The sequence below is a fragment of the Kitasatospora sp. MAP5-34 genome, assembly GCF_029894335.1.
Classification (GTDB): domain Bacteria; phylum Actinomycetota; class Actinomycetes; order Streptomycetales; family Streptomycetaceae; genus Kitasatospora.
In genome coordinates, this window is the sequence record NZ_JARXZC010000003.1 from 283743 (window position 1) to 341413 (window position 57671).

Annotated in this window: 48 protein-coding genes, 3 pseudogenes and 1 riboswitch (2 of these 52 cut by a window edge); of the genes and pseudogenes, 28 read left to right on the plus strand and 23 right to left on the minus strand. The window is 71.7% G+C overall.

Annotated features, from left to right (window positions below):
• Positions 1-5313, minus strand: the 5' portion of a protein-coding gene (locus P3T29_RS04925) for a polymorphic toxin-type HINT domain-containing protein (RefSeq protein WP_280715020.1). The gene continues 3534 nt to the left of window position 1, outside the view; the window shows 5313 of its 8847 coding nt (coding positions 1-5313); its start codon is at positions 5311-5313; its stop codon lies beyond the left edge, outside the window.
• A gap of 657 nt (positions 5314-5970) precedes the next feature.
• Between P3T29_RS04925 and P3T29_RS04930 the strand changes: the two genes are divergently transcribed.
• The 5 genes from P3T29_RS04930 (at position 5971) to P3T29_RS04950 (ending at position 10895) form a co-directional block, all read left to right on the plus strand.
• On the plus strand, positions 5971-6246 hold the full coding sequence (locus P3T29_RS04930) for a hypothetical protein (protein ID WP_280715021.1): 276 nt from the start codon (positions 5971-5973) through the stop codon (positions 6244-6246).
• Between the two features lie 358 nt (positions 6247-6604).
• Positions 6605-7888: an extracellular solute-binding protein gene (locus P3T29_RS04935; protein WP_280715022.1), complete on the plus strand. Its 1284-nt coding sequence runs from the start codon at positions 6605-6607 to the stop codon at positions 7886-7888.
• Positions 7889-7973: 85 nt separating this feature from the next.
• On the plus strand, positions 7974-8888 hold the full coding sequence (locus P3T29_RS04940) for a sugar ABC transporter permease (RefSeq protein WP_280715023.1): 915 nt from the start codon (positions 7974-7976) through the stop codon (positions 8886-8888).
• Positions 8888-9757, plus strand: coding sequence for a carbohydrate ABC transporter permease (locus P3T29_RS04945; protein WP_280715024.1), 870 nt, complete (start codon positions 8888-8890; stop codon positions 9755-9757). Before P3T29_RS04940 ends, P3T29_RS04945 begins: the two co-directional genes overlap by 1 nt.
• 115 nt (positions 9758-9872) lie before the next feature.
• A complete protein-coding gene (locus P3T29_RS04950; RefSeq protein ID WP_280715025.1) occupies positions 9873-10895 on the plus strand; it encodes an enoyl-CoA hydratase/isomerase family protein in 1023 nt (340 codons plus the stop codon).
• A 36-nt stretch (positions 10896-10931) separates the two neighbouring features.
• On the opposite strand, the gene P3T29_RS04955 is transcribed toward P3T29_RS04950, so the two are convergent.
• Positions 10932-12452 carry a carboxyl transferase domain-containing protein gene (locus P3T29_RS04955; protein ID WP_280715026.1) on the minus strand — a complete coding sequence of 507 codons (1521 nt, stop codon included), beginning with the start codon at positions 12450-12452 and terminating at the stop codon, positions 10932-10934.
• A 207-nt stretch (positions 12453-12659) separates the two neighbouring features.
• On the opposite strand from P3T29_RS04955, the gene P3T29_RS04960 reads away from it, so the two are divergent.
• Both P3T29_RS04960 and P3T29_RS04965 read left to right on the plus strand, forming a co-directional pair.
• Entirely contained in the window at positions 12660-13436 is a 777-nt protein-coding gene (locus P3T29_RS04960; protein ID WP_280715027.1) for an enoyl-CoA hydratase, read from the plus strand.
• Between the two features lie 48 nt (positions 13437-13484).
• Positions 13485-13973 (plus strand): SAM-dependent methyltransferase, encoded by a 489-nt coding sequence (locus P3T29_RS04965; protein ID WP_280715028.1) that lies wholly within the window; start codon positions 13485-13487, stop codon positions 13971-13973.
• A gap of 60 nt (positions 13974-14033) precedes the next feature.
• Here the strand turns inward: P3T29_RS04965 and P3T29_RS04970 are convergent, their stop codons facing one another.
• Positions 14034-16028, minus strand: coding sequence for an NAD(P)-binding protein (locus P3T29_RS04970; RefSeq protein WP_280715029.1), 1995 nt, complete (start codon positions 16026-16028; stop codon positions 14034-14036).
• Positions 16029-16182: 154 nt separating this feature from the next.
• Here P3T29_RS04970 and P3T29_RS04975 point away from each other — a divergent pair, with 154 nt between their 5' ends.
• The 3 genes from P3T29_RS04975 to P3T29_RS04985 all read left to right on the plus strand — a co-directional run bounded on the left by P3T29_RS04975 (position 16183) and on the right by P3T29_RS04985 (position 20297).
• A complete protein-coding gene (locus tag P3T29_RS04975) occupies positions 16183-17979 on the plus strand; it encodes an HSP90 family protein (RefSeq protein ID WP_280715030.1) in 1797 nt (598 codons plus the stop codon).
• Positions 17976-20018 carry a tetratricopeptide repeat protein gene (locus P3T29_RS04980; protein WP_280715031.1) on the plus strand — a complete coding sequence of 681 codons (2043 nt, stop codon included), beginning with the start codon at positions 17976-17978 and terminating at the stop codon, positions 20016-20018. Before P3T29_RS04975 ends, P3T29_RS04980 begins: the two co-directional genes overlap by 4 nt.
• 78 nt (positions 20019-20096) lie before the next feature.
• Positions 20097-20297: a hypothetical protein gene (locus tag P3T29_RS04985; RefSeq protein ID WP_280715032.1), complete on the plus strand. Its 201-nt coding sequence runs from the start codon at positions 20097-20099 to the stop codon at positions 20295-20297.
• A gap of 104 nt (positions 20298-20401) precedes the next feature.
• On the opposite strand, the gene P3T29_RS04990 is transcribed toward P3T29_RS04985, so the two are convergent.
• Positions 20402-20740 (minus strand): antibiotic biosynthesis monooxygenase, encoded by a 339-nt coding sequence (locus P3T29_RS04990; RefSeq protein WP_280715033.1) that lies wholly within the window; start codon positions 20738-20740, stop codon positions 20402-20404.
• Positions 20741-20864: 124 nt separating this feature from the next.
• Here P3T29_RS04990 and P3T29_RS04995 point away from each other — a divergent pair, with 124 nt between their 5' ends.
• Positions 20865-21137, plus strand: coding sequence for a Prokaryotic metallothionein (locus tag P3T29_RS04995; protein ID WP_280715034.1), 273 nt, complete (start codon positions 20865-20867; stop codon positions 21135-21137).
• 142 nt (positions 21138-21279) lie between these two features.
• Here the strand turns inward: P3T29_RS04995 and P3T29_RS05000 are convergent, their stop codons facing one another.
• The gene (locus P3T29_RS05000; RefSeq protein WP_280715035.1) at positions 21280-22560 is read right to left on the minus strand and encodes a cytochrome P450; all 1281 of its coding nucleotides are present in this window, start codon (positions 22558-22560) and stop codon (positions 21280-21282) included.
• A 164-nt stretch (positions 22561-22724) separates the two neighbouring features.
• On the opposite strand from P3T29_RS05000, the gene P3T29_RS05005 reads away from it, so the two are divergent.
• The 5 genes and pseudogenes from P3T29_RS05005 to P3T29_RS05025 all read left to right on the plus strand — a co-directional run bounded on the left by P3T29_RS05005 (position 22725) and on the right by P3T29_RS05025 (position 25880).
• Entirely contained in the window at positions 22725-23444 is a 720-nt protein-coding gene (locus P3T29_RS05005) for a maleylpyruvate isomerase family mycothiol-dependent enzyme (protein WP_280715036.1), read from the plus strand.
• 368 nt (positions 23445-23812) lie between these two features.
• Positions 23813-23970: riboswitch (cyclic di-AMP (ydaO/yuaA leader) on the plus strand.
• A gap of 144 nt (positions 23971-24114) precedes the next feature.
• A pseudogene (locus tag P3T29_RS05010) lies at positions 24115-24540 on the plus strand (M23 family metallopeptidase); the annotation flags it as partial.
• A gap of 132 nt (positions 24541-24672) precedes the next feature.
• Entirely contained in the window at positions 24673-25092 is a 420-nt protein-coding gene (locus tag P3T29_RS05015) for a DUF2809 domain-containing protein (protein WP_280715037.1), read from the plus strand.
• Positions 25093-25102: 10 nt separating this feature from the next.
• A complete protein-coding gene (locus P3T29_RS05020; RefSeq protein ID WP_280715038.1) occupies positions 25103-25309 on the plus strand; it encodes a hypothetical protein in 207 nt (68 codons plus the stop codon).
• Positions 25310-25439: 130 nt separating this feature from the next.
• On the plus strand, positions 25440-25880 hold the full coding sequence (locus P3T29_RS05025; protein ID WP_280715039.1) for a nucleoside deaminase: 441 nt from the start codon (positions 25440-25442) through the stop codon (positions 25878-25880).
• A 99-nt stretch (positions 25881-25979) separates the two neighbouring features.
• Here P3T29_RS05025 and P3T29_RS05030 read toward each other — a convergent pair whose 3' ends face one another.
• Together P3T29_RS05030 and P3T29_RS05035 are read right to left on the minus strand one after the other, a co-directional pair.
• On the minus strand, positions 25980-27926 hold the full coding sequence (locus P3T29_RS05030) for a hypothetical protein (RefSeq protein ID WP_280715040.1): 1947 nt from the start codon (positions 27924-27926) through the stop codon (positions 25980-25982).
• Between the two features lie 200 nt (positions 27927-28126).
• On the minus strand, positions 28127-29659 hold the full coding sequence (locus P3T29_RS05035; protein WP_280715041.1) for a lipase maturation factor family protein: 1533 nt from the start codon (positions 29657-29659) through the stop codon (positions 28127-28129).
• A gap of 216 nt (positions 29660-29875) precedes the next feature.
• Here P3T29_RS05035 and P3T29_RS05040 point away from each other — a divergent pair, with 216 nt between their 5' ends.
• Entirely contained in the window at positions 29876-30853 is a 978-nt protein-coding gene (locus P3T29_RS05040) for an EamA family transporter (protein ID WP_280715042.1), read from the plus strand.
• Between the two features lie 307 nt (positions 30854-31160).
• A complete protein-coding gene (locus P3T29_RS05045; protein ID WP_280715043.1) occupies positions 31161-32240 on the plus strand; it encodes a substrate-binding domain-containing protein in 1080 nt (359 codons plus the stop codon).
• 73 nt (positions 32241-32313) lie between these two features.
• Here P3T29_RS05045 and P3T29_RS05050 read toward each other — a convergent pair whose 3' ends face one another.
• Entirely contained in the window at positions 32314-33210 is an 897-nt protein-coding gene (locus tag P3T29_RS05050) for a DMT family transporter (RefSeq protein ID WP_280715044.1), read from the minus strand.
• Between P3T29_RS05050 and P3T29_RS05055 the strand changes: the two genes are divergently transcribed.
• Positions 33209-34642 carry a PLP-dependent aminotransferase family protein gene (locus tag P3T29_RS05055; protein ID WP_280715045.1) on the plus strand — a complete coding sequence of 478 codons (1434 nt, stop codon included), beginning with the start codon at positions 33209-33211 and terminating at the stop codon, positions 34640-34642. The two genes, P3T29_RS05050 and P3T29_RS05055, sit on opposite strands and share 2 nt — an antisense overlap.
• A 28-nt stretch (positions 34643-34670) precedes the next feature.
• Here the strand turns inward: P3T29_RS05055 and P3T29_RS05060 are convergent, their stop codons facing one another.
• Positions 34671-35258, minus strand: coding sequence for a hypothetical protein (locus tag P3T29_RS05060; protein WP_280715046.1), 588 nt, complete (start codon positions 35256-35258; stop codon positions 34671-34673).
• Between the two features lie 90 nt (positions 35259-35348).
• Here P3T29_RS05060 and P3T29_RS05065 point away from each other — a divergent pair, with 90 nt between their 5' ends.
• A complete protein-coding gene (locus tag P3T29_RS05065; RefSeq protein ID WP_280715089.1) occupies positions 35349-36125 on the plus strand; it encodes a GNAT family N-acetyltransferase in 777 nt (258 codons plus the stop codon).
• A 62-nt stretch (positions 36126-36187) separates the two neighbouring features.
• A complete protein-coding gene (locus P3T29_RS05070) occupies positions 36188-37078 on the plus strand; it encodes a DNA-formamidopyrimidine glycosylase family protein (protein WP_280715047.1) in 891 nt (296 codons plus the stop codon).
• Positions 37079-37136: 58 nt separating this feature from the next.
• Here the strand turns inward: P3T29_RS05070 and P3T29_RS05075 are convergent, their stop codons facing one another.
• Positions 37137-37976: an SAM-dependent methyltransferase gene (locus P3T29_RS05075; protein WP_280715048.1), complete on the minus strand. Its 840-nt coding sequence runs from the start codon at positions 37974-37976 to the stop codon at positions 37137-37139.
• A 212-nt stretch (positions 37977-38188) separates the two neighbouring features.
• Between P3T29_RS05075 and P3T29_RS05080 the strand changes: the two genes are divergently transcribed.
• Entirely contained in the window at positions 38189-39331 is a 1143-nt protein-coding gene (locus tag P3T29_RS05080) for a N(5)-(carboxyethyl)ornithine synthase (protein WP_280715049.1), read from the plus strand.
• Between the two features lie 195 nt (positions 39332-39526).
• On the opposite strand, the pseudogene P3T29_RS05085 reads toward P3T29_RS05080, so the two are convergent.
• The 6 genes and pseudogenes from P3T29_RS05085 to P3T29_RS05110 all read right to left on the minus strand — a co-directional run.
• Positions 39527-40792 (minus strand): annotated as a pseudogene (locus tag P3T29_RS05085) (wax ester/triacylglycerol synthase domain-containing protein); the annotation flags it as partial.
• Positions 40793-40805: 13 nt separating this feature from the next.
• The gene (locus P3T29_RS05090) at positions 40806-42023 is read right to left on the minus strand and encodes a beta-ketoacyl-[acyl-carrier-protein] synthase family protein (protein WP_280715050.1); all 1218 of its coding nucleotides are present in this window, start codon (positions 42021-42023) and stop codon (positions 40806-40808) included.
• On the minus strand, positions 42020-42367 hold the full coding sequence (locus P3T29_RS05095) for an acyl carrier protein (RefSeq protein ID WP_280715051.1): 348 nt from the start codon (positions 42365-42367) through the stop codon (positions 42020-42022). Before P3T29_RS05095 ends, P3T29_RS05090 begins: the two co-directional genes overlap by 4 nt.
• On the minus strand, positions 42342-43841 hold the full coding sequence (locus P3T29_RS05100; protein WP_280715052.1) for a cytochrome P450: 1500 nt from the start codon (positions 43839-43841) through the stop codon (positions 42342-42344). Before P3T29_RS05100 ends, P3T29_RS05095 begins: the two co-directional genes overlap by 26 nt.
• Before the next feature lie 229 nt (positions 43842-44070).
• Positions 44071-45672, minus strand: coding sequence for a terpene cyclase/mutase family protein (locus P3T29_RS05105; protein ID WP_280715053.1), 1602 nt, complete (start codon positions 45670-45672; stop codon positions 44071-44073).
• 124 nt (positions 45673-45796) lie between these two features.
• Positions 45797-46279 (minus strand): NUDIX domain-containing protein, encoded by a 483-nt coding sequence (locus P3T29_RS05110; protein WP_280715054.1) that lies wholly within the window; start codon positions 46277-46279, stop codon positions 45797-45799.
• A gap of 262 nt (positions 46280-46541) precedes the next feature.
• On the opposite strand from P3T29_RS05110, the gene P3T29_RS05115 reads away from it, so the two are divergent.
• From P3T29_RS05115 to P3T29_RS05130, 4 genes are all read left to right on the plus strand, one after another.
• Complete coding sequence (locus tag P3T29_RS05115) at positions 46542-47786, plus strand: cytochrome P450 (RefSeq protein ID WP_280715055.1); 1245 nt, start codon at positions 46542-46544, stop codon at positions 47784-47786.
• Between the two features lie 918 nt (positions 47787-48704).
• Positions 48705-48986 carry a metal-sensitive transcriptional regulator gene (locus P3T29_RS05120; protein WP_348532791.1) on the plus strand — a complete coding sequence of 94 codons (282 nt, stop codon included), beginning with the start codon at positions 48705-48707 and terminating at the stop codon, positions 48984-48986.
• A 243-nt stretch (positions 48987-49229) separates the two neighbouring features.
• Positions 49230-49433, plus strand: a complete 204-nt coding sequence (locus P3T29_RS05125; RefSeq protein ID WP_063350360.1) for a cold-shock protein — start codon at positions 49230-49232, stop codon at positions 49431-49433.
• 105 nt (positions 49434-49538) lie between these two features.
• Entirely contained in the window at positions 49539-49754 is a 216-nt protein-coding gene (locus P3T29_RS05130; RefSeq protein ID WP_280715057.1) for a hypothetical protein, read from the plus strand.
• A 148-nt stretch (positions 49755-49902) separates the two neighbouring features.
• Here P3T29_RS05130 and P3T29_RS05135 read toward each other — a convergent pair.
• Positions 49903-50040: pseudogene (locus tag P3T29_RS05135) on the minus strand (RNA-guided endonuclease TnpB family protein); the annotation flags it as partial.
• An 84-nt stretch (positions 50041-50124) separates the two neighbouring features.
• On the opposite strand from P3T29_RS05135, the gene P3T29_RS05140 reads away from it, so the two are divergent.
• On the plus strand, positions 50125-50559 hold the full coding sequence (locus tag P3T29_RS05140; protein WP_280715058.1) for a hypothetical protein: 435 nt from the start codon (positions 50125-50127) through the stop codon (positions 50557-50559).
• A 387-nt stretch (positions 50560-50946) separates the two neighbouring features.
• Here P3T29_RS05140 and P3T29_RS05145 read toward each other — a convergent pair whose 3' ends face one another.
• Positions 50947-51174 (minus strand): hypothetical protein, encoded by a 228-nt coding sequence (locus P3T29_RS05145; RefSeq protein ID WP_280715059.1) that lies wholly within the window; start codon positions 51172-51174, stop codon positions 50947-50949.
• 367 nt (positions 51175-51541) lie between these two features.
• On the opposite strand from P3T29_RS05145, the gene P3T29_RS05150 reads away from it, so the two are divergent.
• Positions 51542-51745: a cold-shock protein gene (locus P3T29_RS05150; protein WP_034090357.1), complete on the plus strand. Its 204-nt coding sequence runs from the start codon at positions 51542-51544 to the stop codon at positions 51743-51745.
• A 155-nt stretch (positions 51746-51900) separates the two neighbouring features.
• On the opposite strand, the gene P3T29_RS05155 is transcribed toward P3T29_RS05150, so the two are convergent.
• The 5 genes from P3T29_RS05155 to P3T29_RS05175 all read right to left on the minus strand — a co-directional run.
• Positions 51901-53736: a cholesterol oxidase substrate-binding domain-containing protein gene (locus P3T29_RS05155; RefSeq protein WP_280715060.1), complete on the minus strand. Its 1836-nt coding sequence runs from the start codon at positions 53734-53736 to the stop codon at positions 51901-51903.
• A gap of 155 nt (positions 53737-53891) precedes the next feature.
• Entirely contained in the window at positions 53892-54473 is a 582-nt protein-coding gene (locus P3T29_RS05160) for a TetR/AcrR family transcriptional regulator (protein WP_280715061.1), read from the minus strand.
• Entirely contained in the window at positions 54470-55933 is a 1464-nt protein-coding gene (locus tag P3T29_RS05165; protein WP_280715062.1) for an MFS transporter, read from the minus strand. The genes P3T29_RS05160 and P3T29_RS05165 overlap by 4 nt, the downstream gene beginning before the upstream one ends.
• 459 nt (positions 55934-56392) lie before the next feature.
• Positions 56393-57067: a response regulator gene (locus P3T29_RS05170; protein WP_280715063.1), complete on the minus strand. Its 675-nt coding sequence runs from the start codon at positions 57065-57067 to the stop codon at positions 56393-56395.
• Positions 57064-57671 carry the end of an ATP-binding protein gene (locus tag P3T29_RS05175; protein WP_280715064.1) on the minus strand. Its footprint extends 1981 nt past the window's final position, so only the last 608 of its 2589 coding nucleotides appear in the window; the start codon falls outside the window, past its right edge; the stop codon is at positions 57064-57066. Before P3T29_RS05175 ends, P3T29_RS05170 begins: the two co-directional genes overlap by 4 nt.

The window sequence follows — 57671 nt, forward strand, 5'->3', positions numbered from 1 at the left end:
CTTGATCTCGGCGTTGGCGATGTCGGTGCGCTGCTGGGCCTGGCCCGCGTACTCGGCCTCCCACTCGGCCGAGGCGGTCTCCTCGACCTCGACCATGACCTGGTTCGGGTCCTGCGGGTTGGTCGGGTCACCACTGGCCCAACGGGTCTTCAGGCTCTCGACCTCGAGCCGGAACTCCGCACTGCCCTTGACGGGAGCGACGGTCGGGAACCCGTCGTACTGGATGAACCGCCGGACGTCGTCCGCCGACCCGCGCGACTGCGGCGAGGCGAGCATGAGCGACCACAGGTTCCACGGGTCACCGCTGGCGGCGATCTTGGCCTTCAGGATCTGCGCGACCCGGTCCAGCGCGGCCTGGCTGGCCTGCGGGACCTCGGCGGCGACGCCGGCCCCAGAAGCGTGGCCGGCCCGCTGGTAGGCGCCGCCCGTGTCCAGGTACTGGGTGACGGCGGTGTCGTAGACGGGCTCGGTGAGGGCGAAATCGGTGGTGAAGTACTTCCAGACCGTGTTCTGGCGGTCCTGGGTGCGCTGATACCTGCCGTTCGCGGCATCGCGTGCGGCGACGACGTCGGCGGTCCAGGCGCTCCAGACGTCCTGGTCGAAGAAGAACCACGGGTCGGCCTTGCCCGGCCCGGCCAGCCGCGTGGCCGCCAGGGTCTTGGAGGCGACCCCGCCGACGTGCAGCAGGTAGGCGAGGTTCGCCCGGGCAACGCGGATCTGGGCCTGGGCGTCCATGATCTTCGCCCGGGCGTCCAAGTCGTGCCGGGCCTGGGCCGCCTTCTGCGCGGCCGCGACCTGCGCGGCGAGCGCGGCCTCGTCCTTGCGCAGCTGCTCCTCGGCGGCGGCCGCCGACTGCTCCGCCTTCGCGGAGTCGTCGTTCGCGGTGGCGGCGGCCTTCTCCGCCGCCGTCGCGGTAGCGGCCGCCTGGTCCGCCGTGCCGCGCGCCGTCTTGGCGTCGGCGTCAGCGGAGGCGGCGGTCGCGGTGGCGGTCGCGGCATCGGCGGAGGCGGCGGTCGCGCTGGCAGCCGCAGCCTGGGAGTCGGTGCTCGCGTCCACTGCGGACTGGGACGCGGCCTTCGCCTGGGCCTGCGCCTGGGCGTCGATCGCGGCGGTCTGCGCGGCAGCGGCCTTGGTCGCGGCGGCGTCCAGAGCAGCGGCGGCCGAGGACTTCTGCGCCGCGTCGGCGGAGGCGGACGCACTCGCGGCGGAGGCCGCCGCAGCGGCGGCGGCTTGGGCCGCGAGCTTGCCGTCACCGGTCGCCTGGGCGGCCAGGGCGGCAGCCTGCGCGGCCAGCGTGGCGGCCTGCGCCGCGCTGGCGTCGGCGACGGCCGTCTGCTGCTGTGCGAGCGTCTGGGCACTCTGCGAGGCGAGTACGGCGAGACCGGCCGAGGAGTCGGTCTGCGCGTACGGCGCACCCAGGGAGATCGCCGCGTTGGCCGGGGCGGTCACCGCAACGGCGGCGTCCCGGGCGGTGCCGGCTGCCTGCGAGGAGGCGTAGGCCTGGCCGGCGGCCGTGGCGCTCGCCGCGACGGCGTTGTCCACCTGCTGGGAGGCCGCCACCGCCTTGGTGTCGGCTGCCAGCGCTGCCTGGCCGGCCTGCGAGGCGTTGTTCGCCGCGTCGGAGGCGTGCTGTGCCGCCGTCTGCGCCTTGGTGATCGCGGTCGCGGCGGCGGCCTCCGCGTCCATCGCGGTCGACCAGGTCAGCAGGGCGTTGGCGTCGGCGTCGGCCGCCCACGCGGTGGCCCGTGCCGAGGCCGCAGCGGCGGTGGTGGCAGCCGCCCGCGCGGCGACCGCCGTGTCGGTGGCGGTCTTGGCCTGAGCCGCTGCCTGGTCGGACGCTGTCGCGGCCTGGGCGGCTGCAGTGGCCGCCTGCTGCGCGGCCGTCCGGGCGTCGGCCGCAGCGGCGGTGCCCTGGGCGGCCGCTGCGGCAGCGGCCAGCGCCTGCGCGTTGGCGGCTGCCACGTCCTTCCTGTTCTGGGCCACAGCGGCGGCGTTCCGCGCGGCGGCGGCCTGGTCCTCGGCCAGTTTCGCGGCGGAGGCGTTCTTGGCGGCGTCGCTGTTGGCGGACTGGGCCTTGGTGCGGCTGTCGCTGGACGTCTTCGCCTTGTCCAGTGCGGTGGCCAGCGCCTGCTTGGCGTTGGCCCGCTGGGTGTCGGCGTCCGCCTTGGCGTTGGCGGCGTTCTGCCGCTCGGTGGCCGCGTTGGCCGCGGCCGTCCTGGCGCGGTCGTTCGCCGCCGAGGCGTCGGCCTGGTCCTGGACGGCCTGGCCCTTCGCGGTGGCGACGTCGGCCGCCGCCGAGGCAGCGGCGTCGGCGTGGGACTTGGCGCTGGTGGCCAGGTCGGCCGCGCGGGCCGCGCTGTCCTGGGCCTCCTGGCGCAGGTACTGCGCGCGGGCGGCGGCGGCCTGGGCCTGGGCGTTGGCGAGCAGGGTGGCGCTGTCGGCGGCGGTGGCGCCGGTCGCGGCCACCGTGGTGTCGAGCGCGGCGGCCGTGGCCGCTGCCGCTGCGGCGGAGGCCTTGGCGACCTGCCCGGACTGCTGTGCGTAGGAGAGCCCGCGTCCGTGCGGGAGCCCGGCGGCGTCGGCGATCTGGTTGGAGGCTGCGACGGCCGGGTCCACCGTGTCGGCGGCGGCCTTGGCGTCGCTCGCGGCCCGGTGGGCGATCGCGGCCTGAGCGGTGACCAGGTTCTTCATCGTCGCCAGGTCGGCGGTGGCACGGTCCATCGGCTGGGACGGGTTCGCCGTCTCCCACGCGAGGATCCTGCTCGCGGCCCAGCCGTAGCCGAGCGCCTGGTGCATCGCGTCGGTGCCGGTCTGCAGCGCGGTCAGCGCCCGCACCTCCGCGCTGAGGATGTCGGCGCGGGGCTTGCTCTGCGAGGCCTGCTCGGCAAGCCACTCGCTGGAGGCGGTCTCCTCGGCCTCGACCATGACGTTCTGCCAGTCGAGCGGGTTCGAGGTGTCGCCACTGGCCCAGCGGGCCTTGAGCGCCTCGACCTCGATCCGGAACTCCGGGGTGCCCTTGACCGGAGCGACCGTCGGCATTCCGTGGTACTGGATGAAGCGCCGCACGTCGTCGGCGGAGCCGTTCTTGGCCGAAGCGCCCATCATCGTGTAAGCGCCGAAGGGGTCCTGGCCGCCGTTCTGGGCGATCAGCTCCTTGACGATCGCATCAACCTTGTCCAGCCCGGCCTGGCTCGCCTTCACCACCGGCGGAGCGGTCAGGGAGCCGTCCCGGGCGTTCACACCGGCGAGCGACATGTAGTCCGTGACGTCGGTGTCGTACTGCGGCATGGGGCCGGAGGCGCTCACGTACGAGGCCACGTACGCCGCAAGACCCGAGTCGTGCGCGTAGCGGGCGGCGGAAGCGGTCTTCGCGTCGGCGGAGTCCTTGACGAACGCACCGTCGATACGCGGGGTGACGAACTGGTTCACGTGCATGTCGCCGTTGGCGACGATGGCCACCGGGACATCGCCGACCCGTGCGTCGATGAGGCCGAACTGGGCCGTGTTGGTGGTCCAACTGCCGTCGGTGTGACGGACGTTGTCCCAGGCGGCCCCGGCGGTGTCGAGCACCACGAGGTGGACCTCGTTGGTGGAGGCTCCGGCGGCCGAGACGGCCTTGGCGGTGTGCCCGCCGTCGGCGATGGCCGGGGCCGTCCAGGTGCCGTCGGTGTGCCGGAGGGTGTCCCACACCTTGGCGTCGTCGCTCACGACCATGAGGTGCAGCTCGCCGTTGGGTGTGGCGGCGGCGGCGATTGCGTTGGCGTGCGGGGCCGTCACGGCCGCGCTCGCCCAACTGCCGTCGGCGTGGCGGACGGTGTCCAGGACGGTGCCGTCGGCCTTCAGCACGCCGAGGTGGATCTCGCCGTTGGCCAGGCCGACGGCCGAGACCGCCCGTGCGGTGCCGCTCTGCTCGGCGACCGCCGGGGCGTCCCAACTGCCGTTGGTGTGACCGACGATGTCGCGCACGGTGTTGTCGTCACCCAGCACCACGACGTGTACGTCGCCGTTCGGCGCCGAGGTGGCCGCGACAGCGCGGGCGTGGTGGGAGCCGTCCACCAGGACCTGTCCGCTGAAGCTGTTGCTCCAGCTGTTGACGGGTGCCCGGCGGATCTGGTCCCAGACGGTGCCGTCGTCGGCGAGGGTGAGGATGTGCAGGTCACCGCCCGGCACACCGGTGAGCGCGAGGTCCTTGGTGTGACCGTACGCGCCGTCCACGACGTACGGCGCGCTCCAGGCGCCCGAGGCCGCTCGCCCGGTGCTCCAGAGGCGGCCGTCGTCAGCCGTCACGTCCACCTGCAGCTCGCCGGTGGACGCGGCGCCGACGGAGAGTGCGGTGGCGTGCGGGGCTGCCACGGCTGACGCGGTCCAACTGCCGTCGTCCTGCCGGGCGTTGTCGGAGACAGTGCCGTCGTCGCCGACCGTCGCGATGTGCGGCTGGGCGTTCGGGACGCTCACCGTCGAGAGGGCACGGGCGTGGCCGCTGCCGTCCACCACCGAGGCGGCCGTCCAACTGCCGTCGGAGTGGCGGGTCTTCTCGCGGACGATGTGGTCACTGCCGAGCAGGTCGAGCCGCACGTCACCGGCCGCCGTCGCGGCGGCCGCGACCGCCGAGGTGGGCGTGGCGCCGTTGTCGGCGGCGGTGACGCCGTCCCAGTTGCCGTTGTTGTGGTGGACGTTGGTCCAGACCTTGCCGTCGGCGGTCAGCAGCTCCAGGTGCAGGTCGTTGTTGGGCAGACCGGCGGCCGCGAGACCCGTCACCTTGCCCGGCAGGGAGTCGAACAGCACGGTGCCGGCGGCGCCGCTGGTCATGTTGTAGACCGGGTAGTCACCCGGGAGGTAGGTGTGCTCGTTGACGATGCCGTCGTCGCTGAGCAGTTCGAAGTGCAGCTGGCCGTTGGGCAGCGCCGTCTCGGCGAACGCCACCGTGTGGGTGCCGCCGTCGATCAGGATGGGGCCGGACCAGTCGCCGTTGGTGAAGCGGATGTTGTCGTAGAGCTTGCCGTCCTTGGTCAGCATCCCCACATGCAGGTGACCGTTGGGCATGGTGGCCTGGGCACTCTGCGCGACGGCGCCGACGCCCTCGCCGAGCCCTGGGGCGGAGGTGCGGTTGCCCTTCGAGTCGACGACCGTGTCGGCCGAGGCGGAGCCGAAGAACAGCTGGCCACCCGGGTAGCGACCGGGGTCGCTGCTCGTGAGCAGCGCGCCCGCTCCGGCCTTCATCGCCGGGCCGCCGGCGTGCATGGCATGGGCCAGCTCGGCCTGGGCGCGGCGGGCGTCGGCCGCGTCGGCCATCGCCTTCAAACGGGTCGGCAAGTCCGGTGGACTGCCTGGCGGCGGGGCCGCGTCGGCCCGCACCACCGGGGCGGCGTGGGCCGTCCCCACTGTTGTAGTGATCAAGGAGGCTGTCATCGCGAGGACAGCCGCCGAAGCGACCGCACGCGAAGCAACCCGTATCCGACCAACTCTGTGTATGAACACAGCCTGCCTTCCGTGAACTCCGGCCCGGCAGGCAGCGCTCGCGCAGCACAAAACCGCGCTCGCGGACAACTGCCGCGGCGCGTGCACCCGTTGGAGTCTTTCCCCCGTTACGAAGACACCCGATATGATCTAAAGCAGATGCAAACTACCTGACCAAGTTACCGACCGGCAACAAGATTTCTCCCCCCACCGGAAGACTGGCACCACACCCCTGCCGACCCCGCCGAACGGGGGATTGACGGCAGGCTTCCGCCATGATCGACTGCCCCGGAATTACGACCAGGAACGGGGAGCAACTCGATGGCGACACACCAGATATCAGGCCGCGGCCGGACCGCAATCGCTCTGTCGGCGATCATTCTCCTGGGGGCGGTCGGCTGTTCGTCGGCAAAGTCCGATTCCACTGCCGGGAAAGCCGCCCCGTCGGCGGGTTCCGGTCTGTCCACGACCCACCCCTCCACCCTGGGTGGAGGCAGCCCGTGCCGGGACACCATGAAGCACATCACCGATGCGGGCCAGAAGATCACCGCCGACGCGAAGGACCACGGGAAGGCAGCCGCCGATCTGCAGGACGTGTCCAGGCAGTTCACCGCCGACGCGGAGAAGATCAAGAACCCGGACGCCAAGAACGCCGCGAAGCAGCTCGGTGACGTCTACCAGAAGCTCGCCGACAGCGCGAAGAGCAACCAGAGCCCGGATCTGAAGACCCTGCCGACCGAAGTCCAGTCCGCAGTAGCGGCTTTGAGCCAGTGCGCGGCCACCGAGTAGCACCGGACCCGCGCCGCCCCCACCGCCTCCGCCCCGGACAGGGACCGGAGGCGGTGGCATGCCCGGGCAGGGCAGGCAGCGGAGAGCCGACCATGTCCGACCCAAGTTGGTACGTACCAAGCGGCGTTATGGGCCGCATGACCGTTTTGGGGTTGCACGGGCTGCAACGAACTCCCTCACTTAGATAACTGGTGTAGACCTATATCCGCAGTACGGGCACTCTGGGACCATTCCGGGGAAAACCCACCCCCCGGCCCAACTGCTCGCTCCTCAAGCGCTGTTGCCCGGACATCGCTACCGGTCGAGCCGACGGCGCCGTCGCGGCCTCCCCTCCCCCATGTCGAAGGCGGTTCCAACGATGAACAAGAAGGTTCTTCACCTCTCCGCGCTCTGTGCCGTCGGCGTCCTGGCCCTCACCGCGTGCGGCAGCAGCACGAGCAGCGGCAGTGGGGACGGCTCCAAGGCGAGCGGCCCGGTGACCCTCAAGCTGGTCGCCGCCGACTACGGCGACAAGGCGACCAACAGCTCCACGCTGTACTGGAACGACCTGGTCAAGAGCTTCGAGGCCGCCAACCCGACCATCAAGGTCGATGTCCAGGTGATCAACTGGAACGACATCGACAAGCAGGTCAAGACGATGATCCAGAGCGGCAACATGCCGGACGTCCTGCAGACCGGCGGCTACGCCGACAAGGTCGCCGACAACCTGCTCTACCCCGCCTCCGACGTGCTCTCCCCCGCCACCCAGGCCAACGTCATCGACACCTTCGCCAAGGCCGGCCAGGTGAGCGGCACCCAGTACGGGATCCCGTTCGTCTCCTCGGCCCGCGCCTTCTTCTACAACAAGGCGATCTTCGCCCAGGCCGGGATCGCCGCGCCGCCGCAGACCTGGGACGACGTCAAGGCCGACGCCACCCTGATCAAGGCCAAGGTCCCCGGTGTCACCCCGTACGCGCTGCCGCTCGGTCCCGAGGAGGCCCAGGGCGAGAGCATGATGTGGGAGCTCGGCAACGGCGGCGGCGTCACCAACTCCTCGGGCAAGTACACCCTCAACAGCCAGGCGAACATCGACACCTTCAGCTGGCTCAAGACCAACCTGGTCGACCCCGGCCTGACGTACGCCAACCCCGCCACCACCGACCGCAAGACCGCCTTCGCGGACTTCGCCGCCGGCAAGGCCGCCATGCTCAACGGCCACCCCTCGCTGATCCAGATGTCCAAGGACGGCAAGGTCGACTACGGCGTCGCCCCCATCCCCGGCAAGAGCGGTGCGCTCAAGTCCACGCTGGGCGTGGCCGACTGGATGATGGCCTTCAACAAGAACGGCCACAAGGACCAGATCAAGGCCTTCCTCGACTTCGCGTACTCCAAGGAGAACACGGAGAAGTTCGACGAGACCTACAACCTGATGCCGGTCACCAAGGACACCCTGGCCGACATGACCTCCAGCGGCAAGCACACGGACCTCGCGCCGTTCTTCGCCCTGCTCCCGAACGCCTCCTTCTACCCGCTGGGCGACACCAGCTGGGACGCCGTATCCGCCCAGATCAAGCAGAGCATCGGCACCGCCGTCTCCGGTGACCCGGCCAAGGTGCTGGGCGACCTGCAGAAGAAGGCCGAAGCCGCCGTCGCCGACAAGTAACCCCGGCCGCAACGGCTCTGAGACACGTGCGGGAGGCAGGGGCAACTCCCCTGCCTCCCGCACACCCTTAGGAAAGGCAGTACCCGTGTCGCTCAAAACCGGCGCAACGACCGGCGCACCAGGGGCCCGGCGCTCCGGCCTCGCCCGGCTCGGCCCGCTCCCGTGGATCGCGCCCGCCGTGATCCTGATCCTGCTCGTGGTGCTGTGGCCCGTCTACGAGATGGTGCACACCTCGTTCCTGCGGATCAGCACCAGCGGCTTCGTCCGTGGCTCGGCCGGCCTGGACAAGTACACCAAGCTCTTCGGCGAGCCCGACTTCTACAACGTGCTGGGCTGGACGGTGATCTGGACCGTCGCCGTGGTCGCCCTCACCATGGTGCTCTCGCTGGCCCTGGCGCAGCTGTTCAACCAGGAGTTCCCGGGCCGCCGGCTCACCCGCTGGGCGCTGATCGCGCCGTGGGCGGCGTCCGTCCTGATGACCGCCATCGGCTTCAAGTGGATGCTCAACCAGACGGCCGGCGTGCTCAACACCGCGATGACCGACCTCGGCCTGATCAGCGGCCCGCAGGACTGGCTCGGCGACCCCTCCACCGCCAAACCGTGGATGGTCCTGATAGCAGTCTTCGTCTCACTCCCCTTCACCACGTACACCCTGCTGGCCGGACTGCAGACCGTCCCCGGCGACGTGTACGAGGCGGCCAAGGTCGACGGCACCCGCCCCTGGCAGACCTACCGGCTGATCACTCTGCCGCTGCTGCGCCCCGCGCTGCTGGTCGGCCTGGTGATCAACCTGATCAACGTCTTCAACTCCTTCCCCGTCATCTGGGGCACCACCCAGGGCGGGCCGGACAGCGCCACCGCGACCACCACGGTCTTCGCCTTCCAGTTGATGAACACCGACATCGGCGAATCCGCCGCGATGTCCGTCGTCAACTTCGCCCTGATCGTGGTCATGGTCCTGGCCTTCCTCAAGGTCAGCCGCTGGAACGAGGAAAGCTGATGTCCCAGGCCCGAACCCAGACCCGTCCTCAGACGCTGACCCGTCCCCGACGGACCATCAGCCCGCGCACCCTGGTCATCACGGCAGTCGCCTGGCTGCTGGCTGCGCTCTTCCTGCTGCCCTACCTGGAGATGGTCGTCACCGCGCTCCGCCCGGCCAACGAGCTACGCGACGCGACGTACCTGCCGACGCACTTCGCCTGGTCCAACTTCGTCAACGTCTGGCGCGACTCCACCCTCGGCACCAACCTGCGCGTCACCCTGCTGGTGGCCGGCGGCGCGACCGTGCTGGTCCTGCTGGTGGCGCTGCCCGCCGCGTACTACACGGCCCGGATGCGGTTCCGGGGGCGCAAGGCGTTCCTGCTGCTCGTCCTGGTGACGCAGATGTTCCAGCCGACCTCACTGCTGGTCGGCCTCTACCGCGAGTTCTACCAGCTCCACATGCTCAACTCGGTCTGGACGCTGATCGTCTGCAACGCGGCCTTCAACCTGGCCTTCGCGATCTGGATCCTCACCGCCTACATCTCCTCCATCCCGGTCGAGTTGGAGGAGGCCGCGCAGATCGACGGGCTGGGCCGGCTCGGCGCCCTGCGGCGCGTCACCATCCCGCTCGCCATGCCGGGCATCGTCACCGCCGTGATCTTCACCTTCATCTCGGCCTGGAACGAGTTCGTGATGGGCCTGCGGCTCACCACCGTGCCCGACAGCCAGCCGCTGACCGTCGGCATCAACAACTTCATCGGCAACTACACCGTCCAGTGGAACTACCTGTTCGCCGGATCAGTCGTCGCCATCCTCCCGGTCGTCGTCCTCTTCGCCTTCATCGAGCGCCAGGTCGTCTCGGGCCTGACGGCGGGCTCGGTCAAGTAGCACGGGGCCGACTACGCGGTCCGCGAGGCCCGGGAGATCTTCTCCGGGCAGCACCGATCGAGCCGACGGCCGTCGAGTACCGTGTCCGGGAGATCAAGGGATGCGGAGTCGCACGATGACCATTGACGTACAGCTGCACACCGACGGGCGGGTGGGCCGGATCGTCCTCGACCGGCCCAGGGCGCTCAACTCGCTCACCCACGGGATGCTGCTGGCCGTCCGCGAGGCGCTCGACGCCTGGGCGGCGGACGACGCGGTGGCGGCCGTGGTGCTCACGGGGGCGGGCGAGCGCGGGCTGTGCGCCGGGGCGGACATCCGGGCGCTGCACGACGACGCCAAGCTCGGCGGGGCGGGCTCGCGGGCGTTCTTCCGCGACGAGTACCTGCTCAACCACCTGATCTCGCGGTACCCGAAGCCGTACGTCGCCGTCATGGACGGGATCACCATGGGCGGCGGCGTCGGCCTCTCCGCGCACGGCAGCGTCCGGGTGGTCACCGAACGCTCGACCGTCGCGATGCCGGAGACCCGGATCGGCCTGGTCCCCGACGTCGGCGGCAGCCACCTGCTCGCGCACGCCCCGGGCGAGTTGGGCACCCACCTCGCCCTCACCGCCGCCTCGATGAGCGCGGGCGACGCACTGCTCTGCGGCTTCGCGGACCACTTCGTCCCGTCCGCCGCCCTCGCCGGGCTGACCACCGCCGCCGACCCCGTCGCGGCCGTCCACGCCGCCACTGCCCCCGCGCCGGAGTCCGAACTCGCCGCGCAGCGCCCCTGGATCGACACCTGCTACGCCGCCGACACCGTCGAGGAGATCATCGAGCGACTGCGGGACAGCGGCGTCCCGGAGGCGAAGGAGGCCGCCGAACAGATCCTGGCCAAGTCCCCCACCGCCCTCAAGGTCACCCTGGCCGCCCTGCGTCGGGCCCGCCGGCACACCACCCTCGCCGAGACCCTGAACCAGGAGTACCGCGTCTCCTGCACCGCCCTCACCACCCCCGACCTGGTCGAGGGAATCCGCGCCCAGGTCGTCGACAAGGACCGCAACCCCCACTGGTCCCCCGCCACCCTCCCCGAGGTGAGCGACGCCGACGTGGCCCGCTTCTTCGCACCGCTCGGCCCGGACGAACTGGGCTGCTGAGCGGGTCCGGAACGTTTCGAGCAGGCGACCCCGCACTCACTGTCGCTGCGCGAGGTTGCGGAAGCGGCTCAGTCGGGCGGCCGGGTAGGGGGTGGCTGCGGCGGTGGCGAGTTCGGCTTCGATGGTACTGACGGTGCGGCGGACGAAGTCTGAGGGATCGTCAGATGCTGCTACGGGCTCCGGGAGGATGCGGTCGACGATGCCCTCGCGGAGGAGTTCGGCGGCTCCGATGCGTTGCTGTTCGGCCAGTTCGGGGGCCCGGTCGGGGGTGCGGTGCAGGATCACCGAGGCGCCCTCGGGCGGGAGGGGGGAGAGCCAGGCGTGCTCGGCGGCGACGGTACGGTCGGCCGGGAGCAGGGCGAGTGCCGCGCCGCCGGTGCCCTCGCCGAGCAGCAGGCTGACCACCGGTACCGGCAGGGTGCTCAACTCCGCCACGCAGCGCGCGATCTCACCCGCGAGGGCGCCCTCCTCGGCCTCCCGGCTGAGCAGCGCGCCGTGGGTGTCGATGACGGTCAGCAGCGGGAGGCCCAGTTCGGCGGCGAGGCGCATGCCGCGTCGGGCGGTGCGGAGTCCGGCGGGGCCGACCGGTCCGTACGCGGCGGCGGCCGCCCGGTCGTGGCCGACCACCACGCAGCCGGTGGCCCCGAACCGGACGAGCGCCAGCCGGAGCGCCTCGTCGCGCTCGCCCGCGCCGGTGCCCGCGAGCGGTACGACGGTGTCGGCCGCGCGGAGCAGGTCGGCGAGTCCGGGGCGGTCCGGTGAGCGGGTGAGGGTGACGGACTGCCAGATGGGGCCACCAACCGGCGGGACGGAGTCGGCCGGCGGAACCGGGCCCGGCCCCGGGCGGGCCGAGAGGACATCGAGGGCGTCCGCCAGGAGCCGCCGCAGCTGGTCCGGCGGCAGCACGGCGTCGACCGTCCCGTACTCCTGGAGGTGCTCCGAGCGCTGGACCCCCGGCGGGAAGGGCTCGCCGTACAGAGCCTCGTACACGCGCGGGCCGAGGAACCCGACCAGTGCCTCCGGTTCGGCCGTGGTCAGCTGGCCGAGCGAGGCCCAGGAGGCCAGCACGCCGCCGGTGGTGGGGTGGCGCAGGTGGACGAGGTACGGCAGCCCGGCGGCCTTGTGGGCGGTGACGGCGTTGGCGATGGCGACCATCCGGACGAACGCCGGAGTGCCCTCCTGCATCCGGGTGCCGCCGGAGGCCGGGAAGGCGAACAGCGGGAGCCGTTCGGCGGTGGCGCGTTCGATGGCGCTCAGCAGCCGGGCGGCGGTGGCGGTGCCGATCGAGCCGGCCAGGAAGCCGAACTCGCTCAGCACCACCGCGACCCGGTGCCCGGCGAGCCGGGCCTCACCCGTCAGGGCGGCCTCGTCCGCCCCGCTGCGGGCCCGGGCGCGGGCCAGGGCGTCGGCGTACGGGCCGGTGGCCGGATGCCGGGGCGGGGTGTCCCAGCTGCGGAACGTCCCCGGGTCGAGCACCAGGTCGGCGAAGTGCAGCGCCGCAGGGCGCGGTGCGGGTACGGCTGAGGGGGAAGGGGAGGGGGAGGTCGATTCGTCCACGTTCCCCAGTCTCGGCAGGACACAGCCGATCAAGCAAGCTCTTCCCGGCCAACACCCCGTAACCGTCAGGTCCGGACCGCAGCCCGTCCGGCGGGTGATGACCGTCTCGCCTGTCGAGACTGGCGCGCTGCCGGTATCGTCCGCGATCGTAGGCACCGTCAAGTGGATGCCCGCAGATGGACGCCCCTCAGGGATGGAGCAACGGCGATGACCGAGTACGAGACGATCCTGGTCGAGCGCAAGGGACGGGTCGGGCTGATCACGCTCAACCGTCCGAAGGCGCTGAACGCGCTGAACAACCAGCTGATGAACGAGGTGGTTGCCGCAGCGACCGCGTTCGACCGCGACCCCGAGATCGGCTGTCTGCTGATCACCGGCTCGGAGAAGGCGTTCGCCGCCGGGGCCGACATCAAGGAGATGCAGGAGAACAACTTCCCCGACGTCTACCTGGACGACTGGCTCGGCCCGTGGGACCAGCTGGGCCGGCTCCGCAAGCCGGTGGTCGCCGCCGTGGCGGGCTACGCGCTCGGCGGGGGCTGCGAGTTGGCTATGCTCTGCGACGTCCTGTTGGCGGCCGACACCGCGAAGTTCGGCCAGCCGGAGATCAAGCTCGGGGTCATCCCCGGGATCGGCGGCTCGCAGCGCCTCACCCGGGCGATCGGCAAGGCCAAGGCGATGGAACTCTGCCTGACCGGCCGGATGATGGGCGCCGACGAGGCCGAGCGAGCCGGTCTGGTGTCCCGGATCGTCCCGGCCGCCGAACTGCTGGCCGACGCACTGGCGACCGCCGAGACGATCGCCGCGATGTCCGCCCCGGCGGCCGTGATGATGAAGGAGAGCGTGAACCGGGCCTTCGAGACCACCCTCGCCGAGGGCGTCCGCTTCGAGCGCCGACTCTTCCACGCCGCCTTCGCCACCGCCGACCAGAAGGAGGGCATGGCGGCCTTCGCCGAGAAGCGCCCGCCGTCCTTCCAGAACCGCTGACCCCGGGCCGGCCGGCTCAGAACCACCGAAACAGCAGAAGGAAGAGACATGACCACAGAGACGGTGGCGGAGAGCGCAGTTGAGGGGATCATTCCGATCGGCCGGGTGCTGGGCGGCCGATCGGAGCTGATCGACGACGACTGGGGGGACGTGCCCTCGGTCATCCGCCTCGACGCCGCCCGGTTCACTCCCGAGGCACTGCTCGCCCTGGACACCTTCTCCCACCTCGAGGTCGTCTTCCACTTCCACCGGGTGCCCCCGGAGAAGATCGAGCAGGGCGCCCGGCACCCACGCGGGAACACCGACTGGCCGCTGGTCGGCATCTTCGCCCAGCGGGGGAAGAACCGCCCCAACCGCATCGGCGTCTCCCGCTGCCAACTGGTCAAGGTGGACGGGCTCGACGTGCACGTGCTGGGGCTCGACGCGGTGGACGGGACTCCCGTCCTGGACATCAAGCCGTATCTGACCGAGTTCGCGCCACGCGGCCCGCACGCCCAACCCGCCTGGGCCGACGAGCTGATGCGCACGTACTACTGACCTCCCCCGGACGCTTCGGTGCCCACGGGCCGGAAGCGACCGGAACGGGCCGGCCCCTGATCAGCTCCCCTCCATCGACTCCACCGGTGCCGTCGGTGCCCCCGGTGCCGCCGACGCCGACGCCGACGCCGACGGAACCGGGGTGCTGATCCTGGCCAGCCCGTTCCGGGTGGCCGCGACGACGATGTGGTCCCCCGGGAGCAGCCGTCGCGCCCGGTCCGCGTAGTTCCACTGGTAGTCCTCGGGGCGGCGCGCCAGCCGTACGGCTATCACCCGTACGCCGCCCGGCTCCTCGATGTCGTGCAGGTCGAGCCCGACCAGCCCCGAGCCCTCGTCGGCGGTGACTTCGGCGATCAGCAGGACGTGCCGGAAGACCGAGAGCGTGCCGAGCACCTCCCGGCCCATCAGGGCGGCGGCGAACGCGGGCGCGGAGAGGTAGGAGACCGACCGGGAGGCGACGTTGCCCAGGGTCGCGTACACGTGGTGGGCGAAGTCGTCGTCGAACAGTCGTACGACTATGCGGACTTCACTCCGGACGGCCCGGGCCTCCAGCGCCGCCTCCAGATTGGTCGCGTCGTCGTTGGTGACGGCGACCAGCGCCCGGCTGTGCTGGACCCGGGCCCGGCGCAGCTGGCTCTCCAGCGGCGCGTCACCGACCAGCACCGGCACGCCCAGCGCCCGGACGGCCGCGATGCCGCGCGCCTGCGGGTCGCGTTCGATGCAGACCACCGGCACGCCCGCGTCGCGGACCAGCACCGCCACCCTGGTCCCGACATTGCCGAGACCGACCACCACCACGTGGTCCCGGATGCCGCCGCCGGGGGCCTTCGGCAGACCGCGCCGGCCGGTCGCCAGCGCGTCGACCACGAGCGCGGTGGCCACCGGGACGAAGGTGATACCGCAGAAGGTGATGACCACTTGGGCGAGCCGCTGCCAGAGTCCGCCGGGCACGATGTCGGTCGGCTGGTCGGGCTGGGCCGCACCCGCCATGTCGAGCAGCGTGAGGTAGACCGCCCAGCCGAACTGCCCGGTGAAGTACCAGATCACCGCAGCCCCGGCCAGCACCGCGCTGAACGCGACGATCAGCAGCATCCGCAACCGGGCGCCGGTGAAGAACCGCAGGGCGTCCGTCAGCCACCAGCGCAGCCGACTCCACCACGGGATGCGCAGCGGAGGCTCCCTGGTCAGCGACTGCAGAGCGGCGATCCCGCCGCGCTGGGCCCCGGCGTCCGGGCCGTCACCAGTGGAGTCACCGACCAAGTCACCAGCCGAACCACCGGCTGAACCACCGGCTTCGGCACCGACCGAGCCACCGACCGAGCCACCGCCGCCGCGCTCACCGACCGGGCCGACCGGGCCGAGCGAGGCCGCCCGGTGGGCCAGCGCGATGAACTCGGCGGCGCGCCCCACCGTTTCGGGCAGCAGCCGCAGCCGGTTGAGGTCCAGCCGGTCGATCCGGTCGGCCACCACGCAGATCTGGTTGGAGTGGATGTCGTCGTCGTACGCGACGTACAGGTAACGGTCCCCGACCCGAACGCAGTTGGGGCGCCCGAGCGCGCCGTTGGCGAAGGCGGGCGCGGCGGTGGCGGAACCGGAGAGCGAGGTGCAGTTGGGCAGCAGCCGTTCGATGTGTTCCCCGAGGCGCTGGTTGAACATCCGCAGCACGATCCGGATCCCCTGGTTCCGGCCCTGTGCGCTCAGCGCGGTGTGGATGTTGTCCTGGTCGGTGCCGTCCACCAGCGCGATGCCCCGCGCGGTCTCGATCTGCGCGGCACGCAGCGCCTCCGCTGTGACGGTGCCGTACTCCAGCACGGCGGTTACTCCTGGTAGTTGCACGATCTGCGGCGCATGATCACGGGTCAGATCCGGCACCACGGCGACCACCGGGACCTCGTAGTGCTCGATCAACTCCTCGATGAGCCGGTGCGCCAGGGCGTTTCCGCCACAGACGACGTAGTGGCCCGAATACTGGCCGCCGTGCTGCCCGGCGTGCTGGCCGCCGTACTGCTCGGCGAACGGATCGCTCGGCAGGGTCCCCCACCCTTCTTGCGTCATACCAGCCGAGTCTACTGAGCCGATCAGTCGTACGGGTGACCTACTGATGGCTGAACGACGGCCCGTACGACTGAACACTCCCGAAACAATTCACTGCCCGACTGTCAGTACGAGGACCTAAGGTTCAGCTCAGCCAAGCACCGGGAGCCAGACCGTGTCCGAATCCTTCCGCGTCGACCTGCGCGGGATCGTCGATCTGTTGAGCCATCACCTCTACACCAGCCCGCAGGTCTACAGCCGCGAGCTGCTGCAGAACGCGGTCGACGCGATCACCGCCGTCCACCTCGGCCGCCCGGAGCACGAGGGCCGGATCTCCATCACCTCCGGCGAGCTGACGGGTGACGGCTCGCTGCGGGTCGACGACAACGGCATCGGCCTGGGCGAGCAGCAGGTCCACGAGCTGCTGGCGACCATCGGCCGCAGCTCGAAGCGGGACGAACTCGGCTTTGCCCGGCATGAGTTCATCGGCCAGTTCGGTATCGGCCTGCTCTCCTGCTTCATGGTCTCGGACGAGATCCGGGTCCGCACCCGGCGCGCCGACGAGCCCACCGTGCTCTGGCACGGCCGCTCCGACGGCAGCTACTCCGTCGAACTCGCCCCGGCCGACGAGCAGCGCTCCGAGCCCGGCACCACCGTCACCCTGCACCCCCGCCCCGGCAGCGAGCAACTGCTCACCCGGGCCGCGATCACCCAGCTGGCCGGCCACTACGGCTCCCAACTCCCCTTCCCGGTAACGGTCGACGGCGCCGAGCTGTCCAGCGGGCCGGCCCCCTGGTCCCGGCCGGAGGACGAGAGCGGCGCCACCCGCCGGGTGCGGCTGGAGCAGTACTGCGAGGCGGTCTTCGGCTTCACGCCGTTCGACGTCATCGACATCTCGGCGGCCGAGGCCGGCCTGCGCGGCGTCGCGTTCGTACTGCCGATGCCCGCCAACCCGGCCGTCCCGGCCGCGCACCGGGTCTACCTGAAGCAGATGCTGCTGGCCGAGGGAGCGGAAGGGCTGCTGCCCGACTGGGCGTTCTTCGTCCGCTGCGTGGTCGACACCACCGAGCTGCGCCCGACCGCCAGCCGGGAGGCGCTCTACGAGGACTCCCTGCTGGAGGAGACCCGGGAGGCGCTCGGCGACAAGCTGCGCGGCTGGCTGATGCGGCTCGCCACGGGCGACCCGGCCCGGCTGCGGACCTTCCTGCGGGTGCACCACCTCGGGGTCAAGGCGCTGGCGCTGCACGACGACCAAATGCTCCGACTGGTCGAGGAGTTCTGGCCGATGGAGAGCAACGTCGGCCCGCTCACCCTGGCCGAGTTCCGGGCCAGGTACGGCCTGCTGCGCTTCACCCCGCAGCTGGACGAGTTCCGCCAACTCGCCCCGGTCGCGGCGGCCCAGGGCCTGGCCGTGCTCAACGCCGGTTACGTGTACGACCGGGAGCTGATCGACCGAGTCGCCACCCTGGACCGCGAGTTGGTGGTCGAGCCGCTGCGCGCGGCCGATCTGACCACCCACCTGGAGCGGATCGGCCTGGCGGAGGAGAGCACGCTCGGCCCCTTCCTGGCCGTCGCCGACCGGGTACTCGGGCGGCTCGGGTGCGACGTGCTGGTCCGCTCCTTCGAGCCGGTCGGCCTGCCCGCCCTCTACCTGCTGGACGAGGACACCGCCTTCCAACTGGACGTCCGCAACACCCGCGAGCAGGTGGACGAGACCTGGGCCGCGATCCTCGGCGGGTTCCAGACCGTCGCCGAACCGCGCCCCCGGCTGATCCTCAACCACCGCAGTGCGCTGGTCCGCCAGGTGCTCGGCCTCGGCGACCCGGAGCTGACCGGCCTCTGCCTGGAGGGCCTCTACGTCCAGGCCCTGCTGCTCGGCCACCACCCGCTGCGGCCGGCCGACACCGCCGTACTCAACCAGTCCTTCCTCGGTCTGATCGGCCGGGCCGTCGCCGCCGGAGGCACCGAATGAGCTACACCGAGACGGAGTTGCGCCGGCTCCACGGGCAGGCCCTGGGCCTGCCGAACGGTCCGGCGCAGTTCGCCGCGCTGGAGGAGGTGATCCGGCACGCGGACGCCCTGGAGCTCACCGAGTTCGCCTTCGAGGTCCGGATGAACGCGACCGACGCGTTCCAGCTCGGCGGCGTGCCCTCGAAGTCCTTCGTCACCTTCGCCTGGTGCCTGGCCGTCTACGACCGCGAGCCCGCCCGCTTCGGCGGCCACCACGAGCACCAACTGCTCTGGCAGTACAAGTGGATGGTCAGCAGCCTGGCGGCGTTCCCCGAGATCCCGCTGGCCCGCACCCTGACGCTGCTGGACGACATGGAGCAGCGCTTCAAGCGCGGTGGGCACAGCATGCACGCCGTCCTCCAGCACCGGGGCGACGTCGCGCACGCCCTGGGCGACCTGACAGAGGCCCAGCGCTGGTACGAGGAGATGAGCCGCACCCGCCAGGACGACCTCTCCGACTGCTCGGGCTGCGTGCCGGGCAGTCTGGTCCGCGTGCTGACCGCGCTCGGGCGCTACGAGGAGGCCATCCGGGTCGGCGAACCGGCCCGCAGCGGCGGGGGCTGCGTGCAGCAGCCGCACGCGATCAACTCCGAGCTCCTGGTGCCGTATCTGCGTGCCGGGCGTGGGGCGGACGCCGCCGAGGCGCACCGGGTCGCCTACCGTGCGATCCGCGAGAAGGCGGAGCACCTGGAGGAGATCGCGCAGAACCTGATGTTCTGCGTCCACAGCGGCAACCCCGAGCGCGGGCTCGACCTGGTCGAGCGGCACCTCCCCCTGCTGGACCGCGCCCCGGCACCGCTGGACGAGCTGGAGTTCGCGGCGGCGGCAGCGGCGGTGCTGGCGCAGTTCGAGGCGCGGGGCGAGGGCGGGCGCGACCTGCGCTTCCCGACGGTGGCGGGCAGGCGGCTGCCGGACCGCTCGGTCACCGAGCTGGCCGACGAACTGCGCGCCCGGGCACACGCGCTGGCGGCGCGGTTCGACGACCGCAACGGCAACGACCACCAGAGCCGTCGGCTGGCCGAGCAGCTCGCCGCCGGGCCGATCGGCGAGCCGGTGCCGCTGTCGGTCTTCGAGCGCAGGCTGCCGCCCGCCGAGCAGGGCGCGATCAGGCAACTGGTCGAGCGGGTGGCGCAGCAGACGGCCGCCGGCCAGCCGGCCGAGGCCGCCCGCACGCAGGCCCTGGTCGCTGCCGCGTACCGGGACGCCGGGCAGCTCCCGGAAGCACTCAACGCCGCCGAGCAGGCGGTCCGCGCGCTGGATCGGGCCGGTCTGCCGGAGGACACCGCCGCCTGCCGGTACCTGCTGGCGCAGCTGTACCTGGAGTACCACCGGACGGACCACGCCCGGGCCGCACTCCAGGAGCTGCTGGACCGCGCCGGGCCGGCGCCCGGCGTGCCGTCGGCACCGGAGCTGCACACGGAGATCGCGCTGACGTACGGCCACCACCCGAGCGCGGCGGCGGCGGAGCACCACCTCGCAGCGGCCCGCGGCTTCGGCGCGGCGGGCCGGACGCACGCCCAGCTGGAGTCCTTCCGGTACGCGATCGAGGGGATGGCGGCCTTCGACGTGCCGGCCGCGCTCGGCGCACTCGCCGAGGCGGACACGGCGATCGAGTCGCTGACCGAGGCCGAAGCTCCGGGCGTGGCGACGAAGATCGCCGAACTGCAGATCGCCGCCGCCGAACTGCTCCGCGAGGACCAGCGCCTCCCGGACTCCCGAGAGCGGCTGCTCGCCGCCCGCCCGGCCCTGGAGCGGTACGGGGACGCCGAGGACTTGGGCGAACTGCTGACGGCCCTGTCCACGACGGAGCTGGAGCTCGGCGATCCGGCCGCCGCCGAGACGGCCGCCCTCGCGGCGATCGCCCTGCTCGACGACCCGGTGGACGAGGCCTGGTACGAGGCGATCGCCCTGATCCGGGCGCTGCGCGCGCTGGGGCGTGACGCGGAGGCGGCCGAGGCCATGGAGCTCTACTCGATCGACGAGGACGACCTGCTGCCGTAGAGCTCCGCGAGCAGGCACTCGATCAGTCCCGGACCGGCCGACCCGCTGCTGGCACAACCTGCAGGGCGGGGGGATGTCGTGAAGGTCACCGTCGTCACCGATGACTCGGGGCTGGTCGCCGTTCAGCAGGGCCACGCGTCCGAGGCCGACCGGAGCGTTACCGGCGCCGTGGTGGTGGCCGGCCCCGGCCAGACCGTTCAGGAGATCGAGGTCCCCGAAGCCGACGGCGTCGAAGACGCGCACGAGCTGCACCTGATCGTGGCGGCAGCGCTGCGATAGTCCGTCCGACCGTCCGACCACCACCGCAGAGCGACAACCCACCGCACAGCGACAACGAAGCCCCCGATCTCGTCCAGAGATCAGGGGCTCTCGTGTGCGGACCGTCAGTCCTGGTCGGTGGTGGAGAGCTCGCCCGGCGTGAAGTGCGTGACGGGTGCGAAGTGCGAGACCACCGGCGGGTGTTCCAGGTTCCGGAACTCGCCCTCCGCCCAGACCGGCCGGATCCGCCACATCGGCCCGGCGTAGGCGCGGAGCGCCTCCTCGTCCCGCCAGCGGGCCAGCACCACGACCCGGTGGTCCTCGGCCGACACGGACCGGAGCAGCTCCGCGCCGAGGAATCCGTCCACGGCGGCCAGCGCCGGGATCGACTCGTCGGTCAGCTTGGCGCAGAACTCGTCCAGCCGGTCCGGGGTGACGTGCGCCTCCCACATACGGACGATCATGGTTACCTCCTCGGGGCCGGGCCTCCCTCCAGTATCCGTTCGGCCGCGCGCCGATTGCCGACCCGGAGCGCTCACCGAAGACTCGGAACACCCGAGGAAGAGCCGAGAAGAGGGGACCTGCCCGATGGCGGTCTGCGTGGTGTGCAAGAACGACTACTGGCTGGCGTTCGAGATCCGGACGGTGACCGGCGACAGTTATACCTTCGACAGCTTCGAGTGCGCGATGGAGAAGCTCGCGCCGCGCTGCGAGTACTGCCAGGTACGGATCGTCGGGCACGGGGTGGAGGTCTCGGGCAAGTTCTTCTGCTGCGCGAACTGCGCCCGGCGGGACGGCGGCCTCGGCGAGCAGATCCGCGACGCGGTCGGCGTCCATCCGGGTGAGCGCCAGCCGTCCTGACCGGCCTGCCCGTCCCCTTTCACGACTACATACCCGACTACCGCGAGTTACCCGACTACCGCGAGGACGACCTCGCGGTAGTCGGCTGTCTGCGCCCCCGCCGGCCGGGCGAGCGGAACTGACGGGCGCGGACCGCCGCCGGTCAGCCGGTGGGCGGCGTGAACGCGAACCGGAGCGACCTGACCCGGTTGTCGAAGTTGGACGGCACCAGGTCGGGCTCGCCGACCGAGCGGATGTCCGGCAGCCGGGTGAGCAGTTCACGCAGCAGCACCTTCATCTCCTGGCGGGCGAGGTAGGCGCCGAGGCAGAAGTGTGGCCCGCCGCCGCCGAAGCCCAGGTGCGGGTTGGGCGAGCGGGTGATGTCGAAGGCGTCCGGATCGGCGAAGACGGTCTCGTCCCGGTTGGCGGCCCCGAAGAAGAGGACGACCTTGTCCCCCTTGGCGAGGCGGGCGCCGCTCAGCTCGTGGTCGACGGCCAGGGTGCGGCGGAACTGGATGATCGGGGTGGCGTGGCGGACGATCTCCTCGACCGCGCCACCGAGGTGGGTGTCGAGGTCGGAGACCAGCAGGGCCCGTTGCTCAGGGTGGGTGGTGAGCAGGTACAGGCCGTGCGCGAGGGCGTTCCTGGTGGTCTCCACCCCGGCCACCAGCAGCAGCGAGAAGAACGCCCCCAGCTGACGGGAGTCGAGGCGCCGGCCGTCGACGTCGGCGGTGACCAGGGCCGAGATCAGGTCGTCGGCGGGGTGTCGGCGACGCTCGCGGCCGAGGGCGGCGATGACGCCCTGCATCCGGGCCAGCGCACGCAGGCCGCGTCCGGGGACGCGGAGCCGGCTGCGGGCCACGCCGGTGTGCTCGGAGGCGTGGTTGATCTGCCGCAGGATCTCGCGGCGCTGGCGCTCGGGGACGCCCATCATGTTGCAGATGACCTGGTAGGGCAGCTCGGCGGCGACGGCCGGGACGAAGTCCGCCGGGCGCTGCTCCAGCACGTCGTCCACGATCCGCGCCGCGACCTGGCGGATGTCGTCCTCGACCCTGGCGACCAGGCGCGGCGTGAACGCGCGCGAGACGATCCGGCGCAAATCGGCGTGGCGCGGATCGTCCAGGTTGACCATGGAGTCACCGAACAGCGCCCGGACCCAGCGGGCCGGTTCGGGCGTGGTGACACCGGGCGCGCTGACGAAGACGGCGGGATTCCGGCTGGCCTCGACCACGTCGGCATGCCGGACGAGCGCGTGGAAGCCCTTGCCCGTACGGGGATCGGTACAGAACACCGGATGGTCCAGCGCCCGCAGCCGCGCGAAGGCGGCGGCCCTGGCAGCGGCGGGGAGCTGCCAGAACTGCGGCTCGGCCGGATTGGCGCCGGGGGCGTATTCCGCTGCATATTCCGTTTCCGACTGTCGACTCTGGCCGACCGGTGCGCTCATGGTGGAATATCTGATGCAGATATCAACTGAATGTCAAGTTCCATTTCACGGTGCTATTTGATTACTTTTCCTTTCTCGGTGGCCCATCCCCGGTCGCGCCGGGCCGGGATCAGGCCGGACAAGTACACTGCACCATCGCGTCGCAGCAGCTAGCGTCCGTACCCATGGACCGAACTGACTACATGTACGCACTGCGCCGTGACGGCGCGCGGATGGCCGAGGCGACCGCCGGGCACCTGGCTCTCCCGGTGCCCAGCTGTCCGGAGTGGACGGTCGCCGATCTGGTCGGGCACACCGGTTCGGTACACCGGTTCTGGGCCGCCATCGCCTCGGGTGAACTGACCGATCCCAGCGGGTACACCCCACCCGCACGGCCGGCGGAGGACGGGCTGCTCGGCTGGTTCGCCGAGGGCGTCGAGCTGGCCGCCGCCACCCTCGAAACGCTCGACCCGGAGCTGCCCCGCTGGACCTGGGCCGACCGCAAGGACGTCGGCTTCATCCAGCGGCGGATGGCCCAGGAGACCGCCGTCCACGCCTGGGACGCCTTGGCCGCAGTCGGCCGCGAGCAGCCGATCGAACCCGTACTGGCGATGGACGGCGTGGACGAGTTCCTCGCCCACTTCGCCACCGGCGCACCCCCGGCGGGCCTGCCCGAGGCCGGCATCCACCTGCATGCCATCGACGGCCCCGGCGAGTGGTCGATCCGCACGGTGGACGGCGCCTGGCAGGTCGGCCGCGAACACGGCAAGGGTGCGGCGGCCGTCCGGGGCACCACCTCCGACCTGCTGCTCCTACTGTGGCAGCGGCGCAGCCCAGGCCAACTGGAGACGTTCGGCGACCTGGCCGTGCTGGAGACCTTCCTGAGCGCCTACTTCCGCGACTGACCACGCCGGCTCGACCCAGGTCCTGGGTCCGGGCCGTCGATACAAGCCGTTGATAGGGCCTGTTGATACGGACGTGACAAGCCTCACGGGCGCAGCCCCCGGTGGTCACACAGTGCCACGAACGGTGTGCGGATCGGCGCCGGGATGACACCGACCCCCAGGTCGGTAACTCCCGGTGACCGATTCGGGCACCCGCTGCGCGGCCGCACATCCGGAGAGTTACCGAATTCTCCGTCAATGTCGGAAATGGGCAATTGGTTCGATCACCATCCTTGCCTTGGCATGCCCCGATCGGTTTTGCTTCAACGACCGCCCGGCCAGTTGTCCGGGCGAGACCATCGGGTGCAACGCCTAGTCCTGCCGGCGCCCGATGGCCATCACTGAGCTCTGTACGGCAGGAGCGGGGGACCCACAGGTAAGCCGCCGTCCGGTGATCCCGGACGGCTCGGGGTGAAGCCGCGCACGCGGCCGGGCAACTCCAGCCCGAACCCGACAGCTCACCTCGCCGGCGTCGGAGAGGAACAGATCCATGCCCGCACTGGGTAACCACAGCCGTACCCGCCTGCCCCGCCTCGCCCGGATCGGTGTCACCGCCGCGCTGGCCGCCTCCGCCTTCGCCCTTCCGCTGGTCGGTGCCGTGAGCGCACACGCCGCGCCCGTGACCGTGACCGCGTCCGCCGTCAACTCCGCCGGTTTCACGGCTCCGCTGAACAGCCTCCGGATAACCGAGGCGTACGGCGTGCTCGGCCACATGTGGGCCAGCGGCCACCACACCGGCGTCGACTTCGCCGCCTCGGTCGGCACCAGCGTGAAGGCCGTCGGCAACGGCACCGTCGTCACGGCGGGCAACGGCGGCGCGTACGGCAACCAGATCGTCATCAAGCTCGCCGACGGCCACTACGCCCAGTACGCCCACCTGTCGTCCATCCAGGTCCACCCGGGCCAGACCGTGCAGGCCGGCCAGCAGATCGGCCTCTCGGGTGCGACCGGCAACGTGACCGGCCCGCACCTGCACTTCGAGATCCGCACCACCCCGAACTACGGCTCGGACATCGACCCGGTCGCCTACCTGCGGGCCCACGCCGTCACCGTCTGAACCGCAGCAACCGCAGCAACCGCGAAGTAGAACCGACCGACTGGTAACCGGTCCGGGCCTGCCGACGAAATCCCTTCGTCGGCAGGCCCGGACCGGACCGGTTTACGGACGTGCCGCTCGTAGGGTGTTGCTATGAATGATCATCAGAGCGCGGATCGTCACTGGCCGACCCGGCTGGCAGCGGCAACCGCCGCGTCGCTGACGGTCGCCACCGGGCTGGCCCTCCGGGCCGGGGCAGGTGGCGAGCTCACCAAGTACGCCGGGGACGCGCTCTACACCGTCCTGGTCCACACTCTGGTCGTCCTGGCCGCTCCCCGGGTGCGACCGGTAACGGCGGCCACGGTCGCGCTCGGCGTCAGCTGGGCGGTCGAGTTCCTCCAGATCAGCGACATCCCGGCCGATCTCTCCCGGCACAGCACCATCGCCCGCCTCGTTCTCGGCTCCACCTTCAACCCTCCCGACCTGGCCTGGTACGTCGTGGGTGCCGCGTCCGCCTGGCTCGCGCACACGGCGACGATCCGGGTGTTCCGCACTCGACCGTCCGTGGGCTAACTTGACGATCATGACCCGACTGCCGAGCCCCTCCGACACCGAACAGCCCGTCAACGGGCTCCGACGCAGGGCCCGGTCCGTCCGGGCCTGGATCGCCCGCACCTACTGGCTCCGCGCGTGCTGGCTGATCAGCAAGACCCTGGCCACCGCGATCGCCACCGCGATCCGCGCCGTGGCGACCACCCCCGGCCAGCGGTCGGGCGGCGAGGGCGGGTAGGAGCCCGCCCGGATCCACCTGGTCGAGCAGCGGTACCCGGTCACCGTGGTTGCCGAATGCGGGCCGTGCGGTGGGGTAGGTTCCGACGTGCCGTGCTGTTACCGCCGACCGGAGAGACCCAGGTGGAGCGATGAGTCCGGAGCAGATGCTGACCGTGGCGGTCGAGGAGGCCCGGGCCGGGCTCGCAGAGGGCGGGATCCCGATCGGGGCGGCGCTGTTCGGGCCGGACGGGGAGGTACTCGGACGCGGTCACAACCGCCGTGTGCAGGACGGCGATCCGTCGATGCACGCCGAGACGGCAGCGTTCCGGGCGGCGGGCCGCCTGCGCGGGTACGGCCGGACGACCATGGTGACCACGCTGTCGCCGTGCTGGTACTGCTCGGGCCTGGTACGGCAGTTCGGTATCGGCCGGGTTGTGGTGGGCGAGGCCCGGACCTTCTTCGGCGGTCACGACTGGCTCACCGAACACGGCGTCGAGGTAACGGTGTTGGACGACCCGATCTGCGTGAACCTGATGACGGACTTCATCGCGGCCCGCCCGGACCTGTGGTTCGAGGACATCGGCGAGTGAGCGAAACACGCTCCCTCCCGTTGGAGCACAGCGCGCCCGCCGGTACGTTCACCGGACGGGCGCGCTGGTGTCGTCGCTACTGCTGCGACTGAGCCCTGGTCAGCTGCGGACCTCCGCGACGGCAGCGCCGAGGGCCTCCTTGATCCGGGGGCCGAGGCGGCCGAAGCCGAGCTCCTTCATGGCGGCGCGGAGGAGCTCGTCCTCCGTACGCTCGACCTCGTCGCTGTCGATCCACCGTACGAGAGAGGTGAGTTCGGCGGCGGTGTAGGCAGCGATCGGCCGCCCAGGGGTCAGCGACGGCTTCTTCGGCCGCCGCACCCGGCCGGACTGTTCAGCCTCGGCCACGGGCTCGGCGACGGGCTCGACCTCAGCCACCGGCTCGGGCTCGACCTCGGGCTCGACCGCGGGCTCGACCTCAGCGACAGCCTCGGGCTCGACCTCGACCACGACCTCAGCCACCGGCTCAGGCTCAACATCGGCCTCAACCGCAGCGACCGGCTCGGGCTCTACCTCAGCGACGACCTCGACCTCAGGCTCAACCACCGGCTTAACCTCAGCGACAGCCTCGGGTTCGACCTCGACCACGACCTCAGCCACCGGCTCAGGCTCAACATCGGCCTCAACCGCAGCGACCGGCTCGGGCTCAACCTCAGCGACGACCTCGACCTCAGGCTCAACCACCGGCTCAACCTCAGCGACAGCCTCGGGCTCGACCTCGACCACGACCTCAACCACCGGCTCAGGCTCAACGTCGGCCTCAACCACCGGCTCGACCTCAGCCACCGGCTCGACCTCGACCGCGACCTCAGCAACCGGCTCAACGTCGGCCTCAACCGCAGCGACCGGCTCGGGCTCTACCTCAGCGACGACCTCGACCTCAACGACGACCTCGGGCTCGGCGGCCAGGGTTTCCTCAACGGTTGCCGGGGCCTCGGGCTTGGCCTGTGCGGGGACCAGTGCCCCGCCGGCGGCGGGCTCTTCGGCAGTCGGTACCGCCTCGGCACGCGGTCCCGCCGCCAGTGCCTGACGGGCCGCTTCCTCAGCATCGTCGTCGGAGCTCAAGGCGGAGCCGGCGTCGCAGCTGGAGTCGGAGCCGGCGTCAGCGCTGTCGTCCGGCGAAGAGGCAGGCTCCGCAGCCTCGGTACCCGCCCGCCGGTCGTATGCCGCGACAGCGGCCTCACGGTCGGCCTGACGCTCCGTCAGCTCATCCAGCAGCTCGTCCAGTCCGAGTCCGGACAGGTCGGCGCGCAGCGAACGCAGGGTGGGCAGGCGGTAGAGCGTGCCCTCGTCTGCGGCCAGCCGGTCGATCAGGTCGGCGAGGTCGGCGAGCGGGGTGGACTCGAGGTCGTGGGCGGGCAGCAGGCGGGCGAGTGCCCGGACGGCCTGGGCGAGCGCGTCGACGGCCTGGCTCACCTCGGTGAGGGCGGCGGCGTCGGACGGTACCGACGGGCGGGCGGCGCCGGAGGCGGCCAGTGCGGCCCAGTCGGCGCGTTCGGCAGCGGCGGCGGCCAGTGCCTCGTGCAGGTCGCTGCGGCGGCCGCGCTTGCCGACCACCAGCTTCTTCGCCTGCGCGCGCAGGGCGCGGCGCCGGACCCAGGAGAGCTTGACGCCCTGTTCCTTGCGCCAGCGTCCGTCAGCCGTGGCGGCGGTCAGCTCGTCGAGGTCGGCGTCGTACGCCTCGGCCCGCAGCTTGCCCGCCGTGTCGTACACGCGCTGCAGGACCCCGACGACCAGGCTGAGGCCGACCACGGTGTCCGGCTCGCCGAGGGCGCCTTCGGGGGTCAGCCCGAGGACGGCGGCGCGGGTCGCGGCGACGTCGCGACTGCGCAGCTCGGCGAGCAGGGTGGAGGCGGACCGCGCGTCCTCCGGGGTGTCGATGGCGTCGGCGGCGGCGTACCAGGGGTTGGTGGCGTCGGTCAGCGTGAAGCCGCCCAGCTCGGCGTACCGGCCGAGTTCCTCGCGCGGGCCGGGCCGGGTGTCACCGTCCGGGGCGTCCACTGGGTCGACTGCCCCGGGGTCGGTGTCGTTCAGGTAGCTCACTGTCATGGTGAAGTCCGCTTCGTGGCAGGGCAGGCAGGGGACGGGACGCCGGCGTCCGGCGGCGCGGGCGGGAGATATCGAGCCCGGCGCGGACGCCCAGGATACGGGTGGGCGTTCGAGCGGTGCACGCAACCTGGCGGCTACGGCCTGCCGTGGCGTGGCGGCGGTCGGCACGGCTCGCTCAAGGGCGTGCTCGGGAGGTGGCGTCACGGTTCTCTCCGCGTGGCCCGGTGCGGGGCGAGGTGGGCGAGATCGCGGAGTGTCACCGGCGCGAGATACTCCCGGACCAGCGTGCGTTCCCACCACGCGCCGGTCTCGCGCAACTCGCGCGGGGTGGTGAACCGGTAGCGGTACAGCAGCGCGCGGACGCGGGCCGGGGGCGCGTGCGGGAAGGGGTTGTGCCGGAGCAGCCGGAGCGTCGCCGGGTCGTTGACCAGCAGCCGGGCCAGGAACGCGGTGAACCACGGCCGCGCGTAGGACGGGGAGATCGCGGCGAACCACATCAGCCAGTCCAGCCGGAGATGGTACGGCGCCACCTGACGTGGCATCCGCCGCAGCGCGCCTGGTTTCCCCTTGAAGCCGTACTCGTGCCAGCCGGCGCGCCCGGCATCGCCCGAGCTCCCGCCGTCCACCGAGCGCCAGGTACGCCCGGCGCGCCCGGAGTGGCCCGTGCGCCCGAGGTCAGCGGTGCCCTCGACGACCACCTCCAGCCGGATCCGGTTGATCGAGCCGAACGCGCCGTACGCGTTGACCAGGTGAAGCCGGTTGAACGAACGGTTCATCACCTGGCGCCGCGAGAGCAGATTGCGGGCCGGCCAGTAGCTGAGGACGGCGACCAACACGGTGAGCAGGAGCACCAGCACCTCGTACCAGAGCGGGTCCGCACCGAGTGCGGGCCGCGTCGGCAGCGGCAGTACGGCGGCGGCCGACGGTACGTCCACCACGGAGAGCGCGAGCGCGATGGTGAGCCAGTTGAGCCAGGCGAAGTTGCCGGAGGCGACCAGCCAGAGCTGGGTGAGGACCATCAGCGTGGCGGCGGCGCTCGCCACCGGCTGGGGCAGGAAGAGCGCGACGGGTACCACCAGTTGGACGAAGTGGTTGGCCGCCACCTCGACCCGGTGCAGCGGGCCTGGCAGGTGGTGGAAGAACCAGCTGAGCGGGCCGGGCATCGGCTGGGTCTCGTGGTGGTAGCGCAGGCAGGTCAGGTCGCGCCAGCACCGGTCGCCGCGCAGTTTGATCAGCCCGGCCCCGAACTCGACCCGGAACAGCAGCCAGCGCACCAGCCAGAGCACCAGTACCGGCGGCGCGACCCTCCCGTTGCCGAGAAAGGCGGCGAGGAAGCCCGCCTCCAGCAGCAGGGACTCCCACCCGAAGGAGTACCAGGTCTGACCGACGTTGACGATCGAGAGGTAGAGCGCCCAGAGCACGCCCCAGCCGGCCATCGCGACCCCGAGCGGGACGAGGTCGGCCACCCCCGCGAGCCAGCCGGCGGCCAGTGCGGCACCCGTCCAGCAGATGGCGGCGAACGCGCGGTCGGAGTAGTGCAGGTGGAACAGGCTGGGTGAGTGGCGCAGCGGCACCCGGGCGGTGAAGCGCGGGACGGGCAGCATGCCGTGCTCGCCGATCAGCGCCCGGAACTGGTTGGCGGCGGCCAGAAAGCCGGTCAAGTAAATGGCGGCGATCAGCCGTTGGCAGACCAGTCGGCCGAGCCAGTAGTCAGGTGCCGCGAACCACTCCACGCCCACCGCTCCTCCCGCGCATCGTCCATAGGTACCACCTCCACCGCCTGGAGCCGGGGTGCGCCGGGCGGTGCGGAGGCCCGGTTCAGCCGCTCGGCGGCGCCCCGGCGACCGGACCGGTCCGGCGTTGCCCCGAACCGGTCCGGTCGGGGACTCGCGCCGCGCCGGTCCGGTGTGGTGGCATACGCCGTACAGGACCAAATCAGGGAGAGACAGATGACAGCTGCGTCACGGCAGTCCGCCCCCGACCCCGCAGGCCCCGACCCCGGACACCCCGGCTCCGCCGCGTCCTCCGGCGACTCCGCCACTCCGGCCCGGGCCTCCGGCCGGGCCTGGGCCGCGCTCGGCATCGTGTACGTGGTGTGGGGCTCGACCTATCTCGCCATCCGCATCGCCGTCGAGACGATGCCGCCGTTCCTCTCCGCCGCAGCGCGTTTCGTCACGGCGGGCCTGCTGCTGGCAGCGCTGGTCGCCTGGCGCCAGGGCCCGGCGGCGCTCCGGGTGACCCGGCGTGAGCTGGCCTCCGCCGCACTGGTGGGTCTGATGCTGCTGCTCGGCGGCAACGGCCTGGTCGTGCTCGCCGAACAGTCGGTGCCGTCCGGGCTGGCCGCACTGCTGGTGGCGGCGGTGCCGCTCTGGGTCGTCCTGCTGCGCCGGCTGACCGGTCAACGCACCTCCGGCACCACCATCGCCGGGGTGCTGGTGGGGCTGCTGGGGCTCGCGGTGCTGACGGTGCCCGGGCTGAGCGGCCAGGTGAAGCTCCTCGGCGTGCTCACCGTGCTCGGGGCGACGGTGATGTGGTCGAGCGGCTCGTTCCTGGCCTCCCGCCTGTCGATGCCCGGCAACGCGCTGACCGCCAGCGCGTACGAGATGGTCGCGGGCGGGCTGGGGTGCCTGGCACTGGCCGCCGTCCGGGGTGAGCCGCAGGCGGTGGACCTGTCCGCGATATCGACCAGCTCCTGGCTGGCACTGGCCTACCTGGTGGTCTTCGGCTCGCTGGTCGCCTTCACCGCGTACGCCTGGCTGCTGCAGTCCGCGCCGCTGCCTTTGGTGGCGACCTACGCGTACGTGAACCCGGTGGTCGCCGTCTTCCTCGGCTGGCTGGTCCTGGGCGAGCCGCTGACCTGGCCGATCCTGCTGGGCGGGGCAATCGTGGTGGGCGGGGTCTGTCTGGTCGTCCGCACGGAGCGCTGAACCGGGGTCAGGACCCGGGGTGGATCGGCATCCAGCCCGGGAAACCCCTCGGACGACTGCTTCGTATTCGCACCGCCCCGGCGTTCCGGCTCACCCTTGACGCCCAAGGCGTTGAAGAGTTGTCGATATCACAGTCCGGCTTGTGGAATCTGTACTGGAAAGACCCCTTACAGACCCCCAACAAGGTAACGACTTGACCTGCGAAGGTGTCCGGAATGGTTTAATTGTTGACGCCAAGTCGGGCTCCAGCGTTGACTCCCTCCTCTAGCCGCAACGTTGCGGCGCAGTCAGGGAGGCACCACCCACCATGAACGCGATGACGCGTCGCACCATCGTCGGCACGGCCGTCGTGTCGATGGCACTGACTCTGGCCGCCTGCGGACAGAGCGGCAGCGCCCCGAAGACCGCGACCAGCAAGACGGTCGGCCTGCTGCTGCCCGAGAAGACCTCCTCCGCCCGGTACGAGACGTTCGACAAGCCGCTGATCGAGGCCTCCATCACCGGCCTCTGCAAGTGCACCGTCGACTACTCGAACGCGAACGGCGAGGAAACCACCCAGAAGGAGCAGTTCGACGCGCTGCTGGCCAAGGGCGTCAAGGTGATCCTGCTGGACCCGGTCAACGCGAAGAACACCGCGTCGTGGGTCGACGAAGCCACCCGCAAGGGCACCAAGGTCATCGCGTACGACCGGCTCGCCGCCGGGAACGTCGCCGCGTACGTGTCCTTCGACAACGAGCGGACCGGCGAGCTCCAGGGCCAGGCCATGCTGGACGCCCTGGGCTCCAAGGCCGCCAACGCCCAGATCGTGATGATCAACGGTGCCGAGGCCGACCCGAACGCCGCGGACTTCAAGGCCGGTGCGCACAAGGTCCTGGACGGCAAGGTCAAGCACATCGGCTACGAGCAGTCGGGCGAGTGGAAGCCCGACGTCGCCGCCCAGAAGATGACCGACGCCATCCACAGCCTCGGCAAGGACGGCATCCAGGGGGTTTACTCCGCCAACGACGGCATGGCCGCCTCCATCGTGCAGACGCTCCAGGCCAACGGCATGAACAACGTCCCGGTCGGCGGCCAGGACGCGGCGATCGACGCCATCCGCCGGGTGATCTCGGGCGAGCAGGCCTACACCATCTACAAGCCGTACAAGCCGGAGGCCGACGCCGCCGCCAATATCGCGGTCTACCTGCTGGAGGGCCTGGACATCACCTCGGTGGCCAGCTCGATCACCCCGAGCGGCGGCGCCGAGATCCCGTCGATGCTGCTCACCCCGCTGGTGGTCACCAAGCAGACGGTCGCCGACACCGTGATAGCCGGCGGCCTCTACAAGGCGTCGGACGTCTGCAACCAGCAGTACGCGGACGCCTGCAACACGCTCGGCATCAAGTAACCGACGAGGCCCACGGTCCGGGGTCCGATGACCCGGGGGGGACCGTCGCGTCGGCCGTCCGCCGTGGTGGCCGTCAGCCGCGCGTGCGCTGGGTGACCACGATGCAGCCGAGCACCGCCAGCGCCGTGACCGGCGCGGCCGGGGACGGGTGCTCCCCCAGCACCAGCACCGCCCAGACCAGGGTCAGCAGCGGCTGGGCGAGCTGCAGCTGACTGGCCTTCGGTACGCCGATCGCCGCCATTCCCCGGTACCAGAGAACGAAACCACCGAACTGGGCGAACAACCCGACGTACGCGAGGCCCGTGACGGCGTGCGCCGTGAACCGGACGGGCTCGGCCGCGAGCCCGAGGACGGCGGTAAGCCCCGTCACCGGCAGGGCCGCGAGCACGCCCCAGCCGATCACCTGCCAGCCCGGCAGCTCCCGCGCGAGACGCCCGCCCTCGGCATATCCCGCCGCGCACACCGCCAGCCCGCCGAACAGGTACAGGTCCGCGAGGGACGGCCCGCCGTGGCTCTGCTGCACCGTGAACCCGAGGACGACGCCCGCCCCGGCCAGCGCGGCGCACCAGAAGGTGCGGGTCGGCCGGGCGCCCGTGCGCAGCGCCGACAGCGCTGCGGTCGCCAGCGGGAGGATGCCGATCACGACGGCCGAGTGCGCCGTGGAGGAGGTCCGCAGCGCGAGCGTGGTGAGCAGCGGGAACCCCACCACGCAGCCCGCCGCCACCACCAGCAGCCCGGACCGGTGCCGGCGGGCAGGGAGCGGCACCCGGCGGACCAGCAGACAGAGCCCGGCCACCGCCGCCGCGAGGACGCCGCGCAGGCCGGTCGCCGTCCACGGGCCGAAGCCCTGGAGGGCCCAGGCGGTGGCGGGGAAGCTGAACGAGAACGAGAGCACGGCCAGGCCCGCGAGGGTCGTGCCACTGCCGACTGCTATCGCCCTCGACTGAATAGCGCTATCTTGTACTGTCATGCACGAGCGTAGCAGTGTGGGTGAACTGGCGGCCAGGCTCCGGACCGAGCTGGAGCGCTACTCCGTCGGTGAGAAGCTGCCGTCCAGCCGGGCCTTGGTGGAGCGTCTCCAGGTGAGCCCGGTGACGGTGTCCCGGGCGATCGCCGTGCTGGTCGGGGAGGGGGTGGTGGTCTCCCGTCCCGGCGCCGGGGTGTTCCGCGCCGCGCCGCGCGCCACGACCGCCGCGCCCCGGGACTTCTCCTGGCAGGAGGTGGCGCTCAGCGCCGAGGCCGGGCAGCCGCCGTCCCGCTCGACCGACGCCTCGGGCGTGCTGGCCGCGCTCGCCGTACCGCCGCCCGACGTGATCGACCTCAACAGCGGCTATCTGCACCCGTCCCTCCAGCCCGAACGCGCCCTGGCCGCCGCGCTGGCCCGGGCCGGACGCCGCCCCGGCGCCTGGGAGCGGCCGCCGGTGGACGGCCTGACCGAGCTGCGGGCGTGGTTCGCCCGGGACATCGGCGGGGACATCGCCACGTCGGACGTGCTGATCGCGGCGGGCGGGCAGAGCGCGCTCACCACGGCGCTGCGCTCGCTGGTCGCCCCCGGCGCTCCGGTACTGGTCGAGTCCCCCACCTACCCGGGCATCCTGGCCGTCGCCCGCGCCGCCGGGCTGCGGCCCGTCCCGGTGCCGGTGGACGGCGACGGCGTCCGGACCGACCTGCTCGCGGACGCCTTCGCCGCCACCCGCGCCCGCGCGTTCGTCTGCCAACCGCTGTTCCAGAACCCGACCGGCGCCGTGCTCTCCCCCGAACGCCGCCGCGAGGTCCTGCGGATCGCCCGGGCCGCCGGAGCGTTCGTCATCGAGGACGACTTCGCCCGCCGCCTGGTCCACGCCGACGCCCCCGCACTGCCCCTACCGCTCGCCGCCGACGACCCGGACGGCGTGGTGGTGCACGTCCGCTCGCTCACCAAGGCCGCCTCGCCGAGCCTGCGGGTCAGCGCCCTCACCGCGCGCGGGCCCGCCCTGGAGCGGCTGCGCGCCGTCCAGGCCGTGGACAGCTTCTTCGTCCCGCGCCCCCTCCAGGAGACCGCGCTCGAACTGGTCGGCTCCCCCGCCTGGGCCCGCCAGCTGCGCGAACTCGCCACCGCCCTGCGGGACCGCCGCCGGGCCGCCGCCACCGCGCTGCGCCGCACGCTGCCGGACTCGCTCCCGCCACAGCTCCCGTACGGCGGCTACCACCTCTGGCTCCGGCTGCCCGACGGCCGCGACGAACTCGCGCTCACCGCCGCCGCGCTCCGGGCCGGCGTCGCCGTCACCGCCGGACGCCCGTACTTCGCCGCCGAGGCCCCGGCCCCGCACCTGCGGATCAGCTACGCCTGCGCCCCGGGCCCGGCCCAGGTCACCGAGGGCGTCGAACGGCTCACCCGCGCGTACGGGGAGACGGCGGGCTGACCGGCGGCGACGAACCCCACCACTCGTCCTAGCGGACCAGGTTGAGCACTTGGACCAGGTCCACCGAGGCACTGGCCGTGGCCACTGCCGCAGCCGAGTAACTCCGCAGCCGGGAGCGGGAGTCGGGGAAGGCCAGCGATGCCGCCAGACCGTGGGCGAGAGCGCCGTCCAGTACGGCCAGCAGCGTCAGGTGTCCGTCGCGGCCCGGGAGGGCGAGGCCGATCTGCCACCACAGGGCCCAGGCCAGCAGGGGGCCGGCCAGCGCGACGAACCAGGAATGCCGGAAGCGGAGCAGCCAACCGGCGCCCAGCGCGACCGTCACCAGGATGACGGCGATCCCGGCCAGCGCCAGCCAGGCCTGTTCGGTGAAGGTGAAGGACTTCCAGCAGTCCACCCGGGCTCCGGCCCAGGCCGGGGGCAGCGCCCCGCACTGCGGCGAGGAAACGGAGCAGTCGTAACCGGGTTGGGGCGGCGCGCAGTGCATGGCATACGCCGAGGGGTATGACACAAGGCCGATCAGTACCGCGCCGAGCAGGGCCACCACGCCCTGGTCCCGAAATCGTCTTAATGCGAGCAGAGTTGGGGGGAACCTGCGCGTCGGAGAGTGGCTGTCCATGGCGGTCGGATGTACTGCGACGCCGCCCGGTTCCACCCGCCCGGAAACCCGGTGGCGGCCCGGTCGGGCCAGTGTTGGAATGACCGAATGATGGATCATGATGCGGTGCTCGCCCTGTTCGACCGGCAGCTGCGACGGGAGGCACCGGCCGACTCCCCCGCCACCCGGATCGAGCGGGTGGGCGGTGTGGTGCGGCACGTCGCGACCGACGGCGCCTGGCACGGGGTCGTCTGGTCCGGTCTGGACGAGTCCACGGCGGACGCGGAGATCGCGGCGCAGGTACGCTACTTCGCCTCGCTGGGCGGCGAGTTCGAGTGGAAGTCGTACTCCCACGACCAGCCTGCGGACCTCGGTGAACGGCTCGTGACGGCCGGGTTCACGCCCGAACCCGAGGAGACGCTGATGATCGCCCGGATCGGCGACCTGCCCACCGGCGCCGAGCTGCCCGAGGGCGTCCACCTGCACCGGGTGACCGATCCGGCCGGGGTCGATCTCGTCGCGGACGTGCACGAGCAGGCGTTCGGCACCAGCAGCACCCGGCTGCGGAGCCGGCTGCTCGCCCAGCTGGAGCAGAGCCCGGACACCGTGAGCATGGTCGTCGCGATGGCCGGTGACCTGCCGGTCTGCGCGGCCCGGATGGAGCTCTACCCCGGCACCGAGTTCGCCGGCCTCTGGGGCGGCGGCACCGTACCCGCCTGGCGGGGGCGGGGCATCTACCGCGCCCTGATCGCCCACCGCGCCGCCCTGGCCGCCGGGCTCGGCTACCACTACCTGCAGGTCGACGCCTCCAGCCAGAGCCGCCCGATCCTGCAGCGGCTCGGCTTCGCCGCCCTGAGCACCACGACCCCGTACCTGTACAACTGCTGAGAGCCTGTGTCCGACCCGCGCCGCGGTGGCACGGCGATCCACCACCGCGCCACACTTGCACTGTGCCGGAGCTGCCCGAGGTCCAAGCCCTGGCCGAGCGCATGACCGCCGCCTGCGCCGGCCGTTCGATCGCCCACGTCGAGGTGCTCTCGTTCCAGGTGCTGAAGACCTTCGACCCGCCGATCTCGGCTCTGGACGGGCAGCCCGTCGCCGGGGTGGGGCGGCACGGGAAGTTCCTCGATCTGAGCACGGGCGACCTCAGCACGGGCGACGGCCCGGGCCTGCACCTGGTCCTGCACCTCGCCCGGGCCGGCTGGGTGCGGCACCGGGATTCGTTCCCCGCCCGTACCGAGCCGCTCCGCGCCGGACGCGGCCCGCTGGCCCTGCGGCTGACCCTGGACGACGGCTCCGGCTTCGACGTCACCGAGCAGGGCACCACCAAGCGGCTCGCCGCGTACCTGGTCAGCGACCCACGGCTGGTCCCGGGGATCTCCCGGCTGGGGGTCGACCCGCTCTCCGAGGACTTCACCCCGGACGTGCTGACCGCCCTGACGGCCGCCGCGCACCACCGGCTCAAGACCGTGCTGACCGACCAGACCGTGCTGGCGGGCATCGGCAACGCCTACTCGGACGAGATCCTGCACGCCGCCCGGCTCTCCCCCTACGCGCTGGCGCCGTCGCTCGGCGAGGAGGAGCACCACCGCCTGTACGTGGCGATCCGGGAGGTGCTCGGCGAGGCGCTCGACCGGGCCCGGTCCACCACCGCCGACGCCCTCAAGGCCGAGAAGAAGGCCGGGCTCGCGGTGCACGGCCGGGTCGGCGAGACCTGCCCGCGCTGCGGGGACACCGTCCGGTCGGTGGTCTTCTCGGAGTCCTCGCTCCAGTACTGCCCGACCTGCCAGACCGGCGGCCGGGTGCTGGCGGACCGCAGGCTCTCGCGCCTGCTGAAGTGACGCCCGCCTGCGGTTCCTGCGGTTCCTGTAGTTCCAGCTCCGGTTCCGGTTGCTGCGATCAGGCGGCCTTGCGGGCGACGCCGGCCCAGTAGTACGCGGCCTCGGGGTCGGCGGGGGGCTCGCCGTCCGGGCGCCAGGCCATCACCGGCACGATGCCCGGCTCCAGCAGCTCCCAGTCCGCGAAGAACCGGCCCACTCCGGCCCGGGTACGCGGCTCCAAGGTCATCCGGCCCTCACCCTCGGCGTCGACCACCGCCCCGACGGCGTCGGGGTCGAAGTCCGCCGTGACGTGCGAGATGGCGACGCAGCTGCCGACCGGGAGGGCGTCGAGGATGACGCCGACCTGCCGCCACGGGTCGTCCGCATCGGCGACCAGCATCAGGACGCCCAGCAGCATCAGGCCCACCGGCTCGTCCAGGTCGAGCACCTCGCGGAGGGTGGGGTGGTCCAGGATCGCCTTCGGGTCGCAGAGGTCGGCGTGGAGGTAGGCCGTCCGGCCGACCGGCGTGCTGCTCATCAGCGCGCGGGCATGGGCCAGCACGATGGGATCGTTGTCGACGTACACCACCCGGGCCGCCGGGTCGGCCAGTTGGGCCACCTCGTGGGTGTTGCCCTCGGTCGGGATGCCCGTCCCGATGTCGAGGAACTGGCGGATCCCCTGCTCACGGACCAGATGGCGGACCGCACGGCCGAGGAAGCGGCGGTTCTCCCGGGCCATCGTGCGGATGGTCGGGATCAGCCGCTCGACGGCGTCGCCGAGCTCGCGGTCCGGGGCGAAGTTCGTCTTCCCGCCGAGCCAGTGGTCGTACATGCGGGCCGAGTGAGCAACGCTGGTGTCGATCGCCGGGGGCTCCCAGCTGGGTTCCGGCTCCAGCCGGGCCCACAGTTCGTTCGACATGCGTGCCTCCACAACGTTGATCACCAAGCCTGCCACGCGAACTGAGACGCCGACAAGTCTGTCCGGCTGAACAGGATTCAACACGGTCGGGCAGGGCCGATCGCTCCTGCCCAGGTTGTCCGTGACGGTCAACGTGACGGTGTGGCAGGAGGCTTCAGGCCGCCCGTGACCTGCGGATCTGTGCTACACAGGAGGTAATCAAAGGGGCCCACGTGCACCAGCTCAACCTCGGAGTAATGGCCCAGTCACGCAAAGAGAACGAGCGTCGACTGCCGATTCATCCCGCACACTTCGAGCGGATCGACCCCGACCTCCAGGGGCGCATCTATCTTGAACACGGCTACGGCGAGCGCTTCGGCATCCCGGACGCGCAACTGGCGCACCTGGTCGCCGGATTCCGCTCACACGCCGAACTCGTCGCCGAATGCGACGTCATCCTGCTCGCCAAGCCGCAGTCGGAGGACCTCGCGGAACTGCGCGAGAGACAGGTCCTCTGGGGCTGGCCGCACTGCGTCCAGGACGAGAAGGTCACCCAGCAGGCGATCGACCGCCGGCTGACGCTGATCGCCTTCGAGGCGATGAACCACTGGACCAACGACGGCTCGTTCAACCTGCACGTCTTCCACAAGAACAACGAGCTGGCCGGCTACTCCTCGGTACTGCACGCCTTGCAGCTCATCGGTTCGACCGGCGACTACGGCCGTCGGCTCCGCGCAGCCGTCCTGGGCTTCGGCGCTACGGCCCGAGGCGCGGTGACGGCCCTGAGCGCCCTCGGCGTGCACGACGTGGACGTCCTCACCCAGCGTGGCGTCACCGCCGTCAGCTCACCGATCCACTCGGCGCGGATCGTGCAGTTCGACCGCGACGAAGCGGACGCCCGACGCAGCTACGCCCTCACCGACGACGGCCGGGTGCCGCTGGCCGGGTTCCTCGCCGAGCACGACATCATCGTCAACTGCGTACTGCAGGACACCGATGCGCCGCTGACCTTCCTCAGCGAGGAGGACCTCGGGCTGCTCGCACCGGGCACCCTCGTCATCGACGTGTCCTGCGACGAAGGCATGGGCTTCACCTGGGCGCGGCCCACGTCGTTCACCGACCCGATGTTCACCGTCGGCGACAACGTCCGCTACTACGGCGTGGACCACAGCCCGTCCTACCTCTGGGACTCAGCGACCTGGGAGAACAGCGAGGCCCTGCTCCCCTTCCTCCGGGCGGTACTCAGCGGCCCCGGCACCTGGCAGTCCAACGAGACCCTCCGGCGCGCCATCGAGATCCAGGACGGCGTCATCCGCAATCCCAACATCCTCTCCTTCCAGCACCGTTCGGCGGAGTACCCCCACCCGCACGCCTGAACCACCTGCTGACCTGCCGCCGGCCTCCCGCCCCACTGGGGCGACGGAGGCCGGCGGCAGGTCCGGAGACCCACGAAGCGCGGCTGCCCCGGGACGGAGGCCGGGAGCGGCTGAGTGCTCCGCAGCGCTCTCCAGCACGTCGAGCGCTGCGCACCAGAGCCGGGGGAGGTCCGGGCCGCCCGGGACTGCGGTGTCGGTGAGGAAGGTCAGCGAGAGCCGGCCGCGGTGGGTGGTCCAGGCCACGAAGAGCGGCTGCCCCGGGACGGAGACCGGGAGCGGGAGGACAGCGGCGACGGGCTCACCGGCGAAGGCCAGCGGCTTGCGTAGGCGGACGTCGGCCAGGGTCAGCGGGGTGTAGCGGGGGTCGATGCTGCGGCTGAGGCTCAGACTCCCGCACCAGTAGGGCATCTTCTGGTAGAGGACGCGGTGCCGCCGGCCCAGCTCGGCGAAGCGGGCGAAGGTGACCTGCTCCCGCAGCAGCCGCAGTTGTTCCAGCGGGGACGGCTCCGAGCACGGCAGCGGAACGCTCGCGACACCACTGCAGTTGCCGAGCCGCCGGTAAAGCCCGCCGGCCGGCCGCACGCTGACCGCGAGCGTCGCCCGCAGGCCGGGCCCCGGGGCTGCCCAGTCGGCCGGGTGCCAGGTGCGCAGGGCGGCGGTGAGGACGGCGAGGCAGATCTGGTTGACGTTCGCGCCGGTGGCCCGGCCGATCCCGTACAGCCGGGTCAGCTCGACCCCGGCGGTGTACGCGACGCGCCGGTCGCCCAACTGGCTGTCCGGCGCTACGTCCAGCGCCGACCAGCGGGTGGTACGCCGCATGGGCGGGAGCAGCTCCTTCAGCAGCGCCGCGTTCCAGCGCAGCGGCTCGTCCGGTACGACTGCGGGGAGCTCGCTCCCGGGCGAGGACAGGGGTCCGGACGGCAGTGGTACCGGCAGTGGTACCGGCAGTGACACCGGGGGCGGGCCGAAGAGCCGTTCGACGGTCTCGGCTGCCGCCAGGCCGTCCTGGAAGGCGTGGTGTGCCCGGTAGCAGAGCGCGAAGCCGCTCGGCCGCCGTACCAGCCAGATGCCCCAGAGTGGGCGGTCCCTGGGCAGGGGCCGGTCGAGCAGCTCCGTCAGGACCTCGTCGGGGCCGCCGAGGCTGCCGGGCTCCAGGTGGTGTTCGTGGACGTGCCGGCGGAGGTCGAACGACGGGTCGGGCTCCCAGCGGGGGCGCCGGGGTGATCCGCCGATCCGGAAGGTGAGTTCGGGCGTGGTGGTGAGCCGGGCGCGCAGGTGGTCGACCAGCTGTTCCATGGTCGGCGGCTCACCGTCCAGCAGCAGCGACAGTCCCAGGTGCATGGCCGAATCGCCGCCCCGGCGCGCGAGTTCGAGCAGGATGCGATCCTGCACGGACAGCACGGGCGGCGGTGGCGGAGCCTGCGGGGTGGCGGCCACCACCTGGTTCAGGACAGCGGACATGACGGCCTTTCGGTCAGGCCTGGGCGACGGCGAGGACGGTGTTCTGCCCACCGAAGCCGGCGGACAGCGACACGGCGAGCGGAATCGGACCCGGGCGGCACTCGGTGGGTACGTCCAGCTCGATGTCGGGGGCGAGGGTCACCAGATTGGCGGTGGGTGGTGCGAGACCACCCTCCACCGCCAGCACCGAGAACACCGCCTCCACCGCACCCGCCGCGCCCAGCAGATGGCCGGTCACCGCCTTGGTGGAGGTCACCGAGGGCCGGTGCGGGAACAGCCCGGCCAGCACGGCGGCCTCGACCCGGTCGCCGAGCGGCGTACCCGTGCCGTGGGCGTTGACGTGCGCCACGTCGGCGGGCGCCGCGCCGGAGTCGGCCAGCGCCGCGCGGAGGGCGGCGTCCAGGCCGGCTCCGTCCGGGCGGGGTTTCACCACGTGGTGGGCGTCGGAGGAGGACCCGTGCCCCAGGATTCGGGCCCGGACCCGCGCGCCCCGCGCGCGGGCGTCGGACACCCGCTCGAGGATCAGGACGCCCGCACCCTCGCCGATGACGAAGCCGTCACGATCAACGTCGAACGGCCGCAGTCCGCCTGACGGATCATCAAATCGATGGGACATCGCGTGCAGCCGATCGAACCCGGCGACGTAGTACGGGGTGATCGGGGCGTCGGCCCCGCCCGCGACGGCGATGTCGCAGCGGCCGAGCCGCAGCAGGTCAACCGCCGCGCCGACAGCGGTCGCCCCCGAGGCACAGGCGGTGTTGACGGTGAACGAGACGCCCGTCGCGCCGAGTTCGATCGAGAGCTGCGCGGTCAACGAGTTGGCGATCGAGCTGGGGACGGACATCGGGGAGAGGTTCTGCGCACCGTCGGCAAGCAGTACGCGGTGCTCGGCCTCATGCGTCAACCCCCCGGCCAGCCCTGACCCGAGGACGACGGCGACTCGTGCGCCGTCCCAACTCGAGGACTCCAGGCTGGAATCGGCCAGCGCGTCGAACGCGGCCAGCAGGGCCAGCTCCGTGCACCGGTCGGGCCTGCGGGCTCGGGCGCGCCCGAGCCGGGACGGTTCGAATCCCGGTACCCGGCAGGCGAGATGGGTCGGGTACGACTGCGACTGCGGCACCAGGTCGGCCGTGGGCACGCCCTTGCAGACCCGCTCCCAACTCGCGGCCCAGCCGTCCCCCGCCGGGGTCATCAGGCCGACGCCGGTGACACAGACCTCGGGCAGGCTCAACGGGACGCCACCAGCGACCGTCCGACCAACTCGGCGATCTCGCCGAGAGTCGCCGCGTCGTGGACCTCCTCCTCGGTGATCGCCACCCCGTGCTCCCGCCGCAGCACGAGCACCAACTCCGCGACGGCCAACGAGTCGAGCCCCGCCTCCTCGCGCATCATCCCGGGCGTCAGCTGCTCCTCGTCGAGGCCGATGGAGAGCAGGACGCCCTTCAGTTCGTCGAACACCGCTTCGTCGGACGTCGCCTTGCCCGCAGCGACCGCCTCGGTGGCAGCGGTGACTGCGGCTGTTTCGGGTGTTTCGGGTGCTCCGGTCGCCTCAGCGGGCGTCGCCTGGAATGACATGGTCGTACTCCGATTCATCTTCGTGGTCGCTTACGACTGCGGGCGGCTCCGGCAGCTCCCGCCGGGGCCGGGGAGTCCGCTCTCGTACCGACACCCGGATCTCACCGATAGTCAGCGAGAAGGTCGGCACCGGCTCGACCGGCTCCGGGGAGACCGGGCACAGCGCCCAGCGCGCGACCACCGAGGCCAGGGCGATGGTCAGTTGCGTCCAGGCGAAGCCCTCCCCCAGGCAGCCGTGTGCGCCGAGGCCGAACGGCAGGAAGGCCTCCCGGGTGACGCCGCCCGGCCGGTCCGGGGACCACCGCTCCGGATCGCAGCGCTCGGGGTCGGGGAAGAGCGCGGGGTCGCGCTGGAGCGCGTAGTAGGAGAACATCACCACTCCACCGGCCGGGATGCGGTAGCCCCCGAGTTCGGTGTCGGCCGTGGCCGCGCGCGAGATCAGGTAGCCGGGTGGGTAGAGCCGAAGGGCCTCGTGCAGCACCATCCGGGTGTACGGAAGCCGGGCGATGTTCTCGAACAGCGCTGTCCTGCCGCATAGTTCACCGTCCACCTCGCGCTCCACCCGCTGCCGGACCTCCGGGTTGCGGGTGAGCAGGTAGACCGCCCAGGAGAGCGTGCGGGACACCGACTCGGTACCGGCGACCAGGAAGGACATCGCCTCGTCGTGGACCTGCTGGTCGGCCATCCGCTCACCGGTGTCGGCGTCCTGTGCCTCCAGCAGCATCGACAGCAGATCCCGTCCGGCCCCGCCGGAAGCCCCACTGACAGCCCCACCGGCAGCCGCTCCGGTGTTCCTGGCGCGCTGAGTGGCCCGGCGCTCGGCGATGATCCCGCCGAGCAGGGCGTTCAGGCCGTCCATGCTGCGCCGGAAGCGCCGGTTGAGACCGGTCGGCAGCCTGGCGAGCAGCCCGGTCGGGTCGAGTCCCCGGCTTCCGGCCCAGGCCATCAACTGCGGTAGTGCGGCGACGATCTCGTCCACGCCGCGCTGGTCCACGCCGGTGGAGAAGAGGCAGCGGACCGCGATCTCGGTGGCCAGTTCGCTGAACTCGTGGTCCAGGTCGAGCACCGAACCGCTCCGCCAGCCGCTGACCCTGGCCTCGGTGAGGGTACTCATGACCTCGGCGTACTCGCGGATCCGGTCGTGGTGGAAGGCGGGCAGGATGAGCCTGCGCTGGCGCCGGTGGAACGCGCCGTCGGTGGCGAGCAGGCCGTTCCCGATGATCCGTTTCATCACCCGGAACTGCGGGCTGAGCCCGAACTCGCCCGCCCGCTTGGTGAGTACCTCGCGCACCAGGGCCGGGTCGTTGACGACGTACGCCCGCCCCGACCCCAGCCTGACAGCGACGACCTCACCGTGATCGCGCAAGGATTCGAGGAACGCCAGTCGTCCCCAAAGGAGTTGACGCGCGTGACCGACCAGCGGCAGAGCTCCCGGAGCCGTCACGGGCACGGAGCACCCAGTGCTTTCGAGCACGGTCGACCGATCCTTCCGAGATGCCGGCTGATGGTGGGCCGACGAGTCTGTGATCCGGTCCCGCCGTGAACGGACCGATGCAACCCCGGTCACCGGTCCGGCCGCAAGCCGAGAAGCCCGGACGACTCCAACGGGTGAATACCGTCACCCGCACAGGCGACGCTCACGCCGGTCCGTGCCCGGCTCCTGCTCCCTCGTCAGGCGCCCCCGGTCCGCCCTCCCCCTGAGGTCACCATCCGCCCGGACGGCCCGGCCCGACCGCGTGGGCCAGCGCGAGCAGCACGCAGACGTCGGCCAGCGCCGGGACGTCGTACAGCAGTGGCCGTGGACCGGCCTGGTCGGGTCTGCTGACGTAGCCGCCGCCGTACTGCTCGCAGCGCACCAGGTGGTCCAGCGCCCGGTGCCGCGCGGGGGCGTGCGCCCGGCTGCGGCTGAGCGCGATCACGGCGTAGGCCGTGCTGATCGGGTCGCTGGGGTCGCCGGGTTGATGCCCCCAACCGCCGTCCCCGTTCTGGACCCCGGCCAGGTACTCGGCCGCCCCCTGCTTCACCGCGACCGCAGCGCGGCGCAACTCCGGTTCTGTGCCCGGGTGGACGGTGTCGCAGGCCAGTGTGACCCGGAAGACGGCGTTGCTGAAGTTGCGGCTCCAGCTGCGTTCGAGGATGCCGCCACCTTGAGCGCTCCGACCGTCTCGACCAGTGATGAACGCGAGCCCCTGGTCGGCGGCGGCACGGTGTGCGGGGTTGGGGGCCAGCGCATTGACGGCGGCCGCCGTTATGGCGATCTCGGACTGCGTGCCGCGCGCGAAGGTCGGGAAGCCGCCGTCGGGGTTGCGCTGCGCCAACAGGTACCGCTCGGCGGCGGTGATCGTCCGGCGGTGCCGGTCAGGAGCGACGGCGCGGAGGAACTCGATGCCGTACGAGGCGTCGTCGACGTCGCTCTGCGCCACGCCCACGGTGAAGCCGAAGCCGCCGTCGGGGTTCTGCCGGGCGGCGAGCCCGTCCGACATGACGGCCAGCAGGGGTGCGGGGTGGGTGGTTCCGGCGAGCGCCGACCCGGCGATGGCGGTGGCGAAGACGTCCATCCCGGTGATGAACGGCAGGCCGCCGTCCGGGCGCAGCGCCGCGACGACCCCGGTCAACGCCCGTAGGACGGCGGGCCGGTGGGCCGGATGCTTGCGCAGGGCGAGCAGTCCGAGCAGCCGTGCGAGGTGGTTGCCCTCCCAGAGCGGGCCCGGCCGGACGGCCGGGGCGAGCGCCGCCCAGTCCTGCTCGGTGACCGCGCCCGGGTCGCCGGTGCCGAACGCGGCCATCACCTTCAGCGCTCTCATCTCCAGCTGGAGCCAGCTCTGTTGACCGTCGGCCCGGAAGGCGTCGAGCGAGGCGCACGGGAAGTCGGCGGCGCCGAGCTCGGCCAGCAGGGTCTGGAACATCAGGCGCTTGCGGGCGGCGGTGAAGTGTTCGAAGGGAGCCAGCGCCCGCACCACGAAGGAGTCACCCGGCACGCCGTCACCGAGTGCGGCCCGGCCCAGCGCGACCTGGATCGCGTCCGGCGGACGGATGTCGAGGGTGGTCTTCAGGAAACGGACCAGCCGGTCGCGCGCCTCGGAAGCAGCCTGCTCGGCGGTGAGCAGCGCCAGCAGCAGGGCCGACTCCAGGACGCGGCTCTCACAGGGCGCGGACACCAGTCCGTCGGGACCAACCCGCTCGGCCACCCGCCGGGCCAGCCGGTCACGACAGCGCAGAACTCCGTCCCGCTGCGCGCCGATCCGTCCGGGTCCGAATCCTCCGAATCCGGAGAAGGGCAGCGTTGAGGAGGTGGTCGTGGTCATCGATGTCTTCCCTGTCTTCCGTTAGGACGAAGCTTTCGTCGAACGCGCCTGCCAACGTGCCGAGCACCCGGCGGTCGAGCACCCATCCACCCGGAACCCGGTGGTCGCCGGGCCACGCGGTCGCTCAGCCCAGCAACCGCACAAGGGCCTGCCGACCGGCGGGGACGAACGGGTGCAGCAGTCCGTCCAGGACGTCCTGCGCCGGGACCAGTCCGTACCAGGCGACCTCGGCCGGGTCGGGGAGTACCGGTCCGGTGAGGCGGGCACGATGGACGGCGAGCCAGCACGGGCCGGCCGGGGAGTCGTGGCGGGTGCGGAACACCTCGTGCAGGGCCGGCCTGACTCCGAGCTCCTCGTCCAACTCGCGGGCTGCTGCAGCCCGGTAACTCTCCCCGGCTCGCACCGATCCACCGATCAGCACGTCGTAGTGGCCGCCGAAGACGGCAGCGCGAGCCGGCCTGCGGTAGACCAGGACCCTGCCCTCCCGGTCGCCGCAGACCGTCGCTGCCACCCGGTAGTACAGGCCCAGCCCCGCAGCCTCTCCGCGCGGCCCCCGACCGGCCGGCCGGTCCTCCGCGTCCACGAAATCGACCGTCTCCGGCACCATCCTGTCGACCACCTCAAGCCTCACCCGAGCCTGCCGGCGAAGATCGAATATCACTCAGAGCATCGAATAGCATACGCTCCGCAATGTCAAAGCTTCGGCGGACGCCCGGACCGAGCAGGAGAGCCGAATGACCACGGCAGCCCCCCACTTCACCGTCCCGTTGCCGAATTCCGGCGCCGATACACCTCCTGGCGCTCCTCCTCACCTGCCTCCCGAACTGGGCGAAAGCCGAGTAGCGGACTGGCAGGCCTCCGGGCAGGAGATGATCGCCCTGCTCACCGAGGCCCGCGAGCTGGGACCGATCAGCCGGTTCCGGCTCGGCTCGCGGCAGACCGTTCTGGTCACCGGTCCGGAGCAGGTACAGCACATCCTGGCCCAGCATCCCGACCGGTACGTCAAGCGCTCCCACCGCGCCCGGCTGCTCCTTGGCGACGGGGTGATCTCCGCCTCCGGGGACGCCTGGAAGAACCAACGCCGCCTGTTGCAGGCCCAGTTCACCGCAACCGGGGTCCGTCGCCACGAGCACCGGATCGCCGGGGCCGCGCGGCGCACCGCCGACCGCTGGGCCGAGAAGGCCCGTACCGGCGAACTGACCGACGTCGGGGAGGACATGCAGTTCTTCGCCCTCGACACCATCTGGCGCTGCCTCACCGGCCACCCGCTGGACGCGGTCACCCACCGCGAACTCTCGTCGATCGAAGCGGTGGTGGCCGCCCTGCCGACAGCGGCCGCCGCACCGGACGGCGGACCGGACGCGATGGCCGCCGACCTGGCCCGGATCGACGCCACCGCCGAGCGCACCATCGCAGCCGCCCGTGAGGAGGCCGCCGAGCGGCCCGCCGAGGAGGCCCTCCCGGACGGCGCTCCGCTGCTGCAGCTCCTGCTGGAGACGGCCAGGACCCGGCCGGAGTACACCGACCGCCTCATCCGGGACGAACTCGTCACCGTGCTGGCCGCCGGGCACGAGACCACGGCGAAGACCCTCTCCTGGCTGTTCCTCCTGCTGGACCGGCACCCGGAGGCCCGCGAGTGGGTGGCCGCCGCCGACCGTCCGGGCTCACCCGTCGGCCGCAAGGAGGCGATCCACGCCCTGGTCAGCGAGACACTCCGGCTCTACCCGGCGGTGTGGCTGATCCCCCGCCACGCGCCCGAGGACGACCTCGTCGACGGCTACCTGATCGAGGCGGGCAGCGATGTCCTGGTCTGCCCGTACCTGACCCACCGCGACCCCGAACTCTGGCCCGATCCCGAGCACTTCGATCCGGAGCGGTTCCTCACAGCCGGTCGCCGACCGGTCCGGCCCGGCGCGTACTACCCCTTCGGGGTCGGCGCCCGCGCCTGTCTCGGCTTGCAGTTCGCGATGCGCGAGATGGCCGTACTGCTCGACCTGCTGCTCCCGGCCTACCGGCCCGCTTTCCGGAGCACCCCGGCCGCCACCGTCTTCGGGGCCAACCTGCGCCCGGACGGCTCCATGCCGGCCCGCATCCAGGCCGTCCCGCCGTCGTAGACCGTTTCGTAGACCGTCTCGTAGACCGCAGCCGCCGGACGCGCTCGGCCCGGCGGCTGCCCGGAGCCCCCACAGCGCACACCCTGGATTGCCGGTCGACCGGGTGCCCAGGCCAGGCCAAGCCAGGAGCCAGGCGTTCGGGGGTGGCGGGCCTGGGCAGGATGCCGGCTTAGTTCCACCCGACGTCGCGCCCGCGACCCCCCGCGCCGGCAGCAGCGAACCTGCCGCCCAAGGCGGCGACGTGGCTGCCGGAGATCCGGGGCGGGTTCTCCTGGATGACACCGGGGTCGCCGGGGTCGCCGAGATCGGTCCGGGTCGTGGAAAGCCCCCCTCTGGTGCTGAGCTGCGCGGTGGGGATCGGCCCAGCTACCCTTCCACAAAGGGAGTTGGCGGTATTTCCGGAAGCGGACATGGGGAACTCCATACCGGTTAGGGGTATCTCAGGATCTCGCAGCGAACATAGCACCGGGTCGATTTCGGCGGCGCCGACCGCAAACCGGCTATTGATACCCACCGGGGGTATCAATAGCCGATCACCCACGAGCTGTTCGCGGAAGCAGCGACCCACCGCTTCACCCGCACCGAAGCGGGCTCACCTCGGACGTTCCCACCGGCACTCGTCGCCTCCGCCCCAGGCCCGGACGTCACCGAGAAGTACGCCCCGGAGCCGCCAGCGGCATCCTCCTCGACACAGCAGATCACCGGTCACTCCGTCACCTCGCAGCCCCGATCGCCGTCCGACCCCGCACCCGGCCCGGCCGCAGCGCGGCCGCAAGCCGTGTTCCCGGATACCGCCCCCGGGTAAAGTGGTCTTCGCAGACCCGGGAACAACCGCCGGAGCGGTCAAGCGATCCGCCGGCCCTCGCCGCCCGGGCGACAGCCACGAAGGCCACGAAGGGTATGGGAGTGGAGAGGACCATGGTCAGCTACACCAACAACAAGGACGACGTCCTCAAGCGCCTGCGCCGGATCGAGGGCCAGATCCGTGGGCTCCAGCGGATGGTCGAGAGCGACACCTACTGCATCGACGTACTGACCCAGGTCTCCGCCAGCACCCGCGCCCTCCAGTCCTTCGCCCTGCAGCTCCTGGAGGAGCACCTCGCGACCTGCGTCAGCCGCGCGGTCGCCGAGGGCGGCGACGAGGCGGCGCTGAAGCTGAAGGAAGCCAACGACGCCATCGCCCGCCTGGTCCGCTCCTGAGCACCCCGCCCTTGTCTCCCTCTTGACGCGGATCGTCGCCGACGATCCCCCCGTTCCGGGTCGCGCCCTGCTACAGTCGATGTCAGTTGCAGTTGTGGTTCCCATACTTTTGTGTGCGCCTGCTGGTTGTAACCAACAGGCGCATTTCTGTTTTCCCAGGGTCTCCCCGGGTGGGTCATCATCGCGGCGACGCGAAACTCGCGAAGTGCGGGTTTCGGACAGCCCCTCGAAGGAGAGATTCTTATGGCTACTGGCACCGTGAAGTGGTTCAACGCGGAAAAGGGCTTCGGCTTCATCGAGCAGGAGGACGGCGGCGCTGACGTGTTCGCCCACTACTCGAACATCAACGCTCAGGGCTTCCGTGAGCTGCTTGAGGGCCAGAAGGTCGAGTTCGACGTCACGCAGGGCCAGAAGGGCCCGCAGGCGGAGAACATTCGCCCGCTGTAATTTCTGAGAGCTGGGGCCCGCACCGTGCATTCGCACAGTGCGGGCCCTTTGCCGTTGCGGGACACTGGGTACACGTACCGGTACGCCTACGCCGAGGAGGCCCTCGTGCCCGTCGACCCGACCGACCCCGAAACGTTCGAGACCGACGACGATCAGGCCCCCGACCCCGAGGCCTCGGAGGCCGACCTCGCCGAACAGCACACCGGCCTCACCCCCACCCACGACGACCCGCTCACCGACCTCGACCCCACCGCCGCCGACCCCGCCGACGTCACCGAACAGTCCCGCGTGGTCGAACTCGACGAGGACGACTACCGGTAACGGCGGGAACACGGCAGCGCGATAACAACCAGTGATCATCCGATTGTCACTCTTGCCCCTTATCGGAGTGTTTCAGCCCCGGAGTCTCACCGCCTGAGTTTCAACCCCGGGAACTCCGGGAACTCCGAATTCTGAGATCCGGCGGGCCCTTCGAGACGTGCCGGTAGGCATCACGCCGCTCCTGCAACGCACCGTTGTACAACGAGCAGTGGTCCCGCAGCATCTCACCGAGGGCCTGGGCCTGACCGACGATGGGCCGCATGACGAACTTGCACGCACGGATCATCACGGCCCACCCCCTTCGTGGCTGACGTTCGATCAACATGCCACACACCACTGACAATGCGCACGGTGCTCCGGCGCTACGCGCGTGGTGCAGCGGGACGGGGAGAACGCGATCACGCTCTCCCCCGGCGCGAACGGGCACCTGGACGTGGCCACCCTGGAGAGGATCACCGCCTGCGGGCCCGCCGGCGACGGGCGCACCGATGGCGGGCTCGTGGGTCCGGCCGACACCCTGCTGCTCCAGCTCGAAGTGCCGCTGCCCACGGTGCCGGCCGCAGCCCGGGCAGGACGTGAAGCCGGGGCACTCGTCGTGCTGAACGCGGCTCGGCTGCCGGAAGCCGCCGAGTCGGGGGGTCCGGTGCTGCGCTGGGTGGACGTACTGGTCGTCAACGAGACCGAGGCGGTCGGCCTGCTGGAGCCCTCGGGCCGCCCTTGGACCGGGCGGCGGATCGGGCGGCGGACCGGGACTGGATCGCGCACGCGCAGCAGCTCCGCCGACTCGGCCCCGCGACGGTCGTGATCACCCTCGGGGCAGCGGGCGCGGTCGCCGTCGACGCCGAACGCGCCTGCCGGGAACCGGCATTCAGGGTTGCGGCGGTGGACACCGTGGGCGCGGGAGACTCATTCTGCGCGCAGTTGACCGTGGCCCTCGGCGCGGGGCGCCCGCCGCCGGAGGCCGTACGCCGGGCGTGCGCCGCCGGAGCGCTGGCGGCGACCCGATCCGGCGCGCAGGCTTCGCTGCCGACAGGCACGGCGGTCGACGGGCGCGGCGGTCGACGGGCGCGGCGGTCGACGATCTCCTTGAACGTGAGACGCCAGAACCAGCACGAACGGGCTCGCCCGCAGCGGTGGTGCGCTGCGGGCGAGCCCGTTCGTCCGGCGGGGGCCGGGTGCGACCCCGGGCTCGTCAGAGCTTGAAGAGCTTGGTGTAGGGCGAGATCACGCGGACCTGGCGGCCACCGAAGTCGACGAGTACCGCGATGTCACCGGCGCCCTCGACACCGATGGTCCGGCCGAGGCCGTGCACGTCGTGCGAGACGCGGTCGCCCACGGCGAAGTGCTTCAGGGGTGGCGGGACCGGCGTTTTGAAGGGGCTGGTGGGCAGGGGACGCCGGGCCGCGGCTGATTTCATCATCAGGACCAGTATGCGCCCGAAACGACTGACGCCAGCCATACGCGGTGGTAACGGATTTGAATGGCCATCGGAATATCTGTCTGATGCACGGACGGCAGCCGAAGGGCACCCCTACAGACTGTGACCTCCGGCACCAGGTGACGGGCGACACACTCGATCGTGGCTTGCTCCTCCCGTTTTGGCTCGCAGCCTGCTACAGTCGGTGTCAGTTGCAGTTGTGGTTCCCATGAACTTTTGTGTGCGCCTGCTGGTTGTGACCATCAGGCGCATTTCTGTTTCCCCGGGTCTCTCGGGGCGGGTCATCATTGCGGCTAAGCGAAGCCCGTGAAATGCGGGTTTTGGACAGCCCCTTGAAGGAGAAATTTTTATGGCTACTGGCACCGTGAAGTGGTTCAACGCGGAAAAGGGCTTTGGCTTCATCGAGCAGGACGGTGGCGGCGCTGACGTCTTCGCCCACTACTCGAACATCAACGCCCAGGGCTTCCGCGAGCTGCTCGAGGGCCAGAAGGTCGAGTTCGACGTCACGCAGGGCCAGAAGGGCCCGCAGGCCGAGAACATTCGCCCGCTCTGATTTGTAGCACCGCTGCCCGGGTCTGACCCGGACCGCATCTGAAGGGCCCGTACCGTGTTCGCACGGTACGGGCCCTTCGCCTTTTCCCCGCCGGCAGCCCCGGCCGCCGGCCCGGGTGCCACTGGGCTACCGGGGCTGGCGGCCGGTCGACTGCCCTACCGGAGCAGGCCGTCGAGGAAGGCGTTGCCGAAGACTCGGTGCGGGTCGTAGCGGTCGAGGACGGCGACGGCCTCGTCCCAGCCCGGGCCGCCGCCGGCCCGGAGGGCGTCGGGGATGGTGTGACCCAGGATGTCGGGATCGGCCCAGGCGGCGTCGGCGGTGTAGGCCCAGCCCTTGGACCACTCGACCCGCAGGCCGGCCCGGGTGCCGTCGCAGAGGCCCAGCAGGTACTGCTCGATCTCGCGGCAGAACGCGTGCAGGCCAGGGGTACTCGGGAGGGTGAGGATGTCCAGCCAGATGGCGGTGTCCCACTCCGGCCGGTCCGCCCGTGGCCGGAGGGCGGAGAGCAGCGGCGGAAGGGCGCCCGTGACCCCGGAGGCGGCCGGGTCGTCCAGGCCGGTGACCCGGATCTCGACCGCGCCGTTCATCGGGAACTCGCCACGGGCCTGGTACTCCGCCAGCAGCCCCTGGTAGAAGGTCGTGAACTGGTTGACCACCCACTGGATGTCGGCCCGGCGGGCGAGGATCGCGTACCCGTTGGCCGTCACCCGCAGGGTGGTGGGCCGGACGTACTGGAGCAGGTTGCGGGAGGCGCCCCACAGGTCGGAGCTCAGGCCGCCGCCCAGCAGGTGGGCGAGCGCGTCCCCGCTCAGCAGGTTGCGCAGCAGGCTGCCGGAGAGCAGCAGGTCGGTGAGGTCCCCGGTGAGGCCGATGGTGGTGATCAGGTACTGGAGTTGGCCGAAGGTCGGCGCCAGGCCCCAGGACCCGCCGACGAGTTGGCCGGCCAGTTCGGCGAGCGGCTGCGGGATGTTGTCGGAGAACGGGTAGTTGTACGGCTCGGTGACCTGGTGGCCGAACAACGGCTGCCCCGGGGTGACCTCCCAGGTCTTCAGCCAGGGGTTGGCGGTGAAGGCGAACCAGATCGCCTCGGCCCGGCCCGTCCGGCTCACGAAGTCGGCGAGGGTCTGCCCCCCTGGGGTGCCGGGCGCGGCGAACAGGTCGGCGGCCGGGATGTCGACCCGGCTGACGCAGCGCAGGTTCTGGTCCGCACCGACCCGGAGCACCACCTCGGTGAGGAAGGCCCGGCCCAGGTGGACCAGGAAGGCGGCGCTGTCGGCCTCGGAGCGGTCGAAGGTGCGGAGCACGTAGTGGCCCGCTGTGCCGTCCCAGACCACGGCGGTGAGCGAGGTGACCTGGTTGCTCAGCGTGCCGAAGCCGTGACCGGGCGGCGGCGTCTCGCCGACGGCGGGGACGGCGGTGCCGTGACCGCCGATGGCGAGCGCACCGCCCACGCTGAGATCCCCGGGCGCCGGGCAGGCCGCGACGCCGAGACCGCGATCCGCCAGGAAGGCGAGCAGCGCCTCCATCGACGTGCCGGTCTGCACCCGCACACTGGAGCTGTCGGCGAGCGAGACGGCGGTGAGGTGGGCGGTGGTGTCGACCAGCAGCACCTGGGCCGAGGCCGGTGTGGCGTCCGCAACGGTGAGCGGCGCCCAGCCGTGCCGGTGACCCTGCGCGCGCAGTCGCCAGCCGTTGGCGTTGGCCCAGTCCGCGAGGTCGGCGACCTGCTGCGGGGTGCTGGGAGCGCACGTCCAGAGTGCGTCGGTACGGATCTCACCGGCCCAGTTCTCGTACACCTGCTGGTACGGCGCGATCCCGGACGGCAGCGCGGGCGGCGCCACGCCGACCGCCTGGGCGCTGTCCGGCCCGATGGCACCCCGCAGGATCCAGGCCGCCCCGCCCAGCGCGGCGGAGGCGGCCAGCATGCCCCGCCGCGTCATCCCGCCCGTGCCGCCCCCGCCGGTAGTTCCGACTGCCCGTTCGTCCGTCATGTCCCCGCCCCCACCTGCCGTGCCGTCAGTTCCGTCGTACCGGGCACGACCCTAGGGCAGCGAACGGACGACCGGGGGTCGAACTGATCAACGCCACCCGATCGGGTGACGCCGCCCACCATCTGCCGGTCGGTCCAAGAGCCTCCGCTCCAGGTTCAGCCGCGCGGCAGGGTTCCGCCGAGCAGGTCGCGGACCAGGACCAGCAGTTCGTCCGGGTCGGCTTCACCCAGTCGGTCGAAGGCACCGCTGCCGCGTCCGAGCATCACGCCGACGAAGGCTGCCACCGCGACCTCGGCCCGGAGCTGCGGGCGGTCCAGGCCGACCCGGGTGAAGTGCTCGCGCAGGGGGCCGACCAGGCGGCTGTGGAGTTGGGTACGGGCGGCCTCCTGGACCACCGGGTCGTCGTACGGCTGCACTGTCACCCGGAAGGCGGGCCCGGGGCCGCGTCGCAGGACGCCGTCGAGCAGCGTCCGCAGCCGGTCCTCGTCCAGCAGGTCGGCCGGTGGATCGGCACCGAACTCGGCGTTCATGGCGGCGATGTAGAGCTGCGTCTTGCCGCCGTAGTAGCGGGCGATCAGGGTGGGGTCGACGCCGGCGCGTTCGCCGATCTCGCGGGTGGTGGTGCGGTCGAAACCGCGCTCGGTGAACAGCTCCACCGCCGCCCGCAGCAGCAGCTCGCGGCTGCGAGACGCGTCCCGGCGCCGGGCGGCAGGCTCCGCCGGACGGTCGGGGGTCACCCGGTCACCTTCGTCACCTTCACCGTGCTCTGCCGCACAACCGACTCCTCGTCCACGCCCGGCCGTACGGCGGTGCGCCGCCGTGGCAGGACGATCGTAACCACCGTGGCGACCACCCACACCGCACAGCCGATCAGCGCGGCGGTCCCGTAGCCGGCACCGGACGGGAGCAGCCTGCCCGGCGCGGTGTGGGCCTGCAACACCGCCGCGCTCAGCGCGCTGCCGGTGGAGTAACCGACGTAGCGCAGCACCTGGTTGAAGCCGATGGCACTGCCGGTCTCCCCCGCCGGGACGGCCCCGACGATCAGTCCGGGCATCACAGCGAAGGTGCAGCCGACGCCGAGCCCGGCGATCCCCATCACGACGAACAGCTCCCACAGGCTGCCGCGCGCGCAGGCGAAGCCGAGCAGGGCCAGCAGCGAGACGACGCAGCCGATCGGCAGCACCAGGGCCGCGGAGGTACGTCGGGCCAGCACCGGCACGACCTTGCTGGCCGCGACGCTGGCGATCGAGAACGGCAGCAGGACCAGGCCGGTGACGACGATGGAGGCACCGAAGCCGTACCCGGCCGCGACCGGGGTCTGCACGAACCGCGTCACCAGGGATATCAGCAGGTAGATCGCCACTCCGGCGACCAGCCCGGCCACGTCGGCGGTCAGCACGACCGGGTTCCGGGCCAGCCGGAGGTCCACCAAGGGGTGGGCGGTGCGCAGCTCGTGGACCGTCCACCAGGCGAGCAGCAGGACGGACGTCGCCGCCAGGGCGAGCAGCCCGGGTGACGTCCAGCCCCAGGCCTCACCCTCGCTGAGGACCAGCAGCAGCCCGGCGAGCGCGGCGCCGAGCAGCACCGCGCCGAGCGCGTCGAGCGGGCTGGGCGCGCGGTCGGTGGTCGGCGGAAGCACCACCGCCGCTGCGACGAGGGCGAGGGCGGCGATCAGGGCGCCGAACCAGAACCCGGCATGCACGCCCAGGGACTGCGAGATCAGCCCGGTGAGCGGGTAGCCGAGACCGACACCGGCCACGGTCGTGATCGAGAGCAGAGCCACGGCGGAGTGCGAGCGTCCGACGGGGACGGTGTCGCGGGCGGTGGCGATGGCGAGCGGGGTGAGCCCGAGGCCGACGCCCTGCAGTGCGCGGCCCGCCACCAGCCAGCCGAAGCCGAGCGGGAGCGCGGCCAGCACGCTGCCGAGCAGGACGACGGCGGCGCCACCGAGGATCACCGCCCGCCGCCGGGGCCCGTCACCGAGCCGTCCCATCGCGGGGGTGGCGACCGCGCCGACCAGCAGCGTGACGGTCAGCGACCACTGCGCGCTGGAGAGGGAGACGTGGTCGAGAGCGGCGATGGTCGGGACCAGCGGTGCGCCGAGGCTGCTGATCACTGCCACCACCATGCCGAGGAACACCAGCACCGGCACCAGCGCCCGCTGCCGCCACTGCGGCCGGTCCGTCCAGCTCTCCACGGATCCCCCAGGCATATGTCATCAGCTGATGTCTTCAGCTGATGACAGCATAAGCGTGAGAGTGCGGATGTCCAGCACGGAAGGGGGGCGCCTCGGGTGGTGCGTGGGCGCATGGTGCGGGCCTCGGGCGGTGCGGGGGCGCGCGGCGCGGGTGCCCTGCCGGTCGTACCGGAACCCCGTCCCCCACGACGGGCTCGTCTCCCCGGTACACGACTGTGGCCAGTTCACCCGCCGCAGTGCCGCGCGTCCCCCTCCCTCTTTCACCTGGCCGCCGACGGTCTTCGTCGGCGTCGGGACGGTCCGCGACTCCCCCACGGAGCGGAACCGTCTCCTCGTCCATGACGCTATGCCCCGGAAGATCGGTCCCGGCGCTCCCTGACGGGCCCTTGGCGCGAACGGCATCGATCTTGACGCGCTCCACACGCCCCCGCCCGCAAGCCCCCACACCCCCAGGTCAGGTCAGGGCTGGTAGCGGTACCCGATCCCCGGCTCGGTGACCAGGTACCGGGGCCGGGCCGGGTTGGGCTCCAACTTGCGGCGCAGCCCGGCGAAGTAGACCCGCAGGTAGTTGCCGCGTTCCTCCTGGTCCGGGCCCCAGACCTCGCGCAGGATCTGCCGGCCCGGGACGAGCCGCCCCGGGGTCGCCACCAGGAGCGTGAGGATCTTCCACTCGGTCGGGGTGAGCCGTACCAGCCCGGCCGGACCGGTCACGGTGGTCGCCGCGACGTCGATCTCGTACGCGCCGACCGTGACCCGGGGCACCGGCTGTCCCACCGGCGGGCGGCGCAGCACCGCGCGCAGCCGGGCGAACAGTTCGTCCATCGAGAAGGGTTTGGTGAGGTAGTCGTCGGCTCCGGCGTCGAGCGCGCGGACCTTGTCGGCCGAGCTCTCGCGCCCGGAGAGGACGATGATCGGCACCGGGCTCCAGGCCCGCAGGCCCCGGATGATGTCGATGCCGTCGAGGTCGGGCAGCCCGAGGTCGAGCAGCACGGCGTCCGGAGTGGTTTGGCCCGCCGAGTCCAGGGCCGCCTGGCCGGTCGCGGCGGTGAGGACGGAGTAGTGCCGGGCATGCAGGTTGATCTTCAACGCGCGTAGCAGTTGCGGTTCGTCGTCGACCACCAGTATGTGGCTCACTCCACGGCCCCCTCGGCCAGCTCGGACTCTGCCGCCTCAAACCCTGCTGCCCCGAGCCCCGCTGCCCCGGGCCGGACGGCCGCCGGCAGGGTGAGCAGCATGGTGGTGCCGCCGCCCGGGGTGTCCTCGACCTCCAGCGAGCCGCCCATCGCCTCGGCGAGGCCGCGCGAGAGCGCGAGGCCGAGGCCGACGCCGGTGGTGTTGTCGGTGTCGCCGAGGCGCTGGAAGGGCAGGAAGACGCGGTCCCGGTCCTCGGGGGCGATGCCGGGGCCCCGGTCGATGACCCGGATCTCGACCCGGTCCTGGTGGCTGCTGGCGGCGACCAGGACGGGTGCGCCGGGGGCGTTGTAGCGCAGCGCGTTGGTGATGACGTTGGCCAGTACGCGTTCCAGCAGCGGCGGGTCGGCGAGCACGGCCGGGGCGGTTTCGAGGTCGAGCGGCTGGACGGGGGCGTCCGGGTCGGCGAGCGAGTCCAGGGCGCGCGGCAGCACCTCGTCGAGGTGGGTCTCGGCCAGGTGCAGGGTGAGCGCCCCGGCCTGCAGGCGGCTCATGTCGAGCAGGTTGTCGACCAGGCCGGTCAGCTTGACGAGCGACTCGTCGGCGG

Bases quoted from the DNA above. Each gene is read 5' to 3' on its own strand.
- P3T29_RS05095 (WP_280715051.1), bottom strand. From the start codon at position 42,367: ATGTCATTCCAGGCGACGCCCGCTGAGGCGACCGGAGCACCCGAAACA.
- P3T29_RS05145 (WP_280715059.1), bottom strand. From the start codon at position 51,174: ATGATGAAATCAGCCGCGGCCCGGCGTCCCCTGCCCACCAGCCCCTTC.
- P3T29_RS04950 (WP_280715025.1), top strand. From the start codon at position 9,873: ATGACCATTGACGTACAGCTGCACACCGACGGGCGGGTGGGCCGGATC.
- P3T29_RS05020 (WP_280715038.1), top strand. From the start codon at position 25,103: ATGACCCGACTGCCGAGCCCCTCCGACACCGAACAGCCCGTCAACGGG.
- P3T29_RS04960 (WP_280715027.1), top strand. From the start codon at position 12,660: ATGACCGAGTACGAGACGATCCTGGTCGAGCGCAAGGGACGGGTCGGG.
- P3T29_RS05050 (WP_280715044.1), bottom strand. From the start codon at position 33,210: ATGACAGTACAAGATAGCGCTATTCAGTCGAGGGCGATAGCAGTCGGC.
- P3T29_RS05045 (WP_280715043.1), top strand. From the start codon at position 31,161: ATGAACGCGATGACGCGTCGCACCATCGTCGGCACGGCCGTCGTGTCG.
- P3T29_RS05125 (WP_063350360.1), top strand. From the start codon at position 49,230: ATGGCTACTGGCACCGTGAAGTGGTTCAACGCGGAAAAGGGCTTCGGC.
- P3T29_RS05155 (WP_280715060.1), bottom strand. From the start codon at position 53,736: ATGACGGACGAACGGGCAGTCGGAACTACCGGCGGGGGCGGCACGGGC.
- P3T29_RS05065 (WP_280715089.1), top strand. From the start codon at position 35,349: ATGGATCATGATGCGGTGCTCGCCCTGTTCGACCGGCAGCTGCGACGG.
- P3T29_RS04995 (WP_280715034.1), top strand. From the start codon at position 20,865: ATGGCGGTCTGCGTGGTGTGCAAGAACGACTACTGGCTGGCGTTCGAG.
- P3T29_RS05000 (WP_280715035.1), bottom strand. From the start codon at position 22,560: ATGAGCGCACCGGTCGGCCAGAGTCGACAGTCGGAAACGGAATATGCA.
- P3T29_RS05120 (WP_348532791.1), top strand. From the start codon at position 48,705: ATGGTCAGCTACACCAACAACAAGGACGACGTCCTCAAGCGCCTGCGC.
- P3T29_RS04980 (WP_280715031.1), top strand. From the start codon at position 17,976: ATGAGCTACACCGAGACGGAGTTGCGCCGGCTCCACGGGCAGGCCCTG.
- P3T29_RS05025 (WP_280715039.1), top strand. From the start codon at position 25,440: ATGAGTCCGGAGCAGATGCTGACCGTGGCGGTCGAGGAGGCCCGGGCC.
- P3T29_RS04945 (WP_280715024.1), top strand. From the start codon at position 8,888: ATGTCCCAGGCCCGAACCCAGACCCGTCCTCAGACGCTGACCCGTCCC.
- P3T29_RS05115 (WP_280715055.1), top strand. From the start codon at position 46,542: ATGATCGCCCTGCTCACCGAGGCCCGCGAGCTGGGACCGATCAGCCGG.
- P3T29_RS05110 (WP_280715054.1), bottom strand. From the start codon at position 46,279: ATGGTGCCGGAGACGGTCGATTTCGTGGACGCGGAGGACCGGCCGGCC.
- P3T29_RS04930 (WP_280715021.1), top strand. From the start codon at position 5,971: ATGAAGCACATCACCGATGCGGGCCAGAAGATCACCGCCGACGCGAAG.
- P3T29_RS05060 (WP_280715046.1), bottom strand. From the start codon at position 35,258: ATGGACAGCCACTCTCCGACGCGCAGGTTCCCCCCAACTCTGCTCGCA.
- P3T29_RS05015 (WP_280715037.1), top strand. From the start codon at position 24,673: ATGAATGATCATCAGAGCGCGGATCGTCACTGGCCGACCCGGCTGGCA.
- P3T29_RS05075 (WP_280715048.1), bottom strand. From the start codon at position 37,976: ATGTCGAACGAACTGTGGGCCCGGCTGGAGCCGGAACCCAGCTGGGAG.
- P3T29_RS05030 (WP_280715040.1), bottom strand. From the start codon at position 27,926: ATGACAGTGAGCTACCTGAACGACACCGACCCCGGGGCAGTCGACCCA.
- P3T29_RS05150 (WP_034090357.1), top strand. From the start codon at position 51,542: ATGGCTACTGGCACCGTGAAGTGGTTCAACGCGGAAAAGGGCTTTGGC.
- P3T29_RS05055 (WP_280715045.1), top strand. From the start codon at position 33,209: ATGCACGAGCGTAGCAGTGTGGGTGAACTGGCGGCCAGGCTCCGGACC.
- P3T29_RS04990 (WP_280715033.1), bottom strand. From the start codon at position 20,740: ATGATCGTCCGTATGTGGGAGGCGCACGTCACCCCGGACCGGCTGGAC.
- P3T29_RS04970 (WP_280715029.1), bottom strand. From the start codon at position 16,028: ATGACGCAAGAAGGGTGGGGGACCCTGCCGAGCGATCCGTTCGCCGAG.
- P3T29_RS04935 (WP_280715022.1), top strand. From the start codon at position 6,605: ATGAACAAGAAGGTTCTTCACCTCTCCGCGCTCTGTGCCGTCGGCGTC.
- P3T29_RS05005 (WP_280715036.1), top strand. From the start codon at position 22,725: ATGGACCGAACTGACTACATGTACGCACTGCGCCGTGACGGCGCGCGG.
- P3T29_RS05105 (WP_280715053.1), bottom strand. From the start codon at position 45,672: ATGACCACGACCACCTCCTCAACGCTGCCCTTCTCCGGATTCGGAGGA.
- P3T29_RS04965 (WP_280715028.1), top strand. From the start codon at position 13,485: ATGACCACAGAGACGGTGGCGGAGAGCGCAGTTGAGGGGATCATTCCG.
- P3T29_RS05040 (WP_280715042.1), top strand. From the start codon at position 29,876: ATGACAGCTGCGTCACGGCAGTCCGCCCCCGACCCCGCAGGCCCCGAC.